Raw genomic sequence first — 57,671 nt, forward strand, 5'->3', positions numbered from 1 at the left:
AGGCACCGAAGAAGGATGGGAAAGGTTATGAATATCCGGTGATCGGTCATGTAGTAGGCCTGGAAGGAAAGGTGCGAGGTGACGGACGGAAGCTGTTAGCAATGGCAGGATATTAAACAGCCCGGAATAAAAACAGATACCAAATGCAACACCTGTGAAGCCGCAGGCACTTAATGAATCAGAGTCGCAGGTGAGATGGATGAGGTCAGCTTCCGCTGCGAGCGAAATGGAGCGAGAATGCGTTAGCAGCGTTGCCTGTATCCTGAACGGGCGTATGATAAATCATGTATGAAAAAATTTGCCAACGATTACTTGACAGTAACATCTAAGGAAATCTAAGTGTAAATATTTTGACATTTTGTCAAAAAAATGATATAATTTGCATAAAAAAGAGATAAATAAAAGAAAAAAATTGTATTAATGTAATAAAGGAAAAAGATGGTTACTATAGTAGATATTGCGAAAAAAGCAGGAGTATCGCGCGGAACGGTTGACCGCGTTTTGCATAACAGAGGAAAAGTATCTCCTGAGAAGGCCGAGCGGGTGAAGTATTATGCGAAGCAGATGGGGTATAAACCGAATCTCGCAGCTCAGGGGCTTGCAGCAAGAAAAAAACAGTTTCAGCTGGGATTCTGTTATCTGGAGGGAAGAACAGCGCCCTTTTTTGAAAAGGTATGCGAAGAGGCGCAGAAATGTGCGCAGGAGCTAACACAATATGGAGTAAAGGTATCTTTTTTTCCGATTCCGGTGGAGCACAATCATGATGAGGAAAGAATATTGGAATTTGCGCGCACATATCAGATGGACGGCTGGGTCATGTATGGCACTTTCGGGACGCATTATCTGAAGGCGATGGAACAGCTTGGGCAGGAGGTGCCGCCTGTTGTCGCATATAATCTGGACATGGAGCAAAGGATTGCATTTGTGGGCTGTGACTATGTGCAATCAGGAAGACTGGCATGCGGCCTGGCGGCGCTTATGACGAATCAGAGAGCAACTGTGGGTATTATTACATACTATGAAAAGAATGTGGCCAGTCAGAATCGGATTCTTGGATTTCAGCAGGAGATAGAAAGTCATTACCCGGATATGAAAGTTGCAGAGATTTTGTATCTGGAATGGTATATGGATCAATTTGATGTGTTTTTACAGGTAAAGAGTCTTCTGGAGCGCAATCCTCAGATTGATACAATTTACCTGGCGAATCCGGGAGATTACAGCATCTGCAAGGCGATCTACAAGGTAGCCGAGAAACGGCAGGTAAAAATCATCACACATGATCTGGCATCGCAGGAGCTGATAGAAATGATCAAGAAAGGCGAAATTGCTGCTACAATCGGGCAGGAACCCGAAAAGCAGGGGAGAGAACCGCTGGAGCTGTTATTTAATTATCTGGCGTATGGAAAATCGCCCGAGAAGGACTGGTATAAGACGGAGCTATCGATTCATATTCAGCAGAATGTGGAGTAAAGAAAGGGGGGGCAGATTATGCCCCCCTTTATTCTGGCAGAACGATCTGATTTTTTTAAGAGAAAAGTCATGCCACCAGTTTTGTGTTTTTTAATAAGAGATGTACCTGCTCTTTTTGTTTTGCAGTTGCAGGAAGCAGCGGCGGCATACACACGGTGGATGCAGATGAGATATTTGTCTGATGGACAGCTTCTTTTATAATAGGGATAAATTGTTCGCCGATGGTGTAAATGCTCATTAGAGCATCTATCTGATTCTGACACAGCTGCATTGTTGGCATATCATTTTTGCGTACGGAGTCAGCAAAGAGTGATGTAAGCTCAGGAGCAAAATTTGAGATACCGGCAATACAGCCATCTCCTCCGGATTGGATATTGTGCAAAAAGAATTCGTCAAAGCCGGAATATACCAGGAAAGAAGGAAATTCTTTTTTTACTTCCTGAATAATCTGGCGGGTATGTGCCATGTCAGCAGTTGTGTCCTTAATCCCAATAATATTGGGATACTGTCCGCAAAGGGTACGAATGAGTTGCGGGGATAGATTGTACCCGGTACGATCCGGGAAATTATACAGGATAATCGGACCATTTACCTGACTGGCGACCTGCCCATAAAAGTTTTCTATGGAAGATGTCGGAAGGCTGAAATAAAAAGGCGAAATAATAACTAATGCATCGGCTCCCTGGTCCAGCGCATAATTGGATAAATCGATACATTCCTGAACGAGCATCCCTCCGGTTCCGACATACAGAGGGATACGTTTATGAATATATGAAACTGCAGCTCGGATAAATGTCTTCTTTTCTTCTGTTTTGATTGCAAAAAATTCTCCTATACTGCCAAGAATGAGAATTCCATCCACGCCGTTTGAAATCAGATTTTCCCAGAGCATAGCGTTAGCTTCCAGGTCAATGTGCCCGTTGCTGTCTAATAAAGTGACAGCGGGGCAGATCCATTTTGCTTGCATAGATACCTCCTAAATAAGATAAGTGTTTGGTAAAGCGGATTAACAAGGAACAGTAAGCAATACCACAGATTTAGACGGCATGTCTATTTGAAGTGTTTGTCCTGCTGATTTAAAACCGGTAAATCTCTGTGGATAAATCGTGTCAGGGTATTCAAATGTATTTCTGGCATTCATCTGTGGTGCAGTTAAGACTAATGCATTTGACACAGAAAGTGTTTCAAGATCAGGAATATGGCAGGTAATTTGTGCGCCCTGATCCGGTGCAATATTTACGAGTGTGATGTTAATTTGATTATCACGGTTTTTAGAGACGGACACATTGACTTGTTTAATGCTCTGTCCGTTGTAAGTGTAGTCTTCGCACAATAGAGCAAAATCAAGTAGCTGGGCATCCTGGTGTACCTGGTACATATCGTAAATATGATATGTGGGAGTGAGGAGCATTTTGGCACCATCGGTCAGAATCATTGCCTGCAGGACATTGACAGTCTGAGCAATGTTTGTCATATGGATGCGGTCTGCGTGATTGTTGAAAATATTGAGGCTGGTACCTGCGGAAATAGCATCGCGCAAGGTATTTTGCTGATATAAAAATCCCGGGTTTGTTCCAGGCTCACAGTCAAACCAGGTGCCCCACTCATCAATGATAAGGTCTACCTTTTTATCTGGGTCGTAGAAATCCATGATTGCTGTATGCTTCTGAATAAGATGTTCCAGATGCAGGGCAGCTTTCATGATCTGAAACCACTCATCCTCGGCAAAGTCAGTCGCAGAACCTCTGGAAATAGAAGGATCCATATAGTACTGTTCATTTCCGTCTGCAAGATTTGTTGTGCGGGTCGGATCCGCAACGCGAGTATAGTAGTGTAGGGCAATAGCATCAATATAAGGTGCTCCGATTTCCATAAGTTCTTTTGTCCATTTATAGTTTTCGTTTCTTGGTCCGCAGGCGATACGATAGAGCTTGTTGTTGCCATAATCACGGGCATACAGATTGTATCGCATCATTTCATCGACATAGTATTGGGCACGCATCCGACCACCGCAATTCCAGTTTTCGTTTCCAATGCCAAAGTATTTTAGTCTCCACGGTTCTTTTTTTCCATTTTGTGCCCGCAATGTGGTCATAGGGGATTGCGCGTCAGAGGTCATATATTCAATCCATTCGGACATCTCTCTAACTGTACCACTTCCTACATTACCGCAGATATATGGCTCTGCTCCTAATAGTTCGCAAAGCTCAAAAAATTCGTGAGTGCCGAAGTGATTGTTTTCTGAGATGCCGCCCCAGTGTGTGTTGACCATGGCGGGGCGGTGTTCCTTCGGACCGATGCCATCCATCCAGTGATATTCATCGGCAAAACATCCCCCGGGCCAGCGGAGGCAGGGGATTTTGATTTTTTTTAATGCGCTGACAATATCTGATCGTATACCATGAATATTCGGAATAGAAGAATTTTCTCCGACATAAAAACCATCGTAAATACAGCGTCCCAGGTGTTCTGCAAAATGTCCATAGATCATACGATTGATGGTTGCTTTGGCAGAAGCTGAATTGATAATGAGCTGATTAGCCATAATTAGAGATTCCTTTCTTTTGTATGCTTTTTAGTTGCGAGATGGATTTCCTGCGGACCTTCTGGTATGCAGGCAAATGGGCCGATACACGATGCACCTGGTCTGCGGGAATGACCAAAGAAATCCTTTTCAATACAAAACGGCGTTCCATCTGGATTTTCATAAGGAAGTTCTGGTTCAAAAGCAATTCCGAGAAAATCGGTAGTAACAGGAATTGCGGATATAGAGGATGGATAGCTGCAAAAATCAAGCGTTACAGAAACTTCTCCATTTTCGTCTTTTAAAACTATCTGAGGGCAATATTCTGGTACTGTCAAGCTGTTTGTTTCTTTACGGAATGGATGGGCGTCACCAAAGTAGAGATTGGACCCACAGTGCATAGGAATACGCATGGTAGCAAATTCATCAACTGTATGCAGTGTGTGGTAGAAATCTTCCCCTTCGGCAGGGCAGGCATCATAAATAGATAGTCCTTTTGGCTGAATTTCGCCCGGGTTTTTTATATCAAAGTTCATCCAGATTTTGTTGTCAATTGCTTTTTCCTTTTTTTCGAACTGCTTTTGTGTACCAGTAAAAATATTATTATAAAAGCGATTGTCACCGCCTAGAATGGTCATAAAACCACGCACGCCTGTTTCGTGTGCGTAGTGATACGGTGTAAAACGGTTTGTGACTCTCGTCCATGTAAGAAAACCAGAGAAGAGATTGTGTAAATAAGCTCCGCCCTGAGAAAGATCACGCACGTTTTTCATGGAAAAGAAAAGGTTATTGTCTACAATATAGGGACCGTGACTGACTTCTACAAACAGATCTTCGGTATCGTTGTCGTATAGCAGATTTCTGGTGATCCGTACTCCCTGCGCCTGCCAGTCCATCCACAGACCGCGATCGCAATTGTGAATGCAGTTATTTTCAATGAGGCAGTCAAGAGCAGCATGTAGCTTGATCCCGGCGACTTCAGCACCATTAAACATTCTTTTATGATGAATGTTGAAGATATGGTTGTCTGTAATTTGACTGAACACGGCTCCTAAGTGACCACAAATACCGGTTTGTTCGCAATCGTGAATAATATTATTTCGGACAATATGTGAGCCAATATGTTCTTTATCCCAGTTGCAGTGGTGCAGTGCGTTCATGATGACATCACGTTCACGTTGTGTTCCGTTTTTGGTTCCGAGTAACGTCCATTCATTATGGCCAGATGTGATTTCTTTTCCGAGGCTGATACCAGAGTTTTTGGAATTGCTGATTTCATTATCCTCAATAATCCATCCCTTACTCCAATGAGGACCGATCAGACCTTCCTGAAGAGCAGTAGGGGGAGCCCAGTTTGGAGCAGCCATAGTTAGATGAAATCCCCGCACGGTTATGTAGTTGATTCCCGTATGTTCCGGCCAGAAGCAGAACTTTCGTACATTAATTTCTACTGTATTTTTAAAAGGATCAAATTCGCGGAAATTTACATAGATAGTAGTCTCTGTCTGCGTAGATTCACAATACCATTTGTGCAGGGACCATTCTGGTTCGCGTGCATTGTGGAATGGCAGGTTTGAGGAAAGCTCATCAAATGAATCAGCTTCAAATAGAGATTTTCCATTGATGTAGACCTCTCCAAGATGAAATTTACGTTCCAGCGTATCAAACCAATCCCCCCACACGAGTTCCTGATACGGATTGAAAGAACCAAAAAATGTGTTCGGCAAAACAGTTTTATAGATAGTGCCACTTACCTTTTCCCAGTTTTCTACAAGTTCAGATCCGGAAATAACGACGCTTTCTCCAGGCGCTGCTTCAAAGACGATTCGGGAAGATTCGTTGTTTCCGCCTCTTGGCGGGTTTACATGTTCACGATAGATTCCGGCATGCACGGTAATTGTATCGCCGGGCAGAGCCAGTGAAGCGGCATGTGAGATGGTTAAAAAAGGGTATTCGGAAGAGCCGGAATAGCTATCACTTCCGGATTTGGCAACATGATAGTGCTTTGACATAAAAAAACCTCCTGATTAAATTTTCTTGTTGCTCTCTGCTTTCTATATCAGTGCGCAGATAACGAAATTGTGCATTGATATTTGTTAATAGTTATGAATATACCATAGATTGCTCGAGCACGCAAGAAGAAAAAGAATAAATAAAGAAAAAATATATGCAAAATATATAAAAATAAAAAATAATAATAAATATATTGACTAAAATAACTAAATATGATATGATCACCGTATCTATAAATGTGTTCGAGCACAGAAAAGGAGGATGAAAATGAAAAAGAAGGTATTAGCAGCTATATTGGCTGCTGCAATGGCTGTAACGGGATTGGGGACGTTTCCGGTGATGGCGCAGGAGGAAGAACAGATTGAGCTTACTTTCTGGCATAATGTTCCAAATGAAACAGGACAAAAGGTAATTGAAAATGCTATTGCAAGATTTAATGAAGAGTATCCAAATGTAAAAGTTACAGTGGTGGCAAATGAAAATGACCCGTATAAGACAAAGATCGCGACAGCTATGGCGGCTGGAGAGGAACCAGACATTATGACTTCAAACGGCGGAGGATGGCTGAAGACGTTCGTAGATGAGGGGAAAATCTTAGATCTTACAGATCGTATTGCAGAAGTAGAAGATGAGTATTATCCGGCAGCCCTTAGTTTGTTTGAGTATGATGACAAGCGGTATGGGCTTCCGACATCATTTGGTCCGGCTCCAGTATATTTTAATAAACAGATTTATGAAGAGCTTGGATTAAAAATCCCAACAACACTGGAGGAGTTTGAAGCGAATCTTGAGGCTTGTAAAGAAGCAGGATATATTCCATTTACTCTCGCAAATTCTGCGCAGTGGCCTGGGGCGCTTACCTTTATCTGGCTGTCTCTTCGATATGGTGGAAAGGATGCTTTCCTGAATGCCTATAACAGAGAAAATGGCGGTACCTTTGAGGATGAATCCTTTATTAAGGCTGGTGAGAAGATTCAGGAATGGGTAGAAAAGGGATATTATCCAGAGGGCTTTAATGCAATGAACGATGATACCGGAGCTTCCAGAATGCTTTTCTATAGTGGCCAGGCAGTGCATTTTATCAGTACAAACGGGATGGCGGCAAACTGTACAAGCGAGGCCCCGGAGTTTTATGAGAATAATCTGGATATGTTCGTATTCCCGGAGATTGAAGGCGGTAAGGGAAATGTAAAAGAAATTCTTGGTGGTGGAAATGGTTGGTCTATTACCTCGAAGTGTGAGCATCCAGATGAAGCATTTGCGTTGATTCATTATTTGTCGGATAAAGATTATGCACAGGATAATGTAGATCTTGCTGGTGTAGTGAGTGGTGCAAAGGGGGTAGAAATGCCCAACCCAATCGCACAGAAAGTATCTGACATACTGCAGGAAGCGGACTACGTGCAGAATTTCTATGATCAGTTTCTTCCAACAGATCTTGCAGCTTTGCATAAGCAGACGACATATGATCTGTTTGGTCTGACTACGACACCAGAACAGGCAGCGGCAGATATGGAGGCGTTAGCGAAGGAAACGCTTGACTGACAGTTATTTTGGAACATAGTGGGCACAGACTGCATGACACAGATGTCTGTCTGTGCCCTTTCTATATGGGAAAGGTAGGCGGGAAATGATCAATAGTAAAAAATTAAATAAACGTCTGCTGGTATTGGCGTTTGTACTGCCGGCACTATTTTTTTACGGTGTATTTAATCTGGCGGGTATTGTTAGGACTTTTTACTATAGCACTCTTGACTGGAAAGGAATTAGTGCAAACAAAACATTTGTCGGATTGGAGAACTATATCGCAGTTGCAAAAGATCCTCTTTTTTGGAATGCGCTTAAAAATAATCTGATTCTTGTAGCAGTTTCTGTGTTTATACAGATTCCCTGTGCGTTAGGGCTCGCACTGCTGATCAATGCGAAACTGAAAGGTGCCAGATTTTTCAGGACTGTTTTCTTTATGCCGATGCTGCTTTCTACAGTGGCTACAGGAATTATGTGGATTTTATTTTATGATCCTAATTTCGGTATTCTGGCGTTGCTCATACATAAATTGAATTTACCGATCTCTACTGCTTTTTTACAGGGAGATCGAGCATTGCCTTCTATTTTGCTGGTTATTTGCTGGCAGTTTATTCCTTTTTATATGATTATCTTGAAGGCAGGCCTGACGAATATCCCGGAGGAATTGTATGAGGCGGCCAAAATTGACGGAGCAAATTCGTGGCAGTGTTTTTCGCGGATTACAATGCCGCTTCTGATACCGACAATCAGGACATCTGCGGTGCTGCAACTTGTAGGTTCGTTGAAATATTTTGACCTTTTTTATGTAATGATGGGAGGAGCGCCGAATGAGAGTACAGAGCTCATGGCGACTTATATGTATAAAAAGGGCTTTACAGAATTTCGGATGGGGTATGGCAGCACAGTGGCGGCGTATATGTTCATTATATGTTTTGTATTTGCCTGTGTATTTTTATTTATGACCCGGAAAAAGGAGGATGCAAGATGAAAACGGTAAAACATTGTGTTACAAAAGGCGTGCTTTATTTTTGCTGTTTTATTGTACTGATCATCACAGGATTTCCGTTTGTATTCCTTTTGACGAACAGTTTTAAAGATATGGCAGATTATCTGCAAGGGGTATGGGATCTTCCTGATAAACTTTTTTTGGGAAATTATCAGGCGGTATTGCAGCCTGACTTTTTACGTTACTTTTTAAACAGTGTGATAGTAGCTGGCATCAGTGTGTTTGTGATTGTTCTTGTTTCATCTATGATATCATTTGCATTTGCCAAAATGCATTTTCGCGGACAGAATCTGTTATATTTTATAATTATTGCAGGGATGATGATTCCTGTCCATACAACACTGATTCCTACATTTACGCTTCTGAGCTCTCTGGGACTCAGGGATTCACTGATTGGTTTGTGTGGTCCATATATCAGTTATAATATACCGATATCGGTGTTTATCTTGACACAGTTTTTCAGAGAAATTCCAAAAGAGGTAGAGGAAGCTGCGATCATTGACGGGTGTAGTACATTTCAGGTTTTTAGAAAGATTACGATGCCATTGTCCAGCGCGGGGCTGTCAACGGTGGTTGTATATACATTTTTAAATATATGGAATGAGTTTATCAATGCAAATATTTTGATTGATTCGGCAGCAAAAAAGACATTGCCGCTTGGAATTCGTGATTTTTATGGATTTGAGACGGTGAATATTCCTGCAGTGTTGACTGCAATTCTGGTAGGTTCTCTTCCGGTGATTATTTTGTATTTTTGCGCACAAGAAAAGGTAATCAATGGTCTGACGCAGGGGGCTGTAAAGGGATGAGAACAGGTATGATGGAACGTACAGAGATTAAGAGTATACGGGAGAGAAATCTGTGGGCGCAGTTTGATGCACTTCAGCTTGGAAGCGGATGGAGTGAAGAGGATTTGGAAAAATATCAGATCCTGATAGAAGACGCGTACGGGGACAGCCATCCAGGGAGTGTGCATTTGGACAGGATTAGCCAACAGGCTGCCTATGGAGTGTTTGAAAGTGGCGGACATCCGGCACAGTACCATATAACAGATGTATGTGATGGATGTGCTCAGGGGCATGATGGGATGAATATGGTACTTCTTTCGCGTGAGACAATTTGTGATATGCTGGAGGTGCATGGCAGATTTATACCATGGGATGGAGTGATTTTAAGTTCTTCCTGCGATAAGGCGATACCGGCTTATTTAAAAGCAGCGGCCCGTTTGAATATCCCGGCGATTTTTATTCCGGGAGGCAGTATGCGTTCGGGGCCAGATGAGACAACATCTTTAGTAGCAGGGGATATTTCTCTGCGACAGAGAAGAAATGTACGGATTACACAAAAAGAGATTCGAGATTATAAGCTGACAGGATGTCCGTCTGTAGGAGCATGTTCTTTTTTAGGGACAGCGTGTACAATGCAGTGTATGGCAGAGGCGCTTGGATTGGCACTCCCTGGAAGTGCACTGGTACCGGCTACAATGCGTGAACTGCTTGCATATGGGAGAGCTTCGGGAAAGAAAATGGTTGAATTGATAAAACAACAGATCAGGCCTGTGGATATTCTTACGAAAGAAGCGTTTTATAATGCATTTGTGGTACACAGTGCGATTGGAGGCTCGACAAATGCATTTATCCATTTACCGGCGATTGCGCAGGAACTGGGGATCCATCTGGATGTGGAGGTACTGAATCACATCAATGAGGCTGTACCTCATATTGCAAATATTTATCCAAGCGGACAGCATTTGGCAGAGGCGTTCTGGTTTGCAGGCGGGATTCCTAAGGTGCAGAGCTATTTGCAGGAATATCTGGATCTGGATGTTGTGACAGTTACGGGAAAGACTCTGAGAGAAAATTTGGATGCAATAGAACAAAGCGGATATTATGACCGCTACATAGGGTATCTCCACAATTTTGGCCTTTGCAGAGAAGATGTAATCTGTAGACCGGATAAGGCGGCATCAACAGGCTCTGTGATTATTATGAAAGGAAATCTAGCACCAGAGGGAGCGGTAATGAAATATGCGGCCTGTGTGCCAGAAATGTGGCATCACATCGGACGGGCAGTTGTATTTGATTGCGAAGAAGCGGCGCATGATGCAGTCGTAAATCATAAAATTACTCCAGGAGAAATTATCATAATACGATATGAGGGCCCGCGGGGCAGTGGAATGCCAGAAATGCTGATGACAACAGAGGCGATCAGCTGTGACGAGACGTTAAATGGCAGAGTATCGTTGATCACGGATGGAAGATTTTCTGGCGCTACGAGGGGGGCTGCAATTGGACATGTGTCCCCGGAGGCTGCGGTTGGAGGACCAATCGCATATGTTAAGACAGGGGATCTGGTAGAGTATGATGTAAAAAAGAAAACAATTGATGTAGTCGGGATCCAAGGGAGAATCTGCGGAAAAGAGCAGGCTGAAGAGATCCTTGCACAGAGAGAAAAAACAGAAGAACGGAAGAAGAAAGAGTATACAGGAGCGCTTGGTCGCTATACAAGGATGGCCTGTTCCGCAATGGAGGGGGCTGGATATTGATGAGACAGATGAATCGGTTTTGTGTTTCATAGCAGTGATGTAAAAGTGTGAAAAACTGAATCGTGTTACGGGAGCAAAGAGGCTGCAGGGGGTATACCGTGCGGCTTTTTTGCTGCACAGGGTGTGCTGTTCCGGCTATTGTTTTGGAAAAAAAGCAGTATTTTTTGTGCTTTGGGATAGCCACTGTGCCTTGGATTTGGTACAATATAGACAGCCTGTATTTTGGGTAAAAGAGAAAAAGGATTGTGCATAAGTACTAAATACAGATGGCAAAATTCTTAAAAAGTGATGAAAAAAATAAAAGTGTTGACGTACCGGAAAAGTTGGACTATACTAAATGCATAAGTTAGTTAAACGTTTTCGGAAAAGGTTTAACTAAAAGGAGAATGTTTTGAAGCGAGTAACTATTAAAGACATAGCAAAAGCGTGCGGAGTTTCTACTACTACCGTATCCAGAGTTTTAAATAATAAAGTAGGCTGCTGTTCACCGGAAACAGAAAAGAGGATTTTAGAGGCGGTCGCAGAGACGAATTTCAGACCGAATCCGGCAGCAAGAGCGATGGTTACAAAAAAGACGAATATTATCGGAGTGATCTTGCCGGATATCTATAACTATTATTTTCAGGATCTGTTTAAGGGAGCTGAGGATTATCTGAGTAAGAACGGTTACCGCCTGATTCTGTGCAACACGGATGGTGATCCGCAAAAGGAGCGTGAGTTTTTGCTCAGCCTGAGTCAGGGCATGGTGGATGGGATCATTGTAACGACCTCCAACCGGGCAGAGGATAATGCTGTGATACTGGAGTTGTCGGCAAAGGGGATGCCGATCGTCACAGTAGAGCGGTATGGGAAGGATTTGGAAAATATCCCGCAGGTTTGCTTTGATAATAAGAACGCGATGGTAAAGGCGGTAGAGGCGCTGCACAGCAATGGGCATACGAGGATTGCTTTTTTGAGAGGACCGATGGAGGCGTATAATGCCAGACTTCGGTATGAAGGTTATCAGGAGGGGATGCGAAAGGCAGGACTTGCGATCGATGACAGACTGGTGCTCCAGGGAGATTATAAGATGGACTCCGGGGAACGGGCAGCGCAGATGCTTTTGAAGGGAACCGAGTTTACGGCCATAATCGCATCAAATGACCTGATGGCTCTGGGAGCCTGTAAGGCGATCTATAAAGCGGGAAAAGCAGTTCCGGATGATATTTCTGTGATTGGATTTGATGGTACTTTGCTGGCAGAAATGCATCAGCCGCCGCTGGCGACGATCGTGCTGCATGGCTATGATATGGGAAGTGCTTCAGCAGAGAATCTGCTTCGTATGATCAATCAGAAGGGAGGAGTAGAAAAAAATATCCGATTTATGCCTGAGCTGCGGCTGGGCAGCAGTATAAGAAACCTAAATGACTAAAAAGGAGGAACCTATGGGAATGACATCGAGAGAGCGCGTACTGATGGCGCTGGCTCATGAAGAGACAGACCGTGTACCCATTGACTTGGGATCTTCGAGGTCTACGGGGATCAATGCCAATGCATATAACCGTTTAAAGGAATATATGGGGATCACCACAGACACGATTTTGTTTGATGTAAAGCAGCTGTTGGCGCTGCCGGATCATGATCTGCTTAGACGTCTTGGGGGCGATGTGGTCATCCTGCCAAGGCTTGTACCGTCTATCGGGATCAGGATTGATGAGTATAAGCCGGGGAAGCTGCCGCTTGGCGGCGGAGACTGTATGGTCGCAAAGGCGTTTGAACCACTGGAATTACCGGACGGATCGCTGGCTGTTCTGAATAAAGAGGGTACAGTGATAGCTAAGCGCCCGGCAAAGGGTCTGTATTTTGATGATGTTTATCATCCGCTGGAAGATTGTGAGGATGAAGCCGAAATAGATGCGATGGATCTTCCGGGGATCACAGATGAAGAGATGGCATACCAGAGAAAGCAGGCAAAGGAACTGTATGAAAATACAGAGTTTGCCATATCAGGAGCAACCAGCTTCAGCCTTTTTGAAAAAGGATGGAAGGACTGGGGGTATGAAAACTTTCTTGTCAACCTTTATACGGAGCCGGAGCTGACCGAGTACTATCTGGATAAGCTGACTGACGCTTATATTGTGATGATGGAACGGTATCTGGACGCGGTAGGGGATTATGTACAGATCGTACAGAGCAATGATGATTTTGGTTCTCAGAACGGGATGCTGATCTCACCGGAGCTGTATCGGAAATACTTCAAACCCCGTCATGCGAAGATTAATGCAGCAATAAAGAAAAAGAATAAAAATGTGCATATTTCGCTTCACAGCTGCGGCAGTATTTACCCGATCATGGGGGACATCATTGAATCGGGATTTGATATTTTAAATCCGGTTCAGAAGGAATGTGCAAATATGGACCCGGTACAGATCAAGAAGGAATTCGGTGATAAGCTGACGATCTGGGGAGGGGCATGCAGCACACAGACGACTATGACGCATGGGACGGTAGACGACATAATAAAAGAAGCGCAGGATATGATAAAGGTGTATGCACCGGGCGGCGGCTTTGTGTTTGGGGCCATTCATAATATACAGGCAGATATTGTACCGGAAAAAATAACCGCATTGTTTGAAACTGCTTTGAAATATGGGAAGCCAGAGTTTTTCAGAAATTAGAAAAATCGAAAACATATTTTTTTAAGGGTAAGTAAAACGTTTAACTAAATTTTTTTGGAGGCAAGTAAAACGTTTAACTAAAATAAAAAAGAAGAACAGGAGGTGAAGACAGTGAAGAAAATTGCAGTAATCGGAAGCTATGCAGTGGGGATGACTATCTGCTGTGATCATTTTCCGGTCGGGGGAGAGACCGTTCCGGGAAATAAGTTTCAGGCCATGCACGGAGGCAAGGGGTCGAATCAGGCAGTTGCCGCAGCCAGAATGGGGGCAGAGGTTCTTTTCGGGAGCTGTGTAGGTCAGGACAGCTTTGGAGATCAGTGCTTTAAGCTGTACGAGCAGGAGCATATTGATGCGACCTACGTAAAGCGCAGTCAGACCGGGCAGTCAACCGGCGTGGGCCTGATCTATGTAAACAGCGAAGGAGAAAACGAGATTGTGATTGACTTTGCTGCAAACAATGAACTGACACCGGAGGATATTGAGGCAATGATGCCTCAGCTAAAACAGTGTGAGCTGGTGCTGATGCAGCTGGAGATCGACTTGAAAACAGTGGCATATACAGCAAAGCGCTGCCACGAGGAGGGGATTTTGTTTGTACTGAATCCGGCGCCGTTTAGAGAATTGCCGGAGGGTGTACTGGAAAACTGTGATTATGTGACTCCGAATCAGACGGAGGCCAGACTTTTGCTTGGCCTTACTGCAGCGGATCAGTGCTCCGATGAGGAGGTTGCGAGACAGATCCATGAAAAAGGTGCACAAAATGTGATCGTAACGCTGGGAGAGGGCGGTGCGATGATCGTAAATGATACACTGTGCATGAAGGTGCCGGGTATACAGGTGCAGGCGGTAGATACGACTGGAGCAGGAGATACGTTTTCAGCAGCATTTTGTGTAGCGCTGGCAGAGGGTAGAAGTCTGGAGGATGCGGTCCGTTTTGGAAATACAGCAGCCGGACTTGCTGTGACGAAGTATGGGGTGATAGAGGCAATTCCGTATCGCAGGGATGTAGAGAATTACAGTAACCAATAAGAAAAAACAGGAGGGGCCATGAAAGCGAAAGGGATTTTAAACAAAGCGTTGATGTCAGCGATTACGGACATGGGGCATGAGCAGATCATGATCATAGGTGACGTTGGAGTACCGATCGTCCGTCCTGAGCAGAGGATCGATCTTGCGATTGCAGAAGATCTGCCTACTCTGGAGCAGGTACTGCGTCTTGTTATGGATGAGATGATCTATGAAAGAGTCATTGTGGCAGATGAGCAGAAAATGTATAATCCAAAGCATTTTGCAGCAGTGGAGGCGCTCAGTAAACGCTGCAAAGTAGAGACAATGCCGCATGCAGATCTGTTTTCGGAGTACATCGGTAAAGCAAAGTATATTGTGCGGACAGGCGGATTTGAACCGTGGGGGAATGTGATTTTACAGGCAGGGATCGATGCGCCGAAATGGTTTCAGAAGGAAGGCTGTATCGTTCCGGGCTACTATGAAGAACGGGCAAATTACAAAGAGGATTAGAGCTTATAAACAGATGAGAAACGAAAAAGCGGAGTCATAAAAAAGGAGAAGGTATTTATGAAGAAGAGAGTGTTGGCAGTTTTAATGAGTATGGCAATGTTGAGCGGTCTGGGAACAATGGCAGTGCAGGCAGAGGAAGCGCCGGAGAAAAAGGCGGAGGACATTAAGATTGCGGTGGTACTCCATGCAATGAACAGTTCTTTTTATACGAAGCTTGCGGATGGAGCAAAGGCTGCCGGAGAGGATCTTGGCATCACAGTGGATGTAACATCCCCTACGACAGCAAGCAACCTTGCGGAGCAGGTAAGTCTGCTGGAGTCGTGCATTACGGCGGATTATGATGGTATCGCAACAGTAACCTGGGACCCGTCAGGCTTTAATTCCGTGATCGCAAAGGCAGAAGAGGCTGGCATTCCAGTAGTCGGATTTAATATGGATGCTGCGGACTGCGGCACGAAAGCGTTTATCGGACAGGATTATGAGGACGCCGGGTATGAGCTTGGAAAATATATGTTTGGTGAAGTGATGAACGGAACCGGAAAATATATTGTAGCAAGCTGCGGCCCTGCTGATACGGCTTTGATCGCCCGTACAGAAGGCATCGCAAGAGCGGCAGAGGAGTATCCGGATATTGAATTCGTAGAAGTTATTGATATTGGTACGGATCTTACGAATGCATACGGCGTTATTGAAAATGCATATCTGGCTAATCCTGATGTAGATGCGATTTTGGGCGTGGATGTATTCTCTGAGGCGATCGGTACATTTATCGCGGCGTATGACCTTCAGGATGAAGTGAAGGCAGCCGGTTTTGACCTGACAGAGGGTACACTGAAGCATGTTGCCAATGGGGATATGCAGCTGACAGTCGGACAGAATCCGTATATGCAGGGGTACTATTCTGTACTCGAGCTGTACATGAATCTGGCCCACGGATGCGATTTTATTGATCTGAATACAGGCGCACAGCTGGTAACAGGGGAAAATGTAGCTGAAGTAGAACCGGAATAAAACGATTCCTGTTTGGAGAGATGGGGGCTGTTGCGGCAGCCCCTTCTTCTGACATTACAGTAAAGAATGGGGTAGAAATATGAAGAAGCTGAAAATGTTCCGTGAGATGGGTGTGCTTGTAGTATTGGCGATTATTGTAGCAGTACTTTCAATTATATCACCTGTATTTTTAAAACCTGTAAATCTCGTAAATATTGTCAGACAGACGACTGAAATCGGTATTATGGCGATTGGCATGACTCTTCTTATCATTGCCGGTGAGATGGATCTGTCCGTTGGATCCATTTTTGGAGCAACAGCTATGATGGGCGCGCTGATGTTTAAAAATGCGATGAATCCTACGCTGGTATTTATTTTAATGCTGGCAGGCGGCGCAGCAGTCGGCTTTCTCAATGGCTTTTTGGTTACTAAGGCAAAGATGCCGGCCTTTATAGCGACGCTTGGCACAATGCAGATCTTTCGAAGCGTGGCATACGCTGTCTCGGGCGGAATGAGTATCAGTGTATTTCCGGAAAAGGCAACCAACAGCTGGGTATTTAAAATGGGCGGTTCTCTGGGAAAGGTTCCGGTACAGGTTATCATTATGCTGGTTCTTTTTGTAGTCGCACATATTGTCATGAGCAAGACAAAGTTTGGATTTGATATTTATGCAACCGGTGGAAACAGAAGAGCAGCAAAGCTGGCTGGTATCAATACAGACCGGATTAAGATCGAGTGCTTTATGCTCACTGGCGCACTCTGCGCGCTGGCAGGTATGATCAGTATCGCCTATCTGCAGTCTGTTCCGACAACGGCAGGCTCCGGCAGAGAGATGGATGTTATTGCAGCGGTGATCCTGGGTGGGGCAGCGCTTTCCGGAGGACGTGGAACAATCCTTGGCACCTTTATCGGAGCGATCATCATGAGTGTTGTAAAGAATGGCATGGTGCTTTTAAGCGTACCAGTATTCTGGCAGTCCGGTTTTATCGGTGTGATTATTATCCTGGCGGTACTTCTGGATACGTGGCTTGGAAAGAATGAGCAGGAGAAGTAGGAGGCGCCTATGAGTTCATATATTGAATTTCAACATATTACAAAACAGTTTGGCGGGACGGTTGCATTAAACGATGTATCCTTTGAGATCAGAAAGGGTGAGGTGCACTGTCTGTGCGGAGAAAATGGCGCGGGTAAGTCTACGCTGATCAATCTGTGTGCCGGGGTGTTCCTGCCGACGAAGGGACAGATCCTGATGGATGGAAAACCGGTAAGCATAAACAGTGTGCAGCAGTCTGAAAAGCTGGGATTTTCTGTTGTGCATCAGGAGGTTCCGCTGTGCATGAATATGAGCATTGCGCATAATATATTTCTTGGCTCAAACCTGAGGACAAAGGGAATTTTTGTAGACGAGAAGTTTATGCAGGAAAAGACGCAGGAGCTGTTGGAGGAGTTTCAGCTAAAACTAAAGCCTGAGCAGCTCGTGGGGACACTCAGCATTGCAGAGCAGAGCATTATCCAGATCGCAAAGGCGGTATATTTTAAACCGCAGATCCTGATCCTTGATGAGCCTACGGCGGCATTGACAAATGACCAGAGAGAGGTGATGTACCGGATTGTAAGGAAACTTGTGCGGGAAAACCAGACAACGGTACTATATGTCAGCCATCGCCTTGAAGAGGTGATGGAGCTGGGAGACCGCGCTTCTATTTTCCGCGATGGCCATTATATTACCACAAGACAGATCAAGGATCTGACGATGGACGATATCGTAACACTTATGGTGGGACGTGCGATAGACCGGTCAGCGGGCAATGAGAGCTATGCGACAAATGAAGTGCTGATGGAGGTGAAAGGCTTTTCAAAGGCAAGGCAGTTCCAGAATATCTCTTTTCAGCTGAAAAAAGGCGAGATTTTAGGATTTGCAGGGTTCGTAGGAGCAGGACGGACCGAGGTACTTACCTCGATCTTTGGCGAAAACAGGCCGGACAGCGGAGAGCTTTTTATCCATGGGGAAAAAGTAAACATACGCTCCGCAGCAGACGCGATCAAAAACCGGATCAGTATGATCCCTGAGAGCCGTCGTGATGATGCGCTTATCGCACAGATGTCTGTGCAGCAAAATGCGCAGGTGACGATTATGGACAGGCTGAAAAAGGGCTTGCTGATCGACAAGAAAAAGAGCAGTGAGGTCATGGATGGAATGATGAAAAAATATGCGATCAAGGCAGGGAATGTCAATGATTCTATCATGACTCTAAGCGGTGGCAATCAGCAAAAAGTAGTCATTGCCCGCTGGATCGCAAATGAGCCGGAGATACTGATGTGCGATGAGCCGACCAGAGGAATTGATGTCGGCGCAAAGGCGGAGGTATATGATATCCTGCGGAGTATTGCAAAAGAAGGAATCGGGATTATCGTAGTGTCATCTGAATTGCCGGAATTGCTTGCGTTGTGCGACAGGATCATCGTTATGCACGAAGGACGGATCACAGGAGAACTGACCCGGGCGGAAGCTACGGAACAGGAGATTATGCGGTACGCTGCTGCAATCAAGTAGGATCTGACAGAAATGCAGGAAAATAGCAGGAGAAAGCAATGAAAACAATTTTATGTTATGGAGATTCCAATACCCATGGGGCAGTGTCGGTGAACGGCGAGCGGTTTAAATGGGAAGAGCGCTGGCCCAATATACTGGGAAAGCTTCTGGGAAACGGATACGATGTAAAAGAATCAGGCGTAGACGGAAGGACAACGGCGTATACGGATCCTGTAGGCGGCGAGGAACTCAATGGATTATCGCATCTGTCTGCTGCGATGCTGACGCATGCGCCGCTTGACTTGCTGATACTTATGCTGGGCACAAACGATACAAAAGAATACTTTCATCTTTCTGTCGCTCAGATTGCACAGGGCATGGAAAAGCTGATCGTAAAAGCACAGTCCATGGACTGCTGGAGAAATGCAGTACCGGAGATCCTGGTGATCGCTCCGGCACCGATTCTTCCAGGCTACGAGACAAAAGACTCTTTTTACTATCTGGGCAATGGCTGTGCAGAAAAGTCGGCAGCGCTTGCGCCTGTATATGAACGGCTTTCCCGACTGAAAAAATGTGAATTTTTCGATGCATCGGGTATTGCAGAGATAAACAGCGAGGACCATATTCATCTGACGAGGGAGGGACACCAGGCGCTGGCACGTTCTGTCGCAGAGATTATCAGACCAAAGGATCAGGAACCTTCATAAAACAAGAGGAAAAAATGAGCAGGAGATTGCCGGAAAAGAGGCGGATCCCCTGCTCATTTTCGATTGCGCAGGGCACAGAAAGTCGGTATAATCAGAACTATAAAAAACACCTGGAGGTTATAATATGTTAGAATTTAAGTATGATACACAGCTTTTGATTGAAGGGAAAAATCTGGATGAAGATGAAATCAGCGCATATTTTACACAAAATTTCAAAGGAGACTGTCTTTTGGCTGTGGGAGATGAGGAACTGATTAAGATCCATTTTCACACAAACGAACCATGGAAGGTGCTGGAGTACTGTGCTGGTCTTGGCGAAATTTATGATATAGTGATTGAGGACATGGACAGGCAGGCAAGAGGGCTGCAGGGATAAAAAGCAGAATTGAATTTTTAAGAACAGGCGATGTTGTGTCGCCTGTTTTCGCTGTCAAAATTCTGAAAATGCAGCAGGGGCAAAGGGAAAACTTAAAAAGAAAAGTTGACATGAAACAATACATAAGATAAAATGAAAAGAGAACATTTGTTCTTTTTGCGAGGCAGGAAGGATGATTGTCAAAGAAGAAAAATTACTGGCACATCATTTGTCAGACACTGTCTGACAAATTAAGAAAAGCGGTGTGGCTTTGAAATTATCAGAATTGTTGGGAGAACATTAAAAAATCTGAATGATAAAATGTTGTTAAATGAAGCTAAAAGTGAAGCTGAAAATATAAATTTGACTGACCTTGAAAAAAGACTGTGCGAATTATTGCAGGAAAATTCTAAAATAATACAATCAGAGATACAAAAATGACTTGATATTTCCAGAAGTAAGGTCCAAAGAACAATGAAAAAGCTGGCAAATGAAGGAATTATTATTAATGCAGGATCTCATAGAAGGGCACATTGGAAAATTAGGATGTATTCATAAAGGAGGGTACTTTCATGGATCATTTTGAATTAGTATCAGAATATACTCCAACCGGCTTCAGCAAAACCTTCACGATGGCAAACGTCATCATACAATTGAATAAACCAACTTTGATTCTTGCATATAATAAAACTCTGGCTACTTAGTTATATGGAGAGTTCAAATGGAGAGTTCAAAGAATTTTTTCTGAATAATGCGGTAGAGTATTTTGTGAGTTAGTGTGTCGGAGTCGGAAAAAGAGGTATATTTAGTGCTTTCCATGCTATTTCGTCCAAATTTTGTGGTTTTTGGTAGATTAGATTCGCAATGAGAAAAAGAGGGGATAAGATGAATAAAGAACATGAGATTGTATTGTATCAGATAGATAAAACGAATATATGTGTCAGTGTTTTCTTCAGTGAAGAGACTTTCTGGATGACGCAGAAGGCGATGGCAGAATTGTTTGACTGTTCTACGGATAATATTTCTTTGCATTTAAAGAACATTTTCCGAGAAGAAGAATTAGATGAAAAGTCAACTACCGAGTTTTTCTCGGTAGTTCAAAAAGAGGGAAATAGAAATGTATCACGAAATACAAAATGTTATAATTTGGATGCAATAATCGCAGTTGGTTATAGAGTAAATTCAAAAAAAGCAACATGCTTTCGACAGTGGGCAACAAAAACATTAAAAGAATATATCATAAAAGGCTTTGTACTTAATGATGATATGTTAAAAAATGGTAAGCCTTTTGGAAAAGATTATTTTGATGAATTGCTGGAGCGTATTCGAGAAATAAGAGCGAGTGAACGAAGGGCATATCAAAAAATAACAGATGTATTTGAACAATGCAGCTATGATTATGATAAGAATAGTGAAACAACAAAGGCCTTTTATGCGTTTGTTCAGAATAAGTTGCATTTTGCCATAACCGGAAAGACTGCAGCGGAACTTATATATGAACGTGCTGATTCTGAAAAACCATCTATGGGATTAACTACATGGAAAGACGCACCGAACGGTAAAATATTGAAACGAGATATCGGTATTGCTAAAAACTATTTAAATGAAAAAGAATTGACCCGTCTTAATCGTCTGGTAACAATGTTCATCGATTATGCCGAATTGATGGCGGAAGATGGGGTGTTAATGAGTATGCAGGATTGGGTTGAACAGACAAACCAATTTTTAATGAATAATAGAAGAAAAGTACTTTCAGGAAAGGGCAAGGTATCTCATGAAGTAGCTTTAAAAAGAGCTGAAAAAGAATATGAGACCTTTCGGATAAAACAAGATCGAGAATATGTTTCAGAGTTTGATCGAGAGGTAGAAAAGTATTTAAAGGGCTAAACATAGTAAAGTGAAGAGGATATTTGGGTGAGAAATCAAACGGTTAATGACAAAGTAAAAATATTTATTAGTTCTGGAATAGATGAAAAATTTACAATAGTACATCATAAGATATAGATTCATAGGAGGATTTCATGGATCATTTTGAATTAGTATCAGAATATGCTCCAACCGGCGACCAGCCGCAGGCGATCGACCAACTTGTCAAAGGCTTCAAAGAAGGCAACCAGTGCCAGACTTTACTGGGGGTTACGGGTTCAGGTAAGACGTTCACCATGGCGAACGTCATCGCACAATTGAATAAACCAACGCTGATTCTTGCACACAATAAAACGCTGGCTGCTCAGTTATATGGAGAGTTCAAAGAATTCTTTCCGAATAATGCAGTAGAGTACTTTGTGTCCTACTATGATTATTATCAACCGGAGGCGTATGTCCCGTCGTCAGATACGTATATTGCAAAAGATTCTTCGATCAATGATGAGATTGACAAGCTGCGTCTGTCAGCCACGGCATCGCTGGTAGAGCGGAAGGATGTCATTATTGTTTCCAGTGTATCGTGCATTTACGGGATCGGAAGCCCGGAGGATTATAAAGAGCTTGTCGTTTATCTGAGGCAGGGACAGGAGAAGGACCGCGACGAGGTGATGCGGGCGCTGGTAGATATCCAGTATGACCGCAATGACATGGATTTTCACAGAGGTACGTTCCGTGTGCGCGGCGATGTGCTGGAGATATTTCCTGCCAATTCGGACGATTATGCGTATCGTGTGGAGTTTTTCGGAGATGAGATCGATCGGATCACGGAGATCGACGTGCTGACTGGAACGATTCGCAGAGGACTTGAGTTTATCGCGGTTTTTCCGGCATCGCATTACGTTGTGCCGATGGACAAGATCCTTTCTGCCGCAAAGGCGATCGAAGAAGAGCTGGAAGAGCGTGTGACGTTTTTTAAAAGTGAGGATAAGCTTCTGGAAGCACAGAGGATTGCGGAGCGGACAAATTTTGATGTGGAAATGCTGCGGGAGACGGGCTTTTGCTCAGGCATAGAGAACTACTCCAGGCATCTGGCAGGGCTTCCGGCAGGAGCTACGCCGAATACGCTGATTGATTATTTCGGAGATGATTATCTGCTGATCATTGATGAGTCGCACAAGACGATCCCGCAGGTGCGCGGAATGTTCGCAGGAGATCAGTCGCGGAAGACGACGCTTGTAGATTATGGATTTCGTCTGCCGTCTGCGAAGGATAACCGCCCCTTGAATTTTGATGAGTTTGAGAGTAAGCTTGATCAGATCCTGTTTGTGTCCGCGACACCGGGAGAATATGAGGCGGAGCATGAGCTTTTGCGTGCAGAGCAGATAATCCGGCCGACGGGACTCCTGGATCCCAGGGTAGAGGTTCGTCCGGTACAGGGGCAGATTGATGATCTGATCAGTGAGATCAATAAGGAGATTGACGCAGGAAATAAGGTTCTCGTCACGACACTGACCAAGCGGATGGCAGAGGATCTGACGGATTATATGAAGGAGGTTGGCATTCGGGTACGGTACCTCCATTCAGATATCGATACGCTGGAGCGGACAGAGATTATCCGCGATATGCGTCTCGATGTGTTTGACGTACTGGTCGGTATTAACCTGCTTCGTGAGGGGCTTGATATTCCGGAGATCTCTCTCGTGGCGATTCTGGATGCAGACAAAGAAGGATTTCTGCGCTCATCGGTGTCTCTGATCCAGACGATCGGACGTGCGGCGAGAAATGCGCAGGGGCATGTGATCATGTATGCGGATGTGATCACGGATTCTATGCGCGTAGCGATCGAGGAGACGCAGAGAAGGCGTGAGATCCAGGAGCAGTATAATAAGGAGCACGGGATCACGCCGCAGACGATCAGGAAAGCAGTGCGTGACCTGATCAGTATTTCAAAGGAAATCGCAAAGGAAGAGAAAAAACTGGAGAAGGATCCGGAATCCATGACGCGTGAGGAACTCGAAAAGTTTATCGGGGAAGTACAAAAGCAGATGAAAAAGGCGGCTTCGGAGCTGGATTTCGAATCAGCAGCACAGCTGCGTGACCAGATGATCTCTCTGAAAAAGCATTTACAGGAGCTTGGCGAGGAAGAATAACACAGCAGTAACAGAAAGATATAAGGATGGATATAGAGATGGATAAAAAACAGTATATCAGGATCAGAGGAGCGAATGAGCATAACCTCAAGAATGTGGACCTGGAGATCCCGCGCAATAAATTCGTAGTGCTGACCGGACTTTCCGGTTCGGGAAAGTCGTCTCTGGCATTTGACACGATCTATGCGGAGGGGCAGCGCAGATATATGGAATCACTTTCTTCCTATGCGCGCCAGTTTTTGGGGCAGATGGAAAAGCCGGATGTGGAGAGCATTGAGGGGCTGCCGCCGGCTATCTCGATCGATCAGAAATCGACCAACCGGAATCCCCGCTCAACAGTCGGTACAGTGACAGAGATTTATGATTATTTTCGACTCCTGTATGCAAGGATCGGTGTTCCGCACTGTCCAAAGTGCGGAAAGGAGATTAAGAAACAGAGTGTAGATCAGATGGTGGATCAGCTTATGGCGCTTCCTGAACGTTCCCGTATTCAGCTGCTGGCTCCGGTTGTCCGGGGGCGGAAGGGCGAGCATGTGAAGCTTCTGGATCAGGCCAGGCGCAGCGGTTTTGTGCGTGTGCGCATTGACGGAAGTCTTTATGAGCTGACAGAGGAGATTAAGCTGGACAAAAATATCAAGCATAATATCGAGATTGTAGTAGACCGTCTGATCGTAAAGCCAGGGATCGAAAAGCGGCTGGCGGATTCTATGGAAACGGTGCTGGACCTTGCAAACGGGCTTGCATTTGCAGAGGTGCAGCGTGCGAAAACGGCGCAGGAGCAGGAACTGCAAAAGCAGAATATACAAGGCGGGACGGCGCCTGACGGCACAGGTACGCGGGAAAGTGCAGAGCCGGAGATTTTGCGGTTCAGCCAGAGCTTTTCCTGCCCTGACTGCGGGATCAGCATTGATGAGGTAGAGCCAAGAAGCTTTTCCTTTAATAATCCGTTTGGCGCCTGCCCGGACTGTTATGGACTGGGATATAAAATGGAGTTTGACATTGACCTGATGATTCCTGACCGTTCTCTTAGTATTATGGATGGGGCGATCACAGTTATGGGCTGGCAGTCCTGCACCGATAAAGGGAGTTTTACACGAGCGATTCTGGACGCGCTTGCAAAGGAATATAAGTTTGACCTTTCGACACCGTTTGAAAAGCTTTCTGAAAGTGTGCAGAATGTGCTGATACACGGAACAAACGGCCATGAGATCAAGGTGCATTATAAGGGGCAGAGAGGAGAAGGCGTCTATGATGTGGCATTTGAAGGGCTGATCCGGAATGTAGAGCGCAGGTACCGTGAGACGGGATCGGATACCATGAAACAGGAGTATGAAAGTTTTATGCGGATCACGCCGTGTAAATCCTGCCATGGTCAGAGACTGAAGCCGGCTGCTCTGGCAGTGACGGTGTGCGGAAAAAATATTTATGAGATCACATCCATGTCCATTGGCGATCTGCAGAAATTTCTGGAGGGGATGCAGCTTGGAGAGCAGCAGAGGCTGATCGGCCATCAGATTTTAAAAGAGATCCGGGCGCGCGTCGGCTTTCTGGTGGATGTAGGGCTGGATTATCTGAGCCTGGCACGGGCGACAGGGACGCTTTCCGGAGGCGAGGCGCAGAGGATCCGGCTGGCAACGCAGATCGGATCTGGTCTTGTCGGCGTTGCGTATATTCTGGATGAGCCGAGTATCGGACTGCATCAAAGAGATAATGACAAGCTGTTAAATACATTGAATAGCCTGCGTGATCTTGGCAATACTCTGATTGTGGTAGAACATGATGAGGACACGATGCGCGCAGCTGATTTTCTTGTTGACGTGGGACCCGGTGCGGGCGAACATGGAGGCGAGATCGTCGCAGCAGGAAGTGTAGAGGATGTGATCGCCAATGAGCGCTCCATTACAGGCGCTTATTTAAGCGGAAAGCTCTCCATCCCTGTTCCTGATGAGCGGCGCACACCGAGCGGCTGGCTGGAGGTGCGCGGCGCGCAGGAGAATAATCTGAAAAATATTACGGTGAAATTCCCGCTTGGCGTGATGACGTGTGTGACAGGTGTGTCGGGATCTGGAAAAAGCTCGCTGGTCAATGAGATCCTGTATAAGAGTCTGGCGCGGGAGCTGAATCATGCGCGGACGATACCGGGAAAGCATAAGATGATCCTCGGTATGGAGCAGCTTGACAAGGTGATCGACATTGACCAGTCGCCGATCGGTCGGACGCCGCGTTCCAATCCGGCGACGTATACCGGTGTGTTCGATCAGATCCGCGATCTGTTTGCCGCCACAGCAGATGCGAAAGCGCGCGGTTACAAAAAGGGCAGATTCAGCTTTAATATCAAAGGCGGGCGGTGTGAGGCGTGCAGCGGAGACGGTATTTTAAAGATCGAGATGCACTTCCTGCCGGATGTATATGTCCCGTGTGAGGTATGCCATGGGAAACGCTATAACAGAGAGACTCTGGAGGTCAAATATAAGGGAAAGACGATCTATGATGTACTGGATATGACGGTGGAGGAAGCGATGAAATTTTTTGAGCATATTCCTTCGATCCACAGAAAGATCGAAACGCTCAATGATGTAGGGCTTTCTTATATCAAGCTCGGGCAGCCGTCTACGACGCTTTCCGGAGGCGAGGCACAGCGGATCAAGCTCGCTACGGAGCTGAGCAGAAGAAGCACAGGAAAGACGGTTTATATTCTGGACGAGCCGACAACGGGACTGCATTTTGCAGATGTGCATAAGCTGGTCGATATTTTGCGCAGGTTGACGGAGGGCGGAAACACGGTGATCGTGATCGAGCATAATCTGGATGTGATCAAGACGGCAGACTATATCATTGATATAGGACCGGAAGGCGGAGACAGAGGAGGCACAGTCATTGCCCAGGGGACACCGGAGGAGATCGTTCAGGTGCCGGAATCTTATACCGGACAGTATGTCGCGAAATATCTGGCAGATCGATAAGGATGTGGATGCTCCAGAGCGGACAGACGGACAAAAGAAAACACCTGACGAAAGTCAGGTGTTTTCCGGAAAGAGAAAAATTTGGGTTGAAAAATGTTTGAGGGAGTACCTGACAGCGTGTGGATGCTGTCAGGTGTGAGTTATGAAATATATTAGCTGTTTGCTAATATGCTTATACTATAAAATAGAAATGTGTTCAAAATATGTCCACTTTATAAAGAAAACCGAAAGATACAAAGAAGAAATTTTAAAGAAAAAATGTCTTAAAAATAAACGGAAAATGTGGCACAGAAAAAAGTCTGACCGAAGCCAGACTTTTTAGGAAAGAGAAAAATTGGGTTGAAAATGTTTGAGGGAGTACCTGACAGCGTGTGGGTGCTGTCAGGTGTGAGTTATGAAATATATTAGCTGTTTGCTAATATGCTTATACTATAAAATAGAAATGTGTTTAAAGTATGTCTGCTTTCTAAAAAAAGCAGAAAAATAATTAAGAAATCCTTGCGTCTGAGGCGGGGAGGAATTGTGAAAAAAGGATAAAATAGGAAAAAGAAATTCCAATTTATCCGCAGGTATGATAGAATAGGAACACTTGGCAGTACAATTTATGCAGGAATCTGGAAAGGGGTATAAAAATGGCAGCTACGGATGTCGGAATTGATCTGGGGACAGCCAGTATATTGGTATATGTCAGAGGCAAGGGAGTTGTTCTGAAAGAGCCTTCTGTCGTGGCTTATGACAGAGATACAAATAAAATCAAGGCGATCGGGGAGGAAGCGCGCCTGATGCTTGGGAGGACTCCGGGCAATATCATAGCGGTCCGGCCGATGCGAAAGGGCGTGATCTCTGATTATACGGTGACCGAGCAGCTTCTGAAATACTTTATCCAGAAGGCGATCGGCAAGATGTCCTTTCGTAAGCCCCGCGTCAGTATCTGCGTACCGAGCAGCGTGACAGAGGTGGAGAAAAAGGCTGTGGAGGATGCGACGTATCAGGCGGGAGCCAGAGAGGTTCATATTATAGAGGAGCCGATCGCGGCAGCGATCGGGGCGGGGATCGACATTTCCAGACCGTGCGGCAACATGATCGTAGATATTGGCGGAGGGACGTGCGATGTGGCGGTGATCTCTCTGGACGGGATCGTAGTCAGCGCCTCGATCAAGGTCGCAGGCGATGATTTTGACGATGCGATCGTGAAGTATGTGCGGAAAAAATATGCGCTGATGATCGGAGAGCAGACGGCAGAGGAGATCAAGATCACGATCGGCACTGCATTTGAGAAACCGGAGCCGAAGGTGATGGAGGTCAAGGGAAGAGATATTGTCACAGGCCTCCCCAAGACGATCCATGTCACCTCGGAAGATACCAGAGATGCCCTGAAGGAAGTGACCGGGCAGATCGTAGACGCAGTACACAATGTCCTGGAGCGGACGCCGCCGGAGCTTGCGGCAGATGTTGTTGACCGGGGGATCGTGCTGACCGGAGGCGGAGCTTTGCTCAGCGGGCTGGAGGAGCTGATCGAGGCCCGCACCGGGATCAACACAATGACAGCAGAAGACCCCATGACGGCAGTCGCAGTAGGTACAGGAAAGTTCGTGGAACTGATGGCGGCAAATGGCAGAAGCAGCGAAAAATAAAAGCATTTGGATAAAATCAATCAGGTCCCATAGAAGGATGGAACTACCTCCGCTATGGGACTTTTTCAGATAGTATTTGGAGAATTATGGAAAGACTGGAAGGGTACATAGATCATATTATATATCGTAACAGCGAAAATGGATATACTGTAATGACACTCATAGCCGGGGCAGAGGAGATTACCTGCGTTGGGATGCTTTCCTATGTGGGCGAAGGGGAAAAGGTGGAGCTGCAGGGAGAGTATACCTCTCATCCTTCCTATGGAGAGCAGTTTAAAATAGAAAGCTGTACGGTGAAGCCGCCGGAGGATGCAGAATCCGTAGAACGCTATCTGGGCTCAGGAGCGATCCGCGGAGTGGGGACAGCGCTTGCGGCAAGGATCGTAAGGCGATTTGGCGCAGAGACATTTGATATTATCGACCGGGAGCCGGAGCGGCTTGCAGAGATTAAAGGGATCAGTGAACGCATGGCGAGGGAGATCGCACAGCAGGTGTATGAAAAACGGGATATGCGAAAGGCAATGATCTTTTTGCAGCAGTACGGGATCACGACGGCTCTGGCAGTGAAGATCTACCAGCAGTATAAGGAGGAGCTGTATAACGTATTGCAGGAAAATCCATATAAGCTTGCAGACGATATCAGCGGAGTAGGGTTTCGGATTGCAGATGAGATCGCGATGCGCGCAGGCGTACAGGCGGATTCTGAATATCGCATAAAGTGTGCCGTTTTTTATGTGCTGCAGCAGGCGGGCGGCGAAGGCCATATGTTTTTGCCAAAGGAGCAGCTCACCCAGCGTGCCGCACAGCTTCTGGGTGTGCCGCTTTCTGACATTGACCAGTATCTGATGGATCTGGCGATTGAACGCAGGATCATGATAAAAAAAGAGGAGGAGCAGGAACGGATCTACAGCGCCTCTGCCTATCTCACAGAAATGAGCACGGCGCGGATGCTGTGTGATCTTAATATCAACGGGGAGGTCAATGAGTCCGTCATACTGACCAAGATTGCCGCGATAGAAAAGGAGACCGGCACGGTACTGGACGAGAAGCAGAAGGAGGCGGTGATCGAGGCAGTACGCTGCGGACTTCTTGTGATCACGGGCGGTCCGGGTACAGGAAAAACGACAACGATTAATACGCTGATCTCCTATTTTGAATCGGAGGGGCTTCAGATCCTGCTGGCTGCGCCGACCGGACGGGCTGCGAAGCGGATGACGGAGGCAACGGGATATGAGGCGCGCACCATTCACCGTATGCTTGAGATTTCGGGACTGCAGGAGGAAAAGTCCGGCGGGTTTGAACGGAACGCGCAGAATCCGCTGGAGGCGGATGTGATCATTATTGATGAGATGTCGATGGTTGACATTTATCTGATGCACGCCCTGCTTGACGCAGTAACGGTCGGCACGCGCCTGATCATGGTGGGCGACCGCAACCAGCTGCCCTCTGTGGGACCAGGCAGTGTACTGAAGGACATTATTGATTCAAAGAAGGTGCCGGTCGTGCGTCTGACGAGGATTTTCCGCCAGGCATCAGAGAGCGATATTGTGGTGAATGCGCATAAGATCAACCGGGGAGAAAAGGTCTTACTGGATAATAAGAGCAGAGACTTCTTTTTTCTGAAAAGAAATGACGCAAATGTGATCATCAGTATTGTGATCCAGCTTGTGCGTGAGAAGATGCCGCGCTATGTAGACGCGAAGCCGTATGATATACAGGTGCTCACACCGATGCGCAAGGGACTTCTCGGTGTGGAGCGTCTGAACCGTATCCTGCAGCAGTATCTGAATCCGCCTGACCGCAGCAAGCGGGAGCACGAATACAATGGCGTGCTGTTCCGCGAGGGCGATAAGGTCATGCAGGTGAAGAACAATTATCAGATCGAGTGGGAAATAAGAGGAAGATACGGCATTCCGGTCGATAAAGGCATCGGCGTCTTTAATGGCGATATGGGAGTGATCCGTGAGATCAATCTGCATACCGAGCGGGTGACGGTAGAGTTTGATGAACAGCGTATGGTGGAATATCCATACGGCGCGCTGGAGGAACTGGAGCTGGCATACGCAGTGACGATCCACAAGTCGCAGGGGAGCGAGTATCCGGCAGTGGTGATCCCGCTGCTGGGAGGGCCGCGTATGCTTATGAACCGAAATCTGCTCTATACGGCTGTGACCCGGGCGAGAAAGTGTGTGACACTGGTGGGGGATGATATGGCATTTGAACAGATGATCGCAAACACGGTAGAACAGAAACGCTATACGGCGCTTGCAGGACGGATCCGGGAGCTTTCAGAGCAGGAGAGTGAGTGATCCTCCTGTCTTTGCAAGACGCATCTGCGCACGCATGGGGAGAGAGCAGGAAATGCCATGCACAGAGAGTCAGGACAGAAAAAATATATTATTGCACGGAAAAACAGTCAGACACTGCTCTGGTGGATCGGACAGCTGCTCTATCCTCCGCGCTGTGTGCTGTGCGACCGGGTAGTAGATATCCGGGACGGGGGATGCTGCCGGGAGTGCAGAGAACGTCTGCCGCGTATCAGGGGGCCCGTGTGTATGAAATGTGGTAAGCCGGCAGCACCGGAGCAGGAGTACTGTGAGGACTGCAGCAGATATCTGCATTATTTTGACTGCGGTACTGCGGCATTTACTTATACAGGGAAGCTGCGCCAGTCGGTTTACCGGATGAAATTTCAAAACAGAAGAGATTATATCAGCTTTTATGCAGAAGCTATGGCCGAGGCGCTGCGCCCTCATCTGACGCGATGGGCGGTGCAGCTGATCCTTCCGGTGCCGATGCATCCGCAAAAACGCCGTATACGGGGGTACAATCAGGCAGAGCTTCTGGCGCGTGAACTTGGCAGGCTGCTGGGGATTCCGGCGGATGACAGCGTGCTTCGCTGCGTGAAAAAAACAGATGCACAAAAAAAGCTGGATCGGAAAGACCGGATGAAGAACTTAAAAGGAAGCTTTTCCATCGAACATCTGCCTGCAAAGCTGCACAGAGTCCTGCTTGTCGATGATGTGTACACAACGGGGAGTACGGTGGATGAGATCAGCAGAGTTTTGAAATATGCAGGTGTGAAGAACGTATTTTTCGTGGTGATCTGCATTGGAAAAGGAAAAAAGACGGTATGCACGCCGCAAAAAATATGCTATAATAAGAAAGCCTGATATCTGGATACTGCATATCCGGGTCGATCGGGCAGTGACGAAAGGAAGGTCACGGAAGGATCAGAGACAGAAGGGAGACACGAAATGAATGCACTGAGATTGTGGCTGGGCAGTTATCTGAAGCTGTTTGCAAACACGGTTTCTGGAATGACATTTACGAATATTGTGGAAATATTGATTCTGGCTGTGGTTGTCTATAATGTTCTTCTCTGGATTAAAAATACAAAGGCATGGACGCTTTTAAAAGGGATCGTTGTACTGGCAGTATTTGTGTTCGTGGTGTATGTACTTCGGATGGATACTCTGATTTTTATTGTACAGCGGGGATTTGACATCGCAGTTATTGCAGCGCTCGTTATCTTTCAGCCGGAGCTGCGGCGTGCGCTGGAGCAGCTTGGAGAAAAGCAGATTGTTTCATCTCTGATCCCGATCATTGATACAGGGCGGGAGGTGTCGGAGCGTTTCAGCGATAAGACCGTCAATGAGATCGTAAAGGCTGCGGTAGAGATGGGACGCGCGCGAACAGGAGCACTGATCGTGATCGAGTGCAATATCCGTCTGGATGAGTATGAGAGAACTGGGATCACGCTGGATTCGGTGGTGACGAGCCAGCTGCTGATCAATATATTTGAGCATAATACGCCGCTCCATGACGGAGCAGTGATTGTCAGAGGAAACCGGATCACGTCTGCGACGTGCTATCTTCCGCTTTCTGACAATATGATGCTGAGCAAGGAACTCGGAACGCGTCACAGAGCAGGCGTGGGGATCAGCGAGGTGACAGACTCCTTTACGGTTATTGTTTCGGAGGAAACGGGAGCGATCTCTGTAGCGCATAAAGGGCAGCTTCAGCGCAATATTACGCCTGAGGCATTGAAGGAGCGGCTGATCGTACTGCAGAATAAGTCTGTGAATTCAAAGAAATTCAAGTTCTGGAAAGGTTGGAATAAGAATGAAGCGTAAATGGACCGGCAATCTCAGCCTGAAATTCCTGTCGCTTTTCGTGGCGTTTCTCATCTGGCTTTTGGTTACGAATGTAAATAATCCGACAAGGGCGCAGCTGTACCGTGATGTGAAGATCAATATCATTAACGAGGACAGTGTGACCGAGATCGACAAGGTTCTGGATATTGTTTCAGAGGAGACTGTGACGATAAAGGTAACAGCCCCGAAGAACATCCGCGAAAATCTGACAAAAGACTCTTTTACGGTCATAGCGGATATGGAGAACTTAAATGGGATGAGTACGGTCCCGCTCACAGTGACATGCAGCAATCCTGCCGTCACATGGGCGAATATGGAGATCGTTCCGGCTACTTTGAAGGTAGAGCTGGAGCAGAAAAAGCAGAGCGAGTTTGGCGTGAATATCGAATTTACCGGAGAGCAGCAGGAAGGCTACGCGATCGGAAAGACTGAGATCGTGCAGGGAAAAAGCGTGCAGATCGCAGGACCTGAGAGTATCATCAACCGGATCGGACAGGTCAAGGCTACGGTCAATATCAGCCAGATCAACTCAAACCAGCGTCTGACGGGTGAGCTGAAGATCTACGATAAGAACGGGGATCCGGTATCCATGGATCGTCTGCAGATCATGGATTCATCCGGTGTGATCCTTTCCAATAATAACGTACTGGTCGATGTGTCTGTCTGGGAGGTGCGCAATATCCCGCTCAAGGTGGATGTGTCAGGCACACCGAAAGACGGCTACCGTCTGACCAAGGTGACTCCGGTTCCGGCAAGCGTAAAGCTCGCGGGTACAGAAGAAGCCTTTGAGAAGCTGGGACAGAATCTGACACTTTCCGATATGATTTCCGTTGAGGGAGTATCGGAGAGCTTCACAGAGACGATCGATCTGACAGAGACGATTGCTGTTTTATCTGATCTGAAGCTGGTAGAGGAGGCTGATCCGCTGATCAATGTCTCTGTACAGCTTGAAAAGACCGGCGATCACACACTGGAGATCCCGCTTTCCAGTCTTGAGGTGTTAAACCGTCCGGAAAATATGGTGCTGAGTTTTTCACCGGCAGATCAGATTTCTGTTGTCCTCCATTCAGAGGATGAGAATGCAGCGATCGGGCTGAGTGATATCCGCGCAAGCATTGATCTGGCAGCGTGCTCCAGCGAGGGTACCTTTGAGATACCGGTGAAGCTGGAGGTTCCGGATGGCTATTCACTCGTGTCAGAGGTAAAGCTTGTAGTGACATCAGAAAAGCCGTTGGTGGAGAGTGCGGCAGACGGGACATGACGCACAGACAGGAGTCCTGCGGCACGGCTGGATGCAGCCCTGACAGATAAAAACTGCATGAGATACCGGAGAGATATAGGAGGAAATGCAGATGCTGGAAAAACAGATAACAATACAGATTCCTGACGGGCTGCATTTGCGTCCGGCAAAAGAGCTTTGTCAGCTTGCAGGAAGGTACGAATCACGGATCCTGCTCAGATACCGCAATAAGGAGTTTGATGCCAAAAGTCTTCTGGGCGTATTGAGCGCCTGTGTACAGTATGGAGATGTGATCACTGTGGTGAGCAGCGGGGCAGATGAGGAACAGGCCCTGGCGGCGCTTGCGAAGCTTTTGGAAAGCGATACCGTATAAAGCGCAGAGCAGGAAACAGGAGTGCAGAAGGTGCAGCCTGTATAAAAAAGCGGCAAATAAAAAAGAATACAGATAATAAAAATCCCCGGCCATTCGGTCGGGGATTTTTATTATCTGATGATCAGGCATTCGGATCAGTCGGATCATAATTCTGATTCAGAGGAATCTTTGGCGCCTGCTCGATCGTAACATACTTCGGAGCTGCCACAGAATCACTTACGATAACCTTGGTGCCTACCGGAACATTGTCATACAGCCACTTTGCATGCTTTACTGTGAGTCGGATACATCCGGCGGAAGCCGGCTGCCCAAGCTGATTGTAAGCAGATGCATTCAGTGAGTGGTTGTCGTACGGGCGGGTATTTGGCACGGAGTGGAACAGGATATCACTCGTAATGTGTGAACAATACTGTCCCCAGGACGGTCCCATCAGCTCATGCCAGCGAAGCTTATCCATGATGCGGAAGGTTCCGGTCGGAGTACTTACTCCATCCCGCGCAGTCGAGCAGACAAATGCTTTTACAGGAGTACTGCCGCGGTATACGGCAACGAAGCATTTCTTTCTGTTTACCTCGACTCTCCATTCACCGGTCGGTGAGGTGGAGATCGCTCCGCTTGTGCCGAAGTCGTATACCTTGCCGTCTATGGTGTGGCGTCCCTTGTACATCTTTCCTGTCGTTTTATCGAAGTAGTAATACTTTGAATTTTCAAGCAGCCAGCCGGTACGCATAGCGCCGTCATTGTTGAAGTAGTACCAGCTTCCTCCGATCTGTGCCCAGCCTACCTTGGCTGCTCCGTAGGTGGAGGAGGTCTTTACAGGGTTGAGATAGTATTTCTTGCCTCTGTAGGAGAACCATCCGGTCTTCATGACGCCGTTTTTCTTTTTCATGTAGTACCTGCGGCCGTTTACGGTCTGCCAGCCTTTGCGGCGTGCGCCGTTTGATAGGGAGAAGTAGGTCTTTCCATTGACGGTAAAGAAGCCCGTCTGCATCACGCCCTTGCTGTCAAAGTAGTAGACGTGCTTGCCGATCTTGTACCAGCCGTTTTCTGCGCGCGCACCGTCTGCCGCAGGATCGAGATAGTACTTTTTGCCCTTGAGGGTCAGCCAGCCTGTTTTGCGCCGGCCGTTTGAGTCGAAGTAGTAACGGCGCTTCGTTCCGCTGCTGTCCTTGAGCTTTGCCCAGGAATTTTTCTTTGCGGCTCCGGTTGATTTGGCAAAGAAGTATGTATAGTCGCCGATCTTTACGTATCCTGTCTGGCGCTGTCCGGTCAGAGGATTGAAGTAGTAGAAGTTACTGTTGATCTTCTGAAGTCCGGTTTTGAGCACGCCCTTTTTATTTTTCGGATAGTAGTATTTTCCGTCGTAGGACGATCTGCCGTACCTGGTCATGACGCCGTTCGTTGTCACATGATAGAGCTTTTTCCCTACCTTGATCGTGCCAAGTCTGATCGTGCCGGTGGGGTCTGCGTAGTAGCGCTTTCCCTTATGCGTTACCCACTGCTTTGTGAGGACTGTACCGTTGCCCGACGGATGGAAATAGTAATACTCATCCGAGTCGGCGTCAAGCCGTGCGAGTCCGCGCATGCCGGTAGCGAGCTTTCCGTCAGACGGTTTGAAAAAGTAGGTCGCATCGCCGATCTTTACCGGACCGCCGGTGCGGTAGCCGCTCGCGTTGAAATAGTAGGTGGAGCCGCCCAGGGTCTGCATACCGGTCAGCCGAGAGCCGTTCTGCACGTAATAGGAACCGTTCGCGTCGGTATTCCACCCTTCGTTCGCGGCGGATACAGTAGCTATTGTGTCTGCGAATCCGAGCTGCGCTCCAAGTGCGGGAGCGGCAAAGGCAAGACCGGATGCCAGCAGAAACGCAGATGCCAGATGTTTGATTTTCATAATATCCTCCCATACTGTTTTTACATCTATACTTATTTTCCTAGTCTTCGTATTCATTATATCTGCCGGTAAAACAGAATTCAAGGGCAGCAGGAGGAAAAAATCTTAATATTTTCCTAAAAGTAAAACAGATATTTTCCCAGATATTTCCCAGATATTTTCCTGAAGGCATTTTAGATACAGAAGGTTGTCATTTTTTTCGAAGTGTTCTATAATATGATGAAACCAAGGAGGAGTGAAAATAAGAGTGAGAAAGAGAGAGCGGTATAAGAGACTGATGATGTTCCTTGCCTCTGTGCTGATCGTGGCGGTACAGACAGGAGCATTTGCTTATGCATGGTTTCATACGTACCATGTAAAAGAAATCATAGGAAGAAGATACGGGTACTGGGGGCACTGGGCGCTGATCGTGCTGTATGCGCTGATGGTCGTGCTGGTATCCAAGCTTTTTGGCGCCTTTAAGGTGGGGTATCAGCGAGTGCTGGATGTGCTTTTGTCACAGATATTTTCGGTGCTGCTGGTAAATGCGGTCGCATATCTGCAGCTTGCGCTGATCGGACGATGGAGATTCCTTCATTATATTACGCCTATGCTGCGCGTGACGGCGGTGAATCTGGTCGCGGTCATCCTGTGGGTGCTGCTGATGCGGCTGATCTATGCAAAAATTTATCCGCCGCATGAGATCCTGCTGATCTATGGCGGCATGAGTCCGAAGGCTCTGATGAAAAAAATGGCAGAGCGTAAGGACAAATACCATATTTCCGGGACTATTTCGCTGAAAGAAGGGACAGAAAAGATCAAAGCGGAGATTCCAAAATATGAGGCAGTCATGATTGGGGATATTCCGTCTCATGAGCGGAATCTTTTCCTGAAGTACTGTTTTGAACAGAACAAGCGCTGCTACTGTCAGCCAAAGATCTCAGATATTATGATCATGAGCGCGGAAAAGATCCATCTGTTTGATACGCCGCTTCTTCTGTTCCGCAACTGCGGACTGACGGTGGAAAAGCAGGTGGTGAAGCGGCTGTTTGATCTGGTGTGCTCCACGCTCATGCTGGTGCTTTTGTCGCCGCTGTTTCTTGTGATCGCGCTGCTGGTAAAATGCTACGATGGAGGACCTGTTTTTTATAAGCAGGAGCGTCTGACAAAAGATGGAAAGGTGTTCATGCTTTATAAATTCCGCAGCATGCGGGTGGATTCGGAGAAGGAGGGCGCGCGTCTTGCGATGAAAGGCGACAGCCGCGTCACCCCTGTCGGGAAGGTACTGCGCAATATTCATTTTGACGAGCTTCCGCAGCTGCTGAATATTATCGCGGGGGATATGTCTTTGGTCGGTCCGCGTCCGGAGCGCCCGGAGATCGCAGAGCAGTATACCAGAGACATCCCGGAGTTTCCGTACCGCTTGAAAGTAAAAGCCGGACTCACAGGCTACGCGCAGGTTTATGGAAAGTACAATACAACGCCGTACGACAAATTAAAGCTGGATCTGACCTATATTGAGAACTATTCCTTTGTACTCGACCTGCAGCTGATCGCTACGACGATCAAAATCCTGTTCCAGAAGGAAAACACAGAGGGCGTAGAAAAATGGCAGGTGACGGCTGCTTCCACGCGCACAGAGCCGGAAAAGGAGCAGGCGCCGGATCTGGAGAAAGAGAGAGAGGAAAATGGAAGCAAACAAAACGTCTGATATTCTGATATCGGTCGTGATCCCGGCATACGGCTGCGCGGACACGATCGGGGCTGCGATTGAGTCAGCGCTCTCCCAGGAGATCGGGCTGGAGATCCTGGTTATAAATGATCAGTCCCCGGACGATCTTGATGATGTCATGAGACAGTATGAGGGGCTGCCTCAGGTGCGCTATCTCAGAAATGAGAAGAATCTCGGAGCTGCTGCGACAAGAAACAGAGGAGTCCGTCTGGCGCGCGGACCGTATGTGGCATTTCTGGATGGAGATGACTGGTGGGAAAAAGGAAAGCTTCAAAAGCAGCTTGCAAAGCTGGAGGCAAAGCACGCGGTCCTGTGCTCGACAGGCAGGGAACTCGTGACGCCGGATGGTCAGCTGACCGGGCGTCTGATCGGCGTGCAGGAAGAGATCACATACCGGGCGATTTTGCGCCACAACTGCATCAACTGTTCTTCGGTACTGGTGCGTACAGATGTGGCCAGAGAATTCCCAATGTGCCATGAGGATAGCCATGAGGATTATATTACATGGATCGGGATTTTGAAAAAATACGGACGGGCAGTCGGAATCAATGAGCCGTTGCTGAAATACAGGCTGAGTACCGGCGGAAAATCGGGGAATAAATGGAAATCTGCAAAAATGACATACCGGGCATACCGCTATGCGGGATTTACCGTCCCGGCTTCGCTGTGGCATTTTGCAACATATGCAGTGTGCGGCGTCTGGAAATATGGCTGTGCGTATCTGGGGCAGAGACTGCACTGACCGGGCACACCCCGGAGGACGGCGGGACCAGCAGAAATCTGCTTGCCGGCAGACGGGGACGTATGATAAAATGATTGCAGAAGCGGGGCGCAGACAGGGCGCTCCCCAAAGGAAAAATAAAAGATACAAAAATACGGAGGAACATTATGATTCAGAAACTGATCGCAAACATCAAAAAAACAAACGCACCAATCGTGGTAGGTCTTGATCCGATGCTGGGCTTTATCCCGGAGCATGTGACGAAAAAAGCATATGCCGAGTTTGGAGAGACGCTGGAGGGAGCTGCGGAGGCGGCATGGCAGTTCAACAAAGCAATCGTAGACGAGATCTGGGATCTCATCCCGGCAGTAAAGCCTCAGATTGCGATGTATGAGCAGTTTGGACTTCCGGGACTTGCAGTATTTAAGAGAACGGTAGATTACTGCAAGGAGAAAGGACTGGTGGTCATCGGTGATGTGAAGCGCGGTGATATCGGATCGACATCAGCGGCATATGCGACGGCGCATATGGGCAGAGTGAAGGTAGGAGACAGCGTGCTGACACCGTTCGGAGAGGATTTTGTGACGGTCAATCCGTATCTTGGAACAGATGGTATCAAGCCGTTTATTGATGTATGTAAAGAAGAAAAGACAGGACTTTTTATTCTCGTAAAGACCTCAAACCCGTCAAGCGGAGAGTTTCAGGATCAGCTTGTGAACGGCAGACCGCTGTATGAGCTGGTCGGAGAGAAGGTGGCTGAGTGGGCTGACTCCTTCATGGGAGACACATACAGCTATGTAGGAGCTGTTGTCGGCGCGACCTATCCGGAGATGGGCAAGGTGCTGCGCCGCGTGATGCCGAAGTCCTTTATCCTTGTGCCGGGCTACGGCGCTCAGGGCGGCAAGGCAGAGGATCTGGTGCATTACTTTAATGAGGATGGCCTGGGGGCGATCGTGAACTCTTCAAGAGGGATCATTGCGGCATATAAGCAGGAAAAATACGCATCCTTTGGAGCTTTGGATTTTGCAAAGGCGAGCCGTCAGGCAGTGATCGATATGATCGAGGATATCAATGGCGCGCTGCAGAGCCGTTAAGTAAAGGCAGGAGAAGAAAAATGGCAGAGAAATTTAAAGAGCAGGCAGTGATCCTCTCGCAGGAGGAGCTTGCTGCCGGAATATTCAGCATGTGGCTTCAGACAGAGCAGATCGCCGGGGCAGCAGTGCCGGGACAGTTTATTTCTGTGTACAGCCGTGACTCCGGGAGACTCCTCCCGCGTCCGATCAGTATCTGTGAGATCGACAGGGAAAGAGGAGCTGTGAGGATCGTATACCGCGTGGCAGGTAAGGGGACAGACGAGTTTTGCAGATACCACGCAGGCGTGAGGCTGGATATACTGGGACCGCTTGGAAACGGCTTCCCGATGGAACGCTGCCCGAAGGGCAAAAAGGCGTTCCTGATCGGAGGCGGGATTGGCATTCCTCCGATGGTACAGCTTGCAAAGGAGCTGGAGGGTGAGGCAGAGATCGTTGCAGGGTATCGTGATTCCCAGCTTTTCCTCTCAAAAGAGCTTCAGACATACGGTACGTTTTATGCAGCCACAGAGGACGGAAGCGTGGGGACAAAGGGCAATGTCCTGGATTGCATCCGGGAAAATGGCCTGAGTGCAGATGTGATCTATGCATGCGGTCCGACGCCGATGCTGCGTGCGCTGAAAGCGTATGCGCAGGAGCAGGGGATTGAGTGCTGGATCTCTATGGAGGAGAAGATGGCGTGCGGGATCGGCGCCTGTCTTGCATGTGTGTGCAAGTCTAAGGAGACGGACGAGCATTCAAAGGTACATAACAAGCGCGTCTGCAAAGAAGGTCCGGTATTTCTGGCAGACGATGTTGAATTATAGAGCAGGAGAGAGCTTATGTGTAATATGAAAGTAAGTATTGCCGGAACAGAGTTTAAAAATCCGGTCATGACAGCTTCGGGTACGTTTGGTTCCGGGATAGAGTACAGTGATTTTGTCGATCTTTCGAGACTTGGAGCAGTTGTCACGAAGGGCGTAGCCAATGTCCCGTGGCCGGGGAATCCGACGCCGCGCATCGCAGAGATCCGGGGCGGCATGATGAATGCGATCGGTCTGCAGAATCCCGGGGCAGATACCTTTTGTGAGAGGGATCTGCCATTTCTGGAGCAGTACGATACAAAGGTGATCGTCAATGTGTGCGGCAGGACGACGGAGGACTACTGCGAAGTCGTTGAACGGCTTGCAGAAGAAGCGCGGGTAGATATGCTGGAGATCAATATTTCCTGTCCGAATGTAAAGCATGGCGGAATTGCTTTCGGACAGAGCCCCAGGGCGGTCGAGGAGATCACGCGCGAGGTGAAGCGTCATGCAAAACAGCCGGTGATCATGAAATTAAGCCCGAATGTGACAGATATCACGGAGATGGCGCGCGCCGCTCAGGAAGGCGGAGCAGACGCTCTTTCGATGATCAATACACTGACTGGAATGAAGATTGATGTGGAACGCGCGACCTTTGCCATTGCCAATAAGACTGGCGGCGTGTCCGGTCCGGCGGTGCATCCGATCGCGGTACGCATGGTCTATGAGACGGCGCAGGCAGTATCCATACCGATCATCGGGATGGGCGGTATTGCCTCTGCGGAGGATGCTCTGGAGTTTATCCTTGCGGGTGCGACGGCCGTAGCAGTCGGCACAGCGAATTTCCGCAATCCGCTGACAACGATAGAGGTCATTGACGGGATAGAAGACTATATGAAACGGCATCATGTGGAAAACCTGACAGAGCTGATAGGAGCAGTACACTGATCCTGCACAATAGCCGGATCCTGTGGCAGGGTATAACATATGTCAGGATCTGATTTTAGAAATATGCGGCAGAAAGATACAGGAGCTGCCGCCGGGGAACGGGAGGAAGGGCCATGCTGGCAAATCTCAATGATGTGCTGCAGCCGGCGAGAAAAAACCGGTATGCAGTCGGGCTTTTTAATACGTGCAGTCTGGAACTGGCAAGAGGTGTGATCGCGGCAGCGCAGGAGTGCAACACCCCGGTCGTGATCGGTACGGCAGAGGTGTTGCTGTCTGTGGCGTCTCTGGAGGAAATGGCGGATATGCTGATCCCGATGGCAAAGCGTGCTGCGGTTCCCGTAGTCGTGCATCTGGATCACGGTCTGAAGGAAGAAACCTGCAAAAAGGCGCTGGAGCTCGGGTTCTCTTCTGTCATGTATGACTGCTCTACAGATCCGTATGAGGAAAACGTGCGCAAGGTAGCGCAAATGGCGTCTCTGGCACACTCCTATGGAGCGACGATCGAGGCAGAGCTTGGGCATGTGGGCGATAATCCGTCTGAAGGGATGCAGGCAGATCCGTCTGCCTTCTACACAGAGCCGGATCAGGCGTTTGACTTTGTGACAAGGACCGGTGTAGATGCGCTGGCGATCGCCGTGGGAACGGCACACGGAGCGTACAAGATGGCCCCGAAGCTTGATTTTGAGCGCATCCGCAGGATCGCGGGGCTGCTGGACTGCGGACTTGTGCTGCACGGAGGCTCAGGACTTACCGATCAGGATTTTCGCATGGCGATTGATGCGGGGATCAGCAAGATCAACATCTTTACAGATATCAATATGGCAGCCGCAAAAGCAGCTCACGACGGGTATGCAGGCGGAGAGCTTCTTCTGACCGGGCTTCAGCCAAGGATGGAAGAGGCGGTGAAGCAGGCCACAATAAAAAAGATGACAGTGTTTCAGAACACAGAAACAATATCACTTGGAAACAGGTAAAGGGGAAACATCATGGAAAACAAGTATTTGATCGATACAAAAGAAAACAGAGCGTTTTTAAAAGAAATAAGTGATGCATTGCTGCAGTTCGGGCACCAGTTCCCGTCACCGGGCGGAAGCTCCTATTATCTCGGTGATGATGGGACACCGTGGAAGGAGCGCAGCCGCGAGACCTGGGTGACAAGCCGCATGGCACACGTATACAGTCTCGGCGTTTTCCTGGGACATGAAGGCAGCGAGGAGCTGGTAGATGCAGCGCTGAAGGGACTGCGCGGTGAATTGAGCGACAGAGAAAACGGGGGCTGGTATGCGGGACTTACCCAGGACGGACAGATCCTTCCGACAAAGCAGTGCTATGCGCACGCATTTGTGATCCTCGCAGCCACATCTGCTCTTCTTGCAGGGAGAGAGGGTGCGCAGGAACTGCTGGATGATGCGCTTGCATTATACGATCTGCGTTTCTGGAATGAAGAAGAAGGACTTTCCTGCGATACATGGAATACAGAGTTTACAGTGCTGGACGATTACCGTGGACTGAACGCAAACATGCACACTGTAGAGGCTTTTCTGGCAGCGGCGGATGTTGCTGGAAAGGAGAAGTACCGGGTGCGGGCAGGCCGCATTATCGATCACGTGCTTGGCTGGGCAAAGGCGAACAGCTGGAGGATCCCGGAGCATTTCACAAAGGACTGGGTCGCTGACCTTGAATGCAATAAAAATAAGCCGGATGATCCGTTTAAGCCGTACGGAGCGACTCCGGGGCATGGCATTGAGTGGTCCAGACTGATCACGCAGTGGGCTCTTTCTACGTATAAAGAGGACAGAGAAGGCGCGGCGCCGTATCTTGAGGCGGCAGAGAATCTCTACAACCGCGCGGTCGCAGACGCATGGAATGCAGACGGGGCGCCGGGCATCGTCTATACGACTGACTGGGAAGGAAAGCCGGTCGTGCATGACCGCATGCACTGGACGCTTGCAGAGGCGATCAATACCTCAGCCGTTTTGTTCCACGTTACAGGCAGGGAGAAATATGCGCAGGATTACGCGCAGTTTATGCAGTACCTGGATGAGAAGGTACTTGACCATGTAAATGGCTCCTGGTTCCATCAGCTTGACCGCGAGAATCATGTGATCGGTACTGTATGGCCGGGAAAATCAGATATTTATCACGCACTTCAGGCAACCCTGATCCCATATTATGCGGCAGACGTATCCATTGCACTGGCAGTGAAGAATCAGATGGCTGTCTAAGGGATATTCAGGAACTTTTTGAGTCTTCAGGCGGCAAAAGAGCATACGCCTGATACAGAAACGGGGTGAGGGACATGGCAGGCATAGCGATAGCCGGGACACTGGCGGCGGATGTGATCAAGATGATCAGTGATTACCCGAAAAAGGGGATGCTGGCCGATATATACGAAGTTTCGTACGGAGTCGGGGGATGTGCGGCAAACACAGCCGCAGGCGTAAAGCGGCTCGATCCGTCCATACCGGTAAAGAGCATCGGGCTGACCGGGGACGATGAGATGGGTCGCTTCTTAAAGGCGAAGCTGGAGGAATTTGGCATTGACACATCTATGATCCGGCAGACGCAGCAGGAGGTCACATCGTTTTCAGATGTGATGACGGTAAGAGGCAGCGGAGAACGCACCTTTTTCCACAACAGAGGAGCGTGCCGTCTGTTTGGAGCAGAGCATCTGGAGGCAGACAGGCTTGATGCCAAGCTTGTGCTGATCGGCTATGGAGGAATGCTGGATGCACTGAATCTTCCTGATGAAAAGTATCAGACCGTGCTGGCGCGGGTGTGTCATGACCTGAAAGAAAAAGGGATTCAGACAGCAATGGATGTAGCGAGCCTGAGTGACGCGCAGGAGATGCGGCGGCTCGTGCTTCCGGCATTGCCGTACCTGGATTATCTGATCATCAATGAGATGGAAGGCGCAATGCTCACAGATATGGAAGTACGGGACGCGAAAGGACAGCTGATTCCCGGCGCGATGGAAGCTATCAGCCGGAGGCTGATGGAGCTTGGCGTGCAGGAGTGCTGTGTACTCCATGCTCCTGAGATGGGCTGCGCAGTGGACAAGGATGGTATATACTGTGAGGAACCGTCTCTGGATCTGCCGCAGGGATACATCGTCGGAGCAGTGGGAGCCGGAGATGCGTTTTGTGCGGGGATCTTATACAGCGTGTACCGCGGCCTGCCGATGGATGAGGCTTTGCGGATCGCGGCAGCCTCGGCAGCAGCGAATCTCTCCGCAGGCGATTCTGTGAGCGGTCTGCGAAGCGCGCAGGAGGTAAGGGCGCTGTACGAAGCATACAGGGTATGTAAAAAATAAAGGCTTAACAGTCTGCCATTATGGAGGTTGAAAGGATATGGAAAGTTATAAACAGGAATTTATCGAGTTTATGGTGGAGAGTGACGTACTGAAATTCGGAGAGTTTACGCTGAAGAGCGGAAGAAAATCCCCGTTTTTTATGAACGCAGGCGCTTATGTGACAGGATCACAGCTCAGGCGGCTGGGGGAATATTATGCGAAAGCGATCCATGATACGTATGGAGACGATTTTGATGTGCTGTTTGGACCGGCATACAAGGGGATCCCGCTTGCCGTTGTGACGGCGATCGCATACAGCGAGCTCTACGGAAAAGAGGTCCGCTACTGCTCCGACCGCAAGGAGGAGAAGGATCATGGCGCAGACAAGGGCAGCTTTCTTGGCAGCAGCTTAAAGGATGGCGACCGTGTTGTGATGATCGAGGATGTGACGACCTCCGGAAAATCCATGGAAGAGACTGTGCCCAAGGTAAAGGGAGCAGCAGACGTGACGATCGTCGGCCTGATGGTGTCACTAAACCGTATGGAAGTCGGAAAGGGCGGCGAAAAGTGCGCGCTTGACGAAGTAAAGGATCTGTACGGGTTTGAGACGAATGCGATCGTGACGATGAAAGAGGTAGTGGAGTATCTGTACAACCGTCCGTGTCAGGGCAGAGTCGTGATCGATGATGCCATGAAGGCTGCTATTGATGCATATTACGAACAGTACGGTGCATAATTTTACCTGGAGGGATCTTATGAACGAAAAAATATTTAAAACTATTTCCGGCGCAGGCGCATTGAATCTCGTACTCGGGATCGTTGCGATCGTGACCGGAGTCGCTGCGGGTGTGCTTTTGCTGGTCAGCGGAGCGAAGCTTCTCAAAAGCAAGACGGATCTGATGATCTGATGGCAGTTGTGCGTAAAGGAATAAAAATATCAGGGGCATGCCTGTTTCTGATCTATATGGTATGCCTCATTTACTTTCTGTTTTTTGCAGAGGAGTATGGACGCGGAGCAGGTGTGGCTTACGCGTATAATCTCGAACCATTCCGGGAGATCAGAAGGTTTTTGAATTATTGGGAGATTCTGGGCGCCCGCGCAGTATTTCTCAATCTGGCGGGCAATGTGATCGGGTTTATGCCGTTTGGCGCACTTTTGCCGATCCTGGCAAGAGGTGCGAGAAAGACATGGAAGATCACGCTGCTCAGTTTTGAGGTAAGCGCTCTGGTCGAGGTTTCACAGCTCATATTCCGCGTGGGCTGTTTTGATGTAGATGACATGATCCTCAACACGCTGGGCGGTATGCTGGGCTATCTCGTATTTTGGATCGTGAGCAGATGTTACCTGAAGATAGAGGCACGGTAGTGCAGACAGAAGGAGGAAGCGATGGCGAAGCGTCAGGCATATTCATTTGTGGAGAAAAAATATTCGTCGAACAGTGTCGTATCGGCAGTGCTTAGCACAGGATCTGTTCTGGTACTGCTGATTCTCCTTTTTGTTTCCTTTCTGATGAAGGGAAGCGTGGGCGCCTGGATCGGCGCACTGGGATTTACGGGTATTGTGATGGCGTTTGCGGGACTGAGGTATGGATTCCTTGGATTTAAGGATGAATGCAAATCGTATTTTTGCAGCAAGCTTGGAACGATACTGGGAACGGTAGCGATTGCAGGCTGGTTTTTCATTGTCTGTATCGGGCTCGTAAATATGTGATGGGAGGAAGACCATGGAACAGAAAAATGAAAAGGAAGTGTATGTAAAGGAGCGGTACGTTCTCGCAATGGAGCGGGTCCACAGGATCTGCGAAGAAGAGACGGTCCCCGCGCCTTTTTGTATTTTTTTCAGAAAAACAGCACAGTTTCTTGTGCAGATGGAGGATCTGAAGCGACGTATTGATTCCGGGGAGACAGCCGCATATACGCTGGAGCAGTGGGAGGAGCTGAATGAAGCGCTTTACCATGACATCCTTCCGGCTCAGTACGGGGAGAGCTTTGGCAATCCGGCGTACGCAGTGGCGCAGCTTGGAGAGGTACATGGACGTATCCTGAGCTTTCTGTATACGGAGCTTCGGGGGATGATCGTTTACTGCTTTGAGAAGCGGCTCGAGGAGATAACCGTTTTGCTGGAGCTGTTTATTGAGATTTACAATTGCTTTGAGCAGGAAGAGCTTCCGGAGTACAAGCAGATCCAGCAGATCGTATACTGGTTTGTCAGCGACTACAGTGACCTCTTTGTCACGTACCATACACGGGAGGTGGCAGATCCGTCTCTTGATTTTGCGACAAGGATCATCATGGAGTCCGATCTGACTGATCTCAGATATCTGTATCAGTACGGAGAATACGTCTCAGAAAATGAAAAGAAGATGGCAGCATTTTTGAACACGCTCCCGGAGGAGGAGATCGCTGCGATGGCGGATACTTATACAGAAGGATATCGCATCGGCTTTGTGGTCGGAGGAAAGGATCTTTCTATTAAAAAGACGGTCAATATCCGGTATCGCTTAGGCTTTGAGCGGATGATCCGCCAGGCGATCCGAAATTTTGAGAAGATGGGACTGAGGCCGGTCATTTACAGAGCGGCGGTCAGCACCGTAAACAAGCATCATCATATGAGGATCGGCTATACCGGGGCAGTGCCGAACAAGCAGTTTGATTATGACCACAGGGCGGATGAGGCGATCTATCTGGACCGGAAGTTTATCGAGCGCAAGCTTGGCGTGATGCGCACTGCATGTGAGAAATACCGTGAGCTTGGAAAGGTGCATGGAGGACCGGCTGTAGTCGAGGTCTTTGGCGAAAAACCGTTTGTGCCGCAGTCGAAGCCGGAAGCGTATCATCTTTCTGAAAAGCAGCAGAAGCTTTCTGTTGCGGCAGCAAATGAATCTGTGCAGATCTCGAATCAATATATAATAGGAAAAGAGAGAAGCTTTACGATCATTGCTTTTCCGGTGCCGGAGATCGGGGCGCAGTTTGAAGATATTTTCCGCGAAACGGTAAAGATCAATACGCTGGATTATGAGCAGTACCGCAGGCTGCAGCAGGTGATGATCGATGTGCTTGATCAGGCGGTGTCTGTACATATCAGAGGAAAAGACGGGAACCAGACGGAGCTTGACGTATCGCTGCGGGCGCTTGCTGATCCGAAGAGGGAGACGCTGTTTGAAAACTGTGTGGCAGATGTCAATATTCCGGTCGGAGAGGTATTCACCTCGCCGCGGCTTGCAGGCACGACAGGCAGACTGCATGTCAAACAGGTCTATCTGGGAGAACTGAGCTACGAAAATCTGACGATTGATTTTGAAGACGGTATGATCCGGGATTATATGTGCAGCAATTTTGATACGCCGCAGGAAAACCGGGCATATATTGCAGAAAATGTGCTGTTTCATCATGAGAGCCTTCCGCTTGGCGAGTTTGCGATCGGAACCAATACGACCGCTTACCGGATGGCAAAAACGTATCAGGTGGCGGACAAGCTTCCGATCCTGATCGCAGAAAAGATGGGGCCGCATTTTGCAGTCGGAGATACGTGCTACAGCTGGCAGGAGGATACACCGGTCTACAATCCGGACGGAAAGGAGATCATTGCCCGTGATAATGAGGTGTCGCTTCTGCGAAAAGAGGATCCGGCAAAGGCGTACTTCGGGTGCCATACCGATATTACGATCCCGTATGATGAGCTGGGGCAGATCGAGGCAGTGCATGCAGACGGAAGCCGTACCACGATCATCGAAAACGGCAGATTTGTACTTCCGGGGACGGAAGTGCTCAATGTGCCTCTGGATGAGGAATAAAAGCCGCGGATTTTCATACTTTCAAAAAAAAGCTCGGCTCCCATTGACAAGGCAGAGATTAGTGGGTAGAATTTAAAAGCAGCATTTTTAACCTATATACGATAGAAGAAAAGGAGAAAATACTATGGCAAAAGTAGGGATTGTTATGGGCAGCGATTCAGATATGCCTGTAATGAGCAAGGCAGCGGATATGTTGGAAAAGTTCGGCATTGATTATGAGATGACCATCATCTCTGCACACAGAGAGCCGGATGTATTTTTTGAATATGCAAAGACTGCAGAGGAAAGAGGCCTGCAGGTGATCATTGCCGGAGCCGGAATGGCAGCTCATCTGCCGGGCATGTGCGCGGCAATCTTCCCGATGCCGGTCATCGGCATTCCGATGCACACGACTTCTCTGGGCGGAAGAGATTCTCTGTATTCGATCGTCCAGATGCCGTCCGGTATCCCGGTAGCTACAGTAGCGATAAACGGCGGTGCGAATGCAGGTATCCTCGCAGCGAAGATTCTTGCCACATCAGATCCGGAGCTTTTACAGAAGGTAAAGGATTATGCGGCAGAGCTGAAAGAGCAGGTAGTGGCAAAGGACGCGAAGCTTCAGGAAGTCGGATATAAAAATTACACGAAATAACAATCATGTCGCACATTACGGAGGAGAACGATGGATTACAAGAAGGCTGGAGTAGATATCGAAGCAGGCTACAGATCAGTGGAGCTGATGAAGGAGCACGTAAAGAAAACAATGCGTGAGGAAGTGCTTGGAGGACTCGGTGGTTTTTCGGGCGCATTTTCTCTGGCAAAGATCAAGGAGATGGAAGAGCCGGTGCTGCTGTCCGGTACGGACGGCTGCGGGACAAAGGTCAAGCTGGCAATGATCATGGATAAGCATGATACGATCGGTATCGACGCAGTGGCAATGTGTGTCAATGACATTGCGTGCGCAGGCGGAGAACCGCTGTTTTTCCTGGATTATATCGCATGTGGCAAAAACTATCCGGAAAAGATCGCTTCTATCGTAAGCGGAGTCGCAGAAGGCTGTCTGCAGTCGGAGGCGGCGCTGATCGGCGGCGAGACGGCGGAGCATCCGGGACTGATGCCGGAGGAGGATTATGACCTGGCCGGTTTCGCGGTAGGTGTGTGCGACAAAAAGGACATGATCACAGGCGAGAGCTTAAAAGAAGGCGATGTGCTGATCGGTATGGCTTCTACAGGCGTACACAGCAATGGATTTTCACTTGTCAGAAAGGTATTTGATATGACAAGAGAGTCTCTGGATACGTATTATGAGGAGCTGGGAACGACTCTGGGCGAGGCGCTGCTCGCGCCGACCAGGATCTACGTGAAGGCGCTCAAAAATATCAGGAATGCAGGCGTTACTGTGAAGGCGTGCAGCCATATCACAGGCGGCGGCTTCTATGAGAATGTACCGCGGATGTTAAAGGACGGCGTGCATGCAGTGATCCGTAAGGACAGCTATCCGGTACCTCCGATCTTTACCCTTCTGGCAAAAAAAGGCGATGTAGAGGAAAAGATGATGTATAACACCTACAATATGGGAATCGGTATGATCGTGGCAGTCGATCCGGCGGATGCAGATAAAGCAATGGAAGCGATAAAGGCGGCAGGCGATACCCCGTATGTGATCGGTGAGATCAAAGCAGGAGAAAAGGGAGTGACCTTATGCTGAAACTTGCCGTGATGGTGTCCGGCGGGGGCACGAATCTTCAGGCGATCCTCGATGCGATCGACAGTGGAAGCATTAGAAATGCCCGGGTCGTAAAGGTGATCAGCAACAGCCGCACCGCTTATGCGCTGGAGCGCGCGAAAAAGGCAGGGATCTGTACACAGTGCATTACAAGAAAGGATTATCCGCAGGCGCAGCAGTTCGATGAGGCGCTGTTGTCGGCGCTGCAGGAATGTGAGGCAGATCTTGTCGTGCTGGCAGGATGCCTTGTCGTTATCCCGCAGATCGTGGTGGATGCCTTTGAAAACCGCATTATCAATATCCATCCGGCGCTGATCCCGGCATTTTGCGGGACGGGCTATTATGGGCTGGGCGTACATGAGGCGGCTCTGGCGCGCGGAGTCAGGGTGACAGGCGCGACGGTGCATTTTGTGGACGGCGGTACGGATACGGGACCGATCATTTTACAAAAGGCAGTGGAGGTGCTGGAGGGCGATACGCCGGAGGTACTCCAAAGACGTGTCATGGAGCAGGCGGAATGGGTGATCCTGCCGCGGGCGATCGACCTGATCGCAAATGGACGCGTCACAGTTTCACAGGGAAAAGTACATATTCAGGCAGAGAGCACAGCATCACAGAAAAGCATGGACGGCTGTGAGAAGCGGACGGAGGAAGAAAAATGAAAGTATTGATTGTCGGAAGCGGCGGAAGAGAGCATGCGATCGCATGGAAGGTGGCGCAGAGCCCGAAGGTAGAGGAGATCTACTGCGCACCGGGAAATGCCGGTATTGCGGAGTATGCGCAGTGTGTGCCGATCGGTGCGATGGAATTTGACGCGCTTGCTGCTTTTGCAAAGGAGCATGAGATCGGGCTTACGATAGTAGGAATGGATGATCCGCTTGTCGGAGGCATTGTGGATGTGTTCGAGGCAGAGGGACTGCGTGTGTTCGGACCGAGAAAAAACGCAGCGATTCTCGAAGGTTCCAAGGCATTTTCCAAGGATCTGATGAAGAAATACCATATTCCTACGGCAGCATATGAGAATTTTACAGATGCCGGCGCAGCGCTTGCGTATCTGAAAACAGCCAGATACCCGATCGTATTAAAGGCAGACGGACTGGCGCTTGGAAAGGGCGTCCTGATCTGCAATACATACGAGGAGGCGCAGGAGGGCGTCCGTGAGATCATGACAGACCGGAAATTCGGCGCTGCGGGGAACTGCATGGTCATCGAGGAGTTTATGACAGGCCGCGAGGTATCTGTACTGTCCTTCGTGGATGGAAAGACGATCCAGACCATGACATCGGCGCAGGATCACAAGCGTGCAGGCGATGGTGACACCGGGTTAAATACAGGCGGTATGGGAACCTTCTCCCCGAGTCCGTTTTATACAGATGAGGTAGATGCGTTCTGCCGCAAGTATATTTATCAGCCGACGGTAGACGCGATGGCAGCCGAGGGCAGACCGTTTCAGGGGATCATCTTTTTCGGTCTGATGCTCACACCGGAGGGTCCGAAGGTGCTGGAATACAATGCGCGGTTTGGAGATCCGGAGGCGCAGGTAGTGCTTCCGCGTATGAAAAATGATATCATAGAAGTGATAGAGGCCTGCATTGACGGCACACTGGATCAGATCGATCTGGAGTTTGAGGATAATGCGGCTGTCTGCGTGGTGCTGGCGTCAGACGGTTATCCGGTCAGCTATGAAAAGGGGTATCCGATCAGAGGACTGGATGCGTTTAAGGACAGAGACGGCTACTACGTCTTTCATGCAGGGACAGCAAAGCGCGGAGAGGACATCGTGACCAATGGCGGACGTGTGCTCGGAGTGACGGCGACCGGAAAGGATTTAAAGGACGCCCGCAGGAATGCGTACGAAGCAGTGCAGTGGGTAGAATTCGAAAATAAATATTACAGAAATGATATCGGCAAGGCAATCGATGAAGCAAAATGATCGGCTGCCGCAGCAAAAGGAGAAAAGAATGAGCAGTAAGAGATACAGTTGGAGCGCAGCTTTGCTGCTGGTAATGATGTTGGTATGGGGATTTTGTACCGGTGTATCGGCGGAGGATCTTTCAAATGATAACTCTCTGGCATCCCTCGGAATCCTGACAGAAGGCGCGCAGGTGTCTCCGGAGTTTTCTTATGGTACGACAGAATATGACGTGACGGTGCCGGCAGGGACAACGACATTAGAGCTTGATCCGGTCCCCTCCCATGAAAATGCATGGATCGTGGATATCACAGGGACGGAGCTGACGGACGGACAGGCGACGGTGGAGATCATCGTCTCCGCAGAGAGCGGAGAGCAGTTCCCGTACTATCTGCATGTCACAGAGGAGGCCACAGCGGCAGGCGCAGCCGAAACACAGCCGCAGGAACAGACGGAGGCGCAGACTGAGCCGCAGACGGAGACAGAGCCGCAGACCGAGGATCCACGCTATGTGAAGGTGGACAGAAACTCTCTTCAGGAGGCAGAAAACACGATCTCGGCACTTAAATCTGAGACAAGCAGCTACCGTGACCGCGTAGGGATCCTGATGAAGATCCTGTATGGGCTGATCGCTTTTTGTGTTGTTCTGCTCTTTATCGTGATCAATCTCGTGCTGAAGAAAAAGGATCTGAAAGCGGAGCTGGAGGATTACCGCAGTCTTGGATATCCGGCGCAGAGCGCTGCGGATTATTCCAATGGGCAGGATTATCATGGACAGGCGTATGCCGATGACCAGAGCTATGACAGCCGGCAGGAGAGCGCCTGCGATGTACAGCAGGATAGTATGCAGTATGAAGCTTTGCAGTATGAAGCGCCGCAGTATGAGGCGCCGCAGGATGCGGCCCAGGCGGATGATCCGACTACTGTACCAAAGCCGTCAAAGGCGAAAAAGCAGAAAAAGAAAATGCCGGAATATCAGGAACCGCAGCAGCCCGAATATACGTATCAGCAGCCGGAGCGGAAAGAGGGCGGCAAGGATAAAAATGTCGAGGTCACAATGATCGACCTGTAAAAACAAAACAGAAAAACAGACAGCAAAGGGACTGCCCGGGCATCGGATAAAAGGAATGACAAGGATTCCAGGATCTGTATGCTCCGGGCAGTCTGATATTTAGGACCGCACGGCGGCAGGCGAAAACACGGGATCTGCATGTGCGCTTGACAGTCTCAGAGTGCTGTTATATGATAGGTGTCACAAAGGAGGGAACAGGCATGGTGATTGAGATAGATTTTCAAAGTGATGAGGCGATCTACATGCAGCTTAGAAACCAGATCATTATCGGGATCGCAGCCTCAGTGATCCATGAGGGAGATCCACTTCCCTCTGTACGGCAGCTTGCCGGAGATATCGGCATCAATATGCATACCGTAAATAAGGCGTACTCTGTGCTGCGCCAGGAGGGCTTTGTGACGATCGACCGGAGGAAGGGCGCAGTGATCGCTCTGGACGCGAACAAGCTCCAGGCGGTCAATGAGATACGGCAGAATATGCGGGTGGTCCTCGCAAAGGGGATCTGCAAAAATATTTCACGGGCAGAAATACATGAACTGGTAGACGAGACCTACGACGAATACGGACAAGTGGAGGAAATTTAATGCAGGAAAATTATACGCAAAGCGCGCTCGCAGCCATACGGCTGGCAAAGCGCGCAGCCAAAAGCTGCGGGCACGGATATGTCGGGTCAGAGCATCTTCTGATCGGGCTTATCAGGGAAGAGCAGGGGACAGCAGGGGCTCTTTTGCGGGAGCATCAGGTAGAAGAGGAGAAGATCAGAGAGCTGATCGACCGTCTCGTGGCGCTGGATACGGATACCGCGTCTGTATCCAGAGAGGGGTGGACGCCCCGCGCGGCAGCGCTTCTGAGAGACAGCGCATTTCTGACAGAGCTTCTTGCGGATACGCAGACCGGGACGGAACATATTCTTCTTGCGATCCTGAGAGATGTGGACTGTGTGGCAGTGCGGCTCCTTCACACGCTTGGAGTCAGTCTGCAGAAGCTGTATGCGGAGCTGACCACAGTGATGGGGATTCCGGAGGACAAAAGCAGAGAGCTTGTAAAGCGTCCGCAGGCGGATGCCGGGGCGTCGAAGACGCCCGTACTCGATCAGTACAGCTGCGATCTGACGGCTCTTGCAGAAAATCATAAGCTGGATGTGACTGTGGGCAGGGAGCAGGAGACGGAGCGCATTATCCAGATCCTGAGCAGGCGCACAAAAAATAACCCCTGCCTGATCGGAGAGCCGGGTGTCGGAAAGACAGCGATCGTAGAGGGACTGGCCCAGCGTGTGATAAATGGCAGTGTGCCGGAGCCGATGCAGGGAAAACGGGTGGTGACACTGGATATGGCCGGCATGGTTGCAGGATCGAAATACAGAGGAGAATTCGAAGAGCGGATCAAAAAAATCCTGAATGAAGTGACAGCAAGCGCGGACGTGCTGCTCTTTGTAGATGAGCTGCATACGATCATCGGAGCGGGAGGAGCAGAGGGGGCGATCGACGCTTCCAATATCCTCAAGCCTGCGCTTGCACGCGGAGAGATCCAGATGATCGGGGCGACAACGCTGGAGGAATACCGCAAATATATCGAAAAGGATCCTGCGCTCGCACGCAGGTTCCAGCCGGTGCATGTGGAAGAGCCGACGACGCAGGAGACACTGGAGATCCTGCGAGGTCTGCGTCCTCTGTATGAGCGGCATCACGGTGTGCAGATCACAGACGAGGCGCTGGAGGAAGCAGTAAGGCTCTCTGTGCGCTATATCAATGACCGTTTTCTGCCGGATAAGGCGATCGATCTGATCGATGAGGCAGCCTCCCGCAGACAGCTGGGATACTACCAGATGCCGGAGACACTCCGTACGGTGCAGGAGCAGTATGATGAGGCGGCACAGAAGCGGGAGACGGCGTTAAAGGAAGGAGACATAGACCAGGCAAGGCAGTACAGCCATCTCAGGGAGGAGCTGGGAGCAAAGCTGGAGCGTCAGAAAAAACGTCTGCATACAAGACAGGAAGGGCAGGCTGCTGCGGTGACGCCGGAGGATGTGGCCCAGATCGTCTCTGTGTGGACGAAGATCCCGGTACAGAAGCTGGCAGCGCAGGAGGGCAGAAAGCTTTTGCGGCTGGATACTCTGCTGCATGAGCGGGTGATCGGGCAGGAGGAAGCGGTGCAGGCAGTCGCAAAGGCGATCCGCAGAAGCCGCTGCGGTCTGAAAAATCCGAACCGGCCGATCGGTTCCTTTTTGTTTCTCGGTCCGACAGGCGTAGGAAAGACGGAGCTGTCAAAGGCGCTTGCAGATATCGTATTTAGCAGCGAGCAGTCTATGATCCGTGTGGATATGTCAGAATATATGGAAAAGCACAGTGTCGCAAGGCTGGTCGGCTCTCCGCCCGGATATGTGGGGTACGATGAGGGCGGACAGCTCAGTGAGAAGGTACGCCGCAACCCGTATGCGGTCGTGCTGTTTGACGAGGTGGAAAAAGCGCATCCAGATGTGTTTAACATCCTGCTCCAGGTACTGGATGAGGGGCATATCACAGATGGACAGGGGCGCAGGATCGATTTTCGCAATACGATCCTGATCCTGACCTCAAATGCAGGCGCACAGTCGATCGTTGAGCCGAAACACCTGGGCTTCGGAGCCGGGAGCGATGAAAAGAAGAATCATGAGACAATGAAGGCGGGTGTGATGGAGGAAGTAAAGCGCATCTTTAAACCGGAGTTTTTAAACCGTATTGATGAGACGATCGTCTTCCATGCTCTGAACGAGGAACATATCCGCAGGATCGCAGGACTCCTTCTGGAGGAGCTGCAGAAGAGATGCAGGACTCAGCTTGATCTCACGCTGAAGATCAGCCCGGCTGTGCGGGCGCACATCGCAAAGACCGGATTTGATCCGAAATACGGTGCAAGACCGCTGCGCCGCGCAGTCCAGAACCAGGTGGAGGATAAGCTTGCGCAGGAGCTGCTGTCCGGGGCTGTGCAGGCGGGAGACACGGTCATGGTGGGATGCCGCAGGGATCAGATCATTGTCACAAAAGAGTGATATGGCACTGGAATTTCAGGTGCAGGTATGGTATGATAGAAAGACCTGAAACACAGAAAATACGAAAAGATAATCAACTGGGAGGGCATGAAAATGTCAGAAATTAAAGAACTTATACGCACAGAATCAGATGGAACGATCAGCTTTGGAGACTATACGCTGTCGGAAAAGACGAAGCGTTCTGATTATGAGTATGATGGAGATTTATATAAAGTAAAGACATTTGCAGATATCACAAAGCTGGAGCGCAACGGCATGTTCGTATATGAGTCTGTGCCGGGTACGGCAGTGCATCATTTCCACGCAACCGGGAACGGCGTATCCTTTGAGGTAGAGGGCACGCAGGATGTGCAGATCATTCTCGGACTGGAGGAGGACGCACAGTACAAGGTATACATCAGCGATACAAATACCGGCACGATGGAGACAAAGATGGGCGGCAAGCTCGTACTGAGTGTAGAAGTAAGCGGCTGCGCGGGAAATGTACCGGTAAAGGTTGTGAAATTATAAATGGCAAAAGCAAAGACGGTGTTTTTCTGCCAGAACTGCGGCTTTGAATCCTCAAAATGGATGGGGCAGTGCCCGGGCTGCAGACAGTGGAATACGTTTGCAGAAGAACCAAAGACAGTGAGCAGGCGATCCGGGACATCGGCGGGGAGCGGACATCAGGCGGCGCAGGCGCAGACGCTTCTGGAGATCGAGATGAGCAGTGCACCGCGCACGACGACCGGGATCGGAGAACTGGACAGAGTGCTTGGCGGGGGAATCGTACAGGGTTCCCTCGTTTTAGTAGGAGGAGATCCGGGTATCGGAAAATCAACCCTGCTTTTGCAGGTGTGCCGAAATCTTTCCGGCAGCGGGAAAAAGGTGCTGTATATTTCCGGTGAGGAATCTCTGCAGCAGATCCGCATGAGAGCAGAGCGTATGGGAACGTTTACTTCACAGCTTCTGATCCTGTGCGAGACGGATCTGGAGGCCATTCGCGAGACGATCTCCTCCCTGAGACCGGAGGTCGTGATCATCGACTCGATCCAGACGATGTACAGCGAAGCTGTGGCATCTGCGCCGGGAAGTGTGTCCCAGGTCAGAGAGTCGACCGGAACACTGATGCAGATCGCAAAAGGAATGAACATCTCCATCTTTATTGTAGGGCATGTCACAAAGGAGGGAGTCGTGGCGGGACCGCGCGTGCTGGAGCATATGGTGGATACGGTCCTGTATTTTGAGGGGGACCGTCATGCCTCCTACCGCGTGCTGCGCGGGGTAAAGAACCGTTTTGGCTCGACCAACGAGATCGGCGTATTTGAGATGAAGGAGACAGGACTTTGCGAGGTGAAGAATCCTTCTGAATACATGCTGGAGGGAAAGCCCGAGGGAGCTTCCGGCTCTGTCGTAGCATGTACGATGGAAGGGACGCGTCCCGTGCTCCTTGAGGTGCAGGCGCTTGTATGCAGGAGCAGTCTGGCATTTCCGCGCCGGACGGCTGCGGGGACAGA

The 57,671-nt window shown here is 48.7% G+C and carries 49 protein-coding genes and 1 pseudogene (1 of these 50 running past the window's edge); 46 read left to right on the forward strand and 4 right to left on the reverse strand.

Translation table 11 applies throughout. The annotated features are described in order from the left end of the window. Positions 1 to 438 precede the first annotated feature (438 nt). Positions 439 to 1,470 (forward strand): LacI family DNA-binding transcriptional regulator, encoded by a 1,032-nt coding sequence (locus tag QOX44_RS09490; protein WP_283682867.1) that lies wholly within the window; start codon positions 439 to 441, stop codon positions 1,468 to 1,470. Between the two features lie 67 nt (positions 1,471 to 1,537). Here QOX44_RS09490 and QOX44_RS09495 read toward each other — a convergent pair whose 3' ends face one another. The 3 genes from QOX44_RS09495 to QOX44_RS09505 are packed head-to-tail and all read right to left on the reverse strand — an operon-like array spanning position 1,538 to position 6,006. Then, positions 1,538 to 2,437 carry a dihydrodipicolinate synthase family protein gene (locus QOX44_RS09495; protein WP_283682868.1) on the reverse strand — a complete coding sequence of 300 codons (900 nt, stop codon included), beginning with the start codon at positions 2,435 to 2,437 and terminating at the stop codon, positions 1,538 to 1,540. A 39-nt stretch (positions 2,438 to 2,476) separates the two neighbouring features. Then, positions 2,477 to 4,015, reverse strand: coding sequence for an alpha-N-arabinofuranosidase (locus QOX44_RS09500; protein ID WP_283682869.1), 1,539 nt, complete (start codon positions 4,013 to 4,015; stop codon positions 2,477 to 2,479). A 2-nt stretch (positions 4,016 to 4,017) separates the two neighbouring features. Further along, entirely contained in the window at positions 4,018 to 6,006 is a 1,989-nt protein-coding gene (locus tag QOX44_RS09505; protein ID WP_283682870.1) for a right-handed parallel beta-helix repeat-containing protein, read from the reverse strand. A 268-nt stretch (positions 6,007 to 6,274) separates the two neighbouring features. Here QOX44_RS09505 and QOX44_RS09510 point away from each other — a divergent pair, with 268 nt between their 5' ends. From QOX44_RS09510 to QOX44_RS09620, 23 genes and pseudogenes are all read left to right on the forward strand, one after another. Further along, positions 6,275 to 7,552: an ABC transporter substrate-binding protein gene (locus tag QOX44_RS09510; protein ID WP_283682872.1), complete on the forward strand. Its 1,278-nt coding sequence runs from the start codon at positions 6,275 to 6,277 to the stop codon at positions 7,550 to 7,552. 85 nt (positions 7,553 to 7,637) lie between these two features. Beyond that, positions 7,638 to 8,522 (forward strand): carbohydrate ABC transporter permease, encoded by an 885-nt coding sequence (locus tag QOX44_RS09515; RefSeq protein WP_283682874.1) that lies wholly within the window; start codon positions 7,638 to 7,640, stop codon positions 8,520 to 8,522. After that, positions 8,519 to 9,349 (forward strand): carbohydrate ABC transporter permease, encoded by an 831-nt coding sequence (locus tag QOX44_RS09520; protein WP_283682876.1) that lies wholly within the window; start codon positions 8,519 to 8,521, stop codon positions 9,347 to 9,349. The genes QOX44_RS09515 and QOX44_RS09520 overlap by 4 nt, the downstream gene beginning before the upstream one ends. Before the next feature lie 8 nt (positions 9,350 to 9,357). Beyond that, positions 9,358 to 11,085, forward strand: coding sequence for a dihydroxy-acid dehydratase (ilvD, locus tag QOX44_RS09525; RefSeq protein ID WP_283682877.1), 1,728 nt, complete (start codon positions 9,358 to 9,360; stop codon positions 11,083 to 11,085). A gap of 391 nt (positions 11,086 to 11,476) precedes the next feature. Then, positions 11,477 to 12,496, forward strand: a complete 1,020-nt coding sequence (locus tag QOX44_RS09530; protein ID WP_283682879.1) for a LacI family DNA-binding transcriptional regulator — start codon at positions 11,477 to 11,479, stop codon at positions 12,494 to 12,496. 13 nt (positions 12,497 to 12,509) lie between these two features. Beyond that, entirely contained in the window at positions 12,510 to 13,742 is a 1,233-nt protein-coding gene (locus QOX44_RS09535; RefSeq protein WP_283682880.1) for a uroporphyrinogen decarboxylase family protein, read from the forward strand. Positions 13,743 to 13,853: 111 nt separating this feature from the next. After that, positions 13,854 to 14,771 (forward strand): ribokinase, encoded by a 918-nt coding sequence (rbsK, locus tag QOX44_RS09540; protein WP_283682881.1) that lies wholly within the window; start codon positions 13,854 to 13,856, stop codon positions 14,769 to 14,771. Positions 14,772 to 14,789: 18 nt separating this feature from the next. After that, positions 14,790 to 15,260: a D-ribose pyranase gene (gene rbsD, locus QOX44_RS09545; protein WP_283682882.1), complete on the forward strand. Its 471-nt coding sequence runs from the start codon at positions 14,790 to 14,792 to the stop codon at positions 15,258 to 15,260. 57 nt (positions 15,261 to 15,317) lie between these two features. Further along, a complete protein-coding gene (locus QOX44_RS09550) occupies positions 15,318 to 16,271 on the forward strand; it encodes a substrate-binding domain-containing protein (protein WP_283682883.1) in 954 nt (317 codons plus the stop codon). A 79-nt stretch (positions 16,272 to 16,350) separates the two neighbouring features. Next, positions 16,351 to 17,304, forward strand: a complete 954-nt coding sequence (locus QOX44_RS09555) for an ABC transporter permease (RefSeq protein ID WP_283682885.1) — start codon at positions 16,351 to 16,353, stop codon at positions 17,302 to 17,304. Between the two features lie 9 nt (positions 17,305 to 17,313). Then, complete coding sequence (locus QOX44_RS09560; protein ID WP_283682886.1) at positions 17,314 to 18,804, forward strand: sugar ABC transporter ATP-binding protein; 1,491 nt, start codon at positions 17,314 to 17,316, stop codon at positions 18,802 to 18,804. A 38-nt stretch (positions 18,805 to 18,842) separates the two neighbouring features. After that, entirely contained in the window at positions 18,843 to 19,490 is a 648-nt protein-coding gene (locus QOX44_RS09565) for an SGNH/GDSL hydrolase family protein (protein ID WP_283682887.1), read from the forward strand. A 124-nt stretch (positions 19,491 to 19,614) separates the two neighbouring features. Beyond that, complete coding sequence (locus QOX44_RS09570; RefSeq protein ID WP_283682888.1) at positions 19,615 to 19,866, forward strand: kinase to dihydroxyacetone kinase; 252 nt, start codon at positions 19,615 to 19,617, stop codon at positions 19,864 to 19,866. Between the two features lie 551 nt (positions 19,867 to 20,417). Next, positions 20,418 to 20,619, forward strand: a pseudogene (locus QOX44_RS09575) (hypothetical protein); the annotation flags it as partial. Between the two features lie 111 nt (positions 20,620 to 20,730). Beyond that, complete coding sequence (locus QOX44_RS09580) at positions 20,731 to 21,732, forward strand: virulence RhuM family protein (protein WP_283682889.1); 1,002 nt, start codon at positions 20,731 to 20,733, stop codon at positions 21,730 to 21,732. A 134-nt stretch (positions 21,733 to 21,866) separates the two neighbouring features. Continuing rightward, entirely contained in the window at positions 21,867 to 23,861 is a 1,995-nt protein-coding gene (gene uvrB, locus QOX44_RS09585) for an excinuclease ABC subunit UvrB (RefSeq protein WP_283682891.1), read from the forward strand. A gap of 38 nt (positions 23,862 to 23,899) precedes the next feature. Continuing rightward, positions 23,900 to 26,824 carry an excinuclease ABC subunit UvrA gene (uvrA, locus tag QOX44_RS09590; protein WP_331488364.1) on the forward strand — a complete coding sequence of 975 codons (2,925 nt, stop codon included), beginning with the start codon at positions 23,900 to 23,902 and terminating at the stop codon, positions 26,822 to 26,824. Positions 26,825 to 27,456: 632 nt separating this feature from the next. Further along, entirely contained in the window at positions 27,457 to 28,458 is a 1,002-nt protein-coding gene (locus QOX44_RS09595) for a rod shape-determining protein (protein WP_283682893.1), read from the forward strand. A gap of 86 nt (positions 28,459 to 28,544) precedes the next feature. Continuing rightward, on the forward strand, positions 28,545 to 30,767 hold the full coding sequence (recD2, locus tag QOX44_RS09600) for an SF1B family DNA helicase RecD2 (RefSeq protein ID WP_283682894.1): 2,223 nt from the start codon (positions 28,545 to 28,547) through the stop codon (positions 30,765 to 30,767). Positions 30,768 to 30,824: 57 nt separating this feature from the next. Then, complete coding sequence (locus tag QOX44_RS09605) at positions 30,825 to 31,631, forward strand: ComF family protein (RefSeq protein WP_283682895.1); 807 nt, start codon at positions 30,825 to 30,827, stop codon at positions 31,629 to 31,631. A gap of 84 nt (positions 31,632 to 31,715) precedes the next feature. Next, entirely contained in the window at positions 31,716 to 32,594 is an 879-nt protein-coding gene (gene cdaA, locus QOX44_RS09610) for a diadenylate cyclase CdaA (protein ID WP_283682896.1), read from the forward strand. Further along, on the forward strand, positions 32,584 to 33,876 hold the full coding sequence (locus QOX44_RS09615) for a CdaR family protein (RefSeq protein WP_283682897.1): 1,293 nt from the start codon (positions 32,584 to 32,586) through the stop codon (positions 33,874 to 33,876). Before cdaA ends, QOX44_RS09615 begins: the two co-directional genes overlap by 11 nt. A 91-nt stretch (positions 33,877 to 33,967) precedes the next feature. Continuing rightward, positions 33,968 to 34,228 carry an HPr family phosphocarrier protein gene (locus QOX44_RS09620; RefSeq protein ID WP_283682898.1) on the forward strand — a complete coding sequence of 87 codons (261 nt, stop codon included), beginning with the start codon at positions 33,968 to 33,970 and terminating at the stop codon, positions 34,226 to 34,228. Between the two features lie 121 nt (positions 34,229 to 34,349). Here the strand turns inward: QOX44_RS09620 and QOX44_RS09625 are convergent, their stop codons facing one another. Then, complete coding sequence (locus tag QOX44_RS09625; RefSeq protein ID WP_283682900.1) at positions 34,350 to 36,119, reverse strand: L,D-transpeptidase family protein; 1,770 nt, start codon at positions 36,117 to 36,119, stop codon at positions 34,350 to 34,352. A gap of 247 nt (positions 36,120 to 36,366) precedes the next feature. Between QOX44_RS09625 and QOX44_RS09630 the strand changes: the two genes are divergently transcribed. The 22 genes from QOX44_RS09630 to radA form a co-directional block, all read left to right on the forward strand. Next, positions 36,367 to 37,809, forward strand: coding sequence for a sugar transferase (locus QOX44_RS09630; protein ID WP_283682901.1), 1,443 nt, complete (start codon positions 36,367 to 36,369; stop codon positions 37,807 to 37,809). Continuing rightward, complete coding sequence (locus tag QOX44_RS09635) at positions 37,787 to 38,572, forward strand: glycosyltransferase family 2 protein (RefSeq protein WP_283682902.1); 786 nt, start codon at positions 37,787 to 37,789, stop codon at positions 38,570 to 38,572. Before QOX44_RS09630 ends, QOX44_RS09635 begins: the two co-directional genes overlap by 23 nt. Before the next feature lie 146 nt (positions 38,573 to 38,718). Then, positions 38,719 to 39,645: an orotidine-5'-phosphate decarboxylase gene (pyrF, locus tag QOX44_RS09640; protein ID WP_283682903.1), complete on the forward strand. Its 927-nt coding sequence runs from the start codon at positions 38,719 to 38,721 to the stop codon at positions 39,643 to 39,645. Between the two features lie 20 nt (positions 39,646 to 39,665). Further along, positions 39,666 to 40,448: a dihydroorotate dehydrogenase electron transfer subunit gene (locus QOX44_RS09645; protein ID WP_283682904.1), complete on the forward strand. Its 783-nt coding sequence runs from the start codon at positions 39,666 to 39,668 to the stop codon at positions 40,446 to 40,448. Positions 40,449 to 40,463: 15 nt separating this feature from the next. After that, on the forward strand, positions 40,464 to 41,372 hold the full coding sequence (locus QOX44_RS09650) for a dihydroorotate dehydrogenase (protein ID WP_283682905.1): 909 nt from the start codon (positions 40,464 to 40,466) through the stop codon (positions 41,370 to 41,372). A gap of 113 nt (positions 41,373 to 41,485) precedes the next feature. Continuing rightward, a complete protein-coding gene (locus tag QOX44_RS09655; RefSeq protein ID WP_283682906.1) occupies positions 41,486 to 42,346 on the forward strand; it encodes a class II fructose-bisphosphate aldolase in 861 nt (286 codons plus the stop codon). Between the two features lie 12 nt (positions 42,347 to 42,358). Beyond that, positions 42,359 to 43,597, forward strand: coding sequence for an AGE family epimerase/isomerase (locus QOX44_RS09660; RefSeq protein WP_283682907.1), 1,239 nt, complete (start codon positions 42,359 to 42,361; stop codon positions 43,595 to 43,597). Positions 43,598 to 43,671: 74 nt separating this feature from the next. Then, entirely contained in the window at positions 43,672 to 44,685 is a 1,014-nt protein-coding gene (locus QOX44_RS09665; RefSeq protein ID WP_283682908.1) for a carbohydrate kinase family protein, read from the forward strand. Between the two features lie 37 nt (positions 44,686 to 44,722). Then, the gene (gene pyrE / locus QOX44_RS09670; protein WP_283682910.1) at positions 44,723 to 45,400 is read left to right on the forward strand and encodes an orotate phosphoribosyltransferase; all 678 of its coding nucleotides are present in this window, start codon (positions 44,723 to 44,725) and stop codon (positions 45,398 to 45,400) included. Between the two features lie 19 nt (positions 45,401 to 45,419). Beyond that, entirely contained in the window at positions 45,420 to 45,572 is a 153-nt protein-coding gene (locus QOX44_RS09675; RefSeq protein WP_283682911.1) for a hypothetical protein, read from the forward strand. Further along, on the forward strand, positions 45,572 to 46,030 hold the full coding sequence (locus QOX44_RS09680; RefSeq protein ID WP_283682912.1) for a VanZ family protein: 459 nt from the start codon (positions 45,572 to 45,574) through the stop codon (positions 46,028 to 46,030). Before QOX44_RS09675 ends, QOX44_RS09680 begins: the two co-directional genes overlap by 1 nt. A 21-nt stretch (positions 46,031 to 46,051) precedes the next feature. Further along, the gene (locus QOX44_RS09685) at positions 46,052 to 46,375 is read left to right on the forward strand and encodes a DUF6142 family protein (RefSeq protein ID WP_283682913.1); all 324 of its coding nucleotides are present in this window, start codon (positions 46,052 to 46,054) and stop codon (positions 46,373 to 46,375) included. A 13-nt stretch (positions 46,376 to 46,388) separates the two neighbouring features. Beyond that, on the forward strand, positions 46,389 to 48,458 hold the full coding sequence (locus tag QOX44_RS09690; protein ID WP_283682914.1) for an aminopeptidase: 2,070 nt from the start codon (positions 46,389 to 46,391) through the stop codon (positions 48,456 to 48,458). Between the two features lie 124 nt (positions 48,459 to 48,582). Beyond that, the gene (gene purE, locus QOX44_RS09695; RefSeq protein WP_283682915.1) at positions 48,583 to 49,089 is read left to right on the forward strand and encodes a 5-(carboxyamino)imidazole ribonucleotide mutase; all 507 of its coding nucleotides are present in this window, start codon (positions 48,583 to 48,585) and stop codon (positions 49,087 to 49,089) included. A 30-nt stretch (positions 49,090 to 49,119) separates the two neighbouring features. Continuing rightward, positions 49,120 to 50,145, forward strand: coding sequence for a phosphoribosylformylglycinamidine cyclo-ligase (gene purM, locus QOX44_RS09700; RefSeq protein WP_283682916.1), 1,026 nt, complete (start codon positions 49,120 to 49,122; stop codon positions 50,143 to 50,145). Next, a complete protein-coding gene (gene purN, locus QOX44_RS09705) occupies positions 50,139 to 50,825 on the forward strand; it encodes a phosphoribosylglycinamide formyltransferase (RefSeq protein ID WP_283682917.1) in 687 nt (228 codons plus the stop codon). The genes purM and purN overlap by 7 nt, the downstream gene beginning before the upstream one ends. Then, entirely contained in the window at positions 50,822 to 52,096 is a 1,275-nt protein-coding gene (purD, locus tag QOX44_RS09710; protein WP_283682918.1) for a phosphoribosylamine--glycine ligase, read from the forward strand. Before purN ends, purD begins: the two co-directional genes overlap by 4 nt. Before the next feature lie 28 nt (positions 52,097 to 52,124). Continuing rightward, on the forward strand, positions 52,125 to 53,147 hold the full coding sequence (locus QOX44_RS09715) for a cadherin-like beta sandwich domain-containing protein (RefSeq protein ID WP_283682920.1): 1,023 nt from the start codon (positions 52,125 to 52,127) through the stop codon (positions 53,145 to 53,147). Positions 53,148 to 53,347: 200 nt separating this feature from the next. Then, positions 53,348 to 53,731: a GntR family transcriptional regulator gene (locus QOX44_RS09720; RefSeq protein ID WP_283682921.1), complete on the forward strand. Its 384-nt coding sequence runs from the start codon at positions 53,348 to 53,350 to the stop codon at positions 53,729 to 53,731. Then, positions 53,731 to 56,175: an ATP-dependent Clp protease ATP-binding subunit gene (locus QOX44_RS09725; RefSeq protein WP_283682922.1), complete on the forward strand. Its 2,445-nt coding sequence runs from the start codon at positions 53,731 to 53,733 to the stop codon at positions 56,173 to 56,175. The genes QOX44_RS09720 and QOX44_RS09725 overlap by 1 nt, the downstream gene beginning before the upstream one ends. A gap of 93 nt (positions 56,176 to 56,268) precedes the next feature. Then, positions 56,269 to 56,685 carry an endosialidase gene (locus tag QOX44_RS09730; RefSeq protein WP_283682923.1) on the forward strand — a complete coding sequence of 139 codons (417 nt, stop codon included), beginning with the start codon at positions 56,269 to 56,271 and terminating at the stop codon, positions 56,683 to 56,685. After that, on the forward strand, positions 56,686 to 57,671 hold the 5' portion of the coding sequence (radA, locus tag QOX44_RS09735) for a DNA repair protein RadA (protein WP_283682924.1). The gene runs 379 nt beyond the window's last position; 986 of the gene's 1,365 nt are visible here — the first part of the coding sequence; the start codon lies at positions 56,686 to 56,688; the stop codon falls past the right edge of the window.

It is taken from the genome of Parablautia sp. Marseille-Q6255 (assembly GCF_951230155.1).
Lineage (GTDB): Bacteria > Bacillota > Clostridia > Lachnospirales > Lachnospiraceae > Choladousia.

Excerpts from the sequence above, each read along its gene's own strand:
- QOX44_RS09490 (WP_283682867.1), top strand. The coding sequence starts at position 439 with ATGGTTACTATAGTAGATATTGCGAAAAAAGCAGGAGTATCGCGCGGA.
- QOX44_RS09495 (WP_283682868.1), bottom strand. The coding sequence starts at position 2,437 with ATGCAAGCAAAATGGATCTGCCCCGCTGTCACTTTATTAGACAGCAAC.
- QOX44_RS09500 (WP_283682869.1), bottom strand. The coding sequence starts at position 4,015 with ATGGCTAATCAGCTCATTATCAATTCAGCTTCTGCCAAAGCAACCATC.
- QOX44_RS09505 (WP_283682870.1), bottom strand. The coding sequence starts at position 6,006 with ATGTCAAAGCACTATCATGTTGCCAAATCCGGAAGTGATAGCTATTCC.
- QOX44_RS09510 (WP_283682872.1), top strand. The coding sequence starts at position 6,275 with ATGAAAAAGAAGGTATTAGCAGCTATATTGGCTGCTGCAATGGCTGTA.
- QOX44_RS09515 (WP_283682874.1), top strand. The coding sequence starts at position 7,638 with ATGATCAATAGTAAAAAATTAAATAAACGTCTGCTGGTATTGGCGTTT.
- QOX44_RS09520 (WP_283682876.1), top strand. The coding sequence starts at position 8,519 with ATGAAAACGGTAAAACATTGTGTTACAAAAGGCGTGCTTTATTTTTGC.
- ilvD (WP_283682877.1), top strand. The coding sequence starts at position 9,358 with ATGATGGAACGTACAGAGATTAAGAGTATACGGGAGAGAAATCTGTGG.
- QOX44_RS09535 (WP_283682880.1), top strand. The coding sequence starts at position 12,510 with ATGGGAATGACATCGAGAGAGCGCGTACTGATGGCGCTGGCTCATGAA.
- rbsD (WP_283682882.1), top strand. The coding sequence starts at position 14,790 with ATGAAAGCGAAAGGGATTTTAAACAAAGCGTTGATGTCAGCGATTACG.
- QOX44_RS09550 (WP_283682883.1), top strand. The coding sequence starts at position 15,318 with ATGAAGAAGAGAGTGTTGGCAGTTTTAATGAGTATGGCAATGTTGAGC.
- QOX44_RS09555 (WP_283682885.1), top strand. The coding sequence starts at position 16,351 with ATGAAGAAGCTGAAAATGTTCCGTGAGATGGGTGTGCTTGTAGTATTG.
- QOX44_RS09560 (WP_283682886.1), top strand. The coding sequence starts at position 17,314 with ATGAGTTCATATATTGAATTTCAACATATTACAAAACAGTTTGGCGGG.
- QOX44_RS09565 (WP_283682887.1), top strand. The coding sequence starts at position 18,843 with ATGAAAACAATTTTATGTTATGGAGATTCCAATACCCATGGGGCAGTG.
- QOX44_RS09570 (WP_283682888.1), top strand. The coding sequence starts at position 19,615 with ATGTTAGAATTTAAGTATGATACACAGCTTTTGATTGAAGGGAAAAAT.
- QOX44_RS09580 (WP_283682889.1), top strand. The coding sequence starts at position 20,731 with ATGAATAAAGAACATGAGATTGTATTGTATCAGATAGATAAAACGAAT.
- uvrB (WP_283682891.1), top strand. The coding sequence starts at position 21,867 with ATGGATCATTTTGAATTAGTATCAGAATATGCTCCAACCGGCGACCAG.
- uvrA (WP_331488364.1), top strand. The coding sequence starts at position 23,900 with ATGGATAAAAAACAGTATATCAGGATCAGAGGAGCGAATGAGCATAAC.
- QOX44_RS09595 (WP_283682893.1), top strand. The coding sequence starts at position 27,457 with ATGGCAGCTACGGATGTCGGAATTGATCTGGGGACAGCCAGTATATTG.
- recD2 (WP_283682894.1), top strand. The coding sequence starts at position 28,545 with ATGGAAAGACTGGAAGGGTACATAGATCATATTATATATCGTAACAGC.
- QOX44_RS09605 (WP_283682895.1), top strand. The coding sequence starts at position 30,825 with ATGCACAGAGAGTCAGGACAGAAAAAATATATTATTGCACGGAAAAAC.
- cdaA (WP_283682896.1), top strand. The coding sequence starts at position 31,716 with ATGAATGCACTGAGATTGTGGCTGGGCAGTTATCTGAAGCTGTTTGCA.
- QOX44_RS09615 (WP_283682897.1), top strand. The coding sequence starts at position 32,584 with ATGAAGCGTAAATGGACCGGCAATCTCAGCCTGAAATTCCTGTCGCTT.
- QOX44_RS09620 (WP_283682898.1), top strand. The coding sequence starts at position 33,968 with ATGCTGGAAAAACAGATAACAATACAGATTCCTGACGGGCTGCATTTG.
- QOX44_RS09625 (WP_283682900.1), bottom strand. The coding sequence starts at position 36,119 with ATGAAAATCAAACATCTGGCATCTGCGTTTCTGCTGGCATCCGGTCTT.
- QOX44_RS09635 (WP_283682902.1), top strand. The coding sequence starts at position 37,787 with ATGGAAGCAAACAAAACGTCTGATATTCTGATATCGGTCGTGATCCCG.
- pyrF (WP_283682903.1), top strand. The coding sequence starts at position 38,719 with ATGATTCAGAAACTGATCGCAAACATCAAAAAAACAAACGCACCAATC.
- QOX44_RS09645 (WP_283682904.1), top strand. The coding sequence starts at position 39,666 with ATGGCAGAGAAATTTAAAGAGCAGGCAGTGATCCTCTCGCAGGAGGAG.
- QOX44_RS09650 (WP_283682905.1), top strand. The coding sequence starts at position 40,464 with ATGTGTAATATGAAAGTAAGTATTGCCGGAACAGAGTTTAAAAATCCG.
- QOX44_RS09655 (WP_283682906.1), top strand. The coding sequence starts at position 41,486 with ATGCTGGCAAATCTCAATGATGTGCTGCAGCCGGCGAGAAAAAACCGG.
- QOX44_RS09660 (WP_283682907.1), top strand. The coding sequence starts at position 42,359 with ATGGAAAACAAGTATTTGATCGATACAAAAGAAAACAGAGCGTTTTTA.
- QOX44_RS09665 (WP_283682908.1), top strand. The coding sequence starts at position 43,672 with ATGGCAGGCATAGCGATAGCCGGGACACTGGCGGCGGATGTGATCAAG.
- pyrE (WP_283682910.1), top strand. The coding sequence starts at position 44,723 with ATGGAAAGTTATAAACAGGAATTTATCGAGTTTATGGTGGAGAGTGAC.
- QOX44_RS09675 (WP_283682911.1), top strand. The coding sequence starts at position 45,420 with ATGAACGAAAAAATATTTAAAACTATTTCCGGCGCAGGCGCATTGAAT.
- QOX44_RS09680 (WP_283682912.1), top strand. The coding sequence starts at position 45,572 with ATGGCAGTTGTGCGTAAAGGAATAAAAATATCAGGGGCATGCCTGTTT.
- QOX44_RS09685 (WP_283682913.1), top strand. The coding sequence starts at position 46,052 with ATGGCGAAGCGTCAGGCATATTCATTTGTGGAGAAAAAATATTCGTCG.
- QOX44_RS09690 (WP_283682914.1), top strand. The coding sequence starts at position 46,389 with ATGGAACAGAAAAATGAAAAGGAAGTGTATGTAAAGGAGCGGTACGTT.
- purE (WP_283682915.1), top strand. The coding sequence starts at position 48,583 with ATGGCAAAAGTAGGGATTGTTATGGGCAGCGATTCAGATATGCCTGTA.
- purM (WP_283682916.1), top strand. The coding sequence starts at position 49,120 with ATGGATTACAAGAAGGCTGGAGTAGATATCGAAGCAGGCTACAGATCA.
- purN (WP_283682917.1), top strand. The coding sequence starts at position 50,139 with ATGCTGAAACTTGCCGTGATGGTGTCCGGCGGGGGCACGAATCTTCAG.
- purD (WP_283682918.1), top strand. The coding sequence starts at position 50,822 with ATGAAAGTATTGATTGTCGGAAGCGGCGGAAGAGAGCATGCGATCGCA.
- QOX44_RS09715 (WP_283682920.1), top strand. The coding sequence starts at position 52,125 with ATGAGCAGTAAGAGATACAGTTGGAGCGCAGCTTTGCTGCTGGTAATG.
- QOX44_RS09720 (WP_283682921.1), top strand. The coding sequence starts at position 53,348 with ATGGTGATTGAGATAGATTTTCAAAGTGATGAGGCGATCTACATGCAG.
- QOX44_RS09725 (WP_283682922.1), top strand. The coding sequence starts at position 53,731 with ATGCAGGAAAATTATACGCAAAGCGCGCTCGCAGCCATACGGCTGGCA.
- QOX44_RS09730 (WP_283682923.1), top strand. The coding sequence starts at position 56,269 with ATGTCAGAAATTAAAGAACTTATACGCACAGAATCAGATGGAACGATC.